The organism is Deltaproteobacteria bacterium (assembly GCA_019309545.1).
In the GTDB taxonomy this organism is placed as follows: Bacteria; Desulfobacterota; Desulfobaccia; order Desulfobaccales; family Desulfobaccaceae; genus Desulfobacca_B.
Genome location: JAFDGA010000025.1, coordinates 1 through 55,511 on the forward strand (window position 1 = coordinate 1; position 55,511 = coordinate 55,511).

44 protein-coding genes, 2 tRNA genes and 1 pseudogene are annotated in these 55,511 nt (G+C 53.7%); 32 read left to right on the plus strand and 15 right to left on the minus strand.

Annotation, left to right across the window (positions count from 1 at the left end):
• The coding region (locus JRG72_08695; protein MBW2135292.1) for a tyrosine-type recombinase/integrase at nucleotides 1–354 on the plus strand (354 nt) is incomplete at its 5' end.
• A 4-nt stretch (nucleotides 355–358) separates the two neighbouring features.
• On the opposite strand, the gene JRG72_08700 is transcribed toward JRG72_08695, so the two are convergent.
• The 5 genes from JRG72_08700 to JRG72_08720 all read right to left on the minus strand — a co-directional run bounded on the left by JRG72_08700 (nucleotide 359) and on the right by JRG72_08720 (nucleotide 6,823).
• Nucleotides 359–432: transfer RNA gene (locus tag JRG72_08700), tRNA-Arg, on the minus strand.
• A gap of 205 nt (nucleotides 433–637) precedes the next feature.
• A complete protein-coding gene (locus JRG72_08705) occupies nucleotides 638–2,014 on the minus strand; it encodes an amidophosphoribosyltransferase (GenBank protein MBW2135293.1) in 1,377 nt (458 codons plus the stop codon).
• Nucleotides 2,015–2,081: 67 nt separating this feature from the next.
• Nucleotides 2,082–5,282, minus strand: a complete 3,201-nt coding sequence (gene carB / locus JRG72_08710; protein MBW2135294.1) for a carbamoyl-phosphate synthase large subunit — start codon at nucleotides 5,280–5,282, stop codon at nucleotides 2,082–2,084.
• Nucleotides 5,283–5,493: 211 nt separating this feature from the next.
• Nucleotides 5,494–5,883 (minus strand): hypothetical protein, encoded by a 390-nt coding sequence (locus JRG72_08715; protein ID MBW2135295.1) that lies wholly within the window; start codon nucleotides 5,881–5,883, stop codon nucleotides 5,494–5,496.
• Between the two features lie 13 nt (nucleotides 5,884–5,896).
• A complete protein-coding gene (locus tag JRG72_08720; protein ID MBW2135296.1) occupies nucleotides 5,897–6,823 on the minus strand; it encodes a carbohydrate kinase family protein in 927 nt (308 codons plus the stop codon).
• 136 nt (nucleotides 6,824–6,959) lie between these two features.
• Here JRG72_08720 and JRG72_08725 point away from each other — a divergent pair.
• Nucleotides 6,960–7,034: transfer RNA gene (locus JRG72_08725), tRNA-Val, on the plus strand.
• Between the two features lie 321 nt (nucleotides 7,035–7,355).
• A complete protein-coding gene (locus JRG72_08730) occupies nucleotides 7,356–7,937 on the plus strand; it encodes a PAS domain-containing protein (GenBank protein MBW2135297.1) in 582 nt (193 codons plus the stop codon).
• Nucleotides 7,938–8,030: 93 nt separating this feature from the next.
• Here JRG72_08730 and JRG72_08735 read toward each other — a convergent pair whose 3' ends face one another.
• The 6 genes from JRG72_08735 to JRG72_08760 form a co-directional block, all read right to left on the minus strand.
• Nucleotides 8,031–8,951, minus strand: coding sequence for an MBL fold metallo-hydrolase (locus JRG72_08735; protein MBW2135298.1), 921 nt, complete (start codon nucleotides 8,949–8,951; stop codon nucleotides 8,031–8,033).
• Between the two features lie 326 nt (nucleotides 8,952–9,277).
• A complete protein-coding gene (rho, locus tag JRG72_08740; GenBank protein MBW2135299.1) occupies nucleotides 9,278–10,525 on the minus strand; it encodes a transcription termination factor Rho in 1,248 nt (415 codons plus the stop codon).
• A gap of 490 nt (nucleotides 10,526–11,015) precedes the next feature.
• Nucleotides 11,016–11,618, minus strand: a complete 603-nt coding sequence (locus tag JRG72_08745; protein MBW2135300.1) for a dephospho-CoA kinase — start codon at nucleotides 11,616–11,618, stop codon at nucleotides 11,016–11,018.
• Nucleotides 11,606–12,574, minus strand: a complete 969-nt coding sequence (locus JRG72_08750) for an RluA family pseudouridine synthase (GenBank protein MBW2135301.1) — start codon at nucleotides 12,572–12,574, stop codon at nucleotides 11,606–11,608. The genes JRG72_08745 and JRG72_08750 overlap by 13 nt, the downstream gene beginning before the upstream one ends.
• Entirely contained in the window at nucleotides 12,571–13,599 is a 1,029-nt protein-coding gene (locus JRG72_08755; protein ID MBW2135302.1) for a TRAM domain-containing protein, read from the minus strand. Before JRG72_08755 ends, JRG72_08750 begins: the two co-directional genes overlap by 4 nt.
• A 208-nt stretch (nucleotides 13,600–13,807) precedes the next feature.
• Nucleotides 13,808–14,299 (minus strand): CarD family transcriptional regulator, encoded by a 492-nt coding sequence (locus JRG72_08760; protein ID MBW2135303.1) that lies wholly within the window; start codon nucleotides 14,297–14,299, stop codon nucleotides 13,808–13,810.
• 179 nt (nucleotides 14,300–14,478) lie between these two features.
• Here JRG72_08760 and JRG72_08765 point away from each other — a divergent pair, with 179 nt between their 5' ends.
• The 18 genes from JRG72_08765 to JRG72_08850 all read left to right on the plus strand — a co-directional run bounded on the left by JRG72_08765 (nucleotide 14,479) and on the right by JRG72_08850 (nucleotide 33,828).
• Entirely contained in the window at nucleotides 14,479–15,825 is a 1,347-nt protein-coding gene (locus JRG72_08765; protein ID MBW2135304.1) for an exodeoxyribonuclease VII large subunit, read from the plus strand.
• 20 nt (nucleotides 15,826–15,845) lie between these two features.
• The gene (xseB, locus tag JRG72_08770) at nucleotides 15,846–16,088 is read left to right on the plus strand and encodes an exodeoxyribonuclease VII small subunit (GenBank protein MBW2135305.1); all 243 of its coding nucleotides are present in this window, start codon (nucleotides 15,846–15,848) and stop codon (nucleotides 16,086–16,088) included.
• Between the two features lie 12 nt (nucleotides 16,089–16,100).
• Nucleotides 16,101–16,991: a polyprenyl synthetase family protein gene (locus JRG72_08775; protein MBW2135306.1), complete on the plus strand. Its 891-nt coding sequence runs from the start codon at nucleotides 16,101–16,103 to the stop codon at nucleotides 16,989–16,991.
• A gap of 13 nt (nucleotides 16,992–17,004) precedes the next feature.
• Nucleotides 17,005–18,972: a 1-deoxy-D-xylulose-5-phosphate synthase gene (locus JRG72_08780; protein ID MBW2135307.1), complete on the plus strand. Its 1,968-nt coding sequence runs from the start codon at nucleotides 17,005–17,007 to the stop codon at nucleotides 18,970–18,972.
• Between the two features lie 145 nt (nucleotides 18,973–19,117).
• A complete protein-coding gene (locus tag JRG72_08785) occupies nucleotides 19,118–20,056 on the plus strand; it encodes a pantoate--beta-alanine ligase (GenBank protein ID MBW2135308.1) in 939 nt (312 codons plus the stop codon).
• Nucleotides 20,053–20,430, plus strand: coding sequence for an aspartate 1-decarboxylase (locus JRG72_08790; GenBank protein MBW2135309.1), 378 nt, complete (start codon nucleotides 20,053–20,055; stop codon nucleotides 20,428–20,430). The genes JRG72_08785 and JRG72_08790 overlap by 4 nt, the downstream gene beginning before the upstream one ends.
• 82 nt (nucleotides 20,431–20,512) lie before the next feature.
• On the plus strand, nucleotides 20,513–21,679 hold the full coding sequence (locus JRG72_08795) for a methionine adenosyltransferase (protein ID MBW2135310.1): 1,167 nt from the start codon (nucleotides 20,513–20,515) through the stop codon (nucleotides 21,677–21,679).
• Between the two features lie 91 nt (nucleotides 21,680–21,770).
• A complete protein-coding gene (locus tag JRG72_08800; protein MBW2135311.1) occupies nucleotides 21,771–23,027 on the plus strand; it encodes an adenosylhomocysteinase in 1,257 nt (418 codons plus the stop codon).
• Nucleotides 23,028–23,095: 68 nt separating this feature from the next.
• On the plus strand, nucleotides 23,096–23,845 hold the full coding sequence (locus tag JRG72_08805; protein MBW2135312.1) for a YkgJ family cysteine cluster protein: 750 nt from the start codon (nucleotides 23,096–23,098) through the stop codon (nucleotides 23,843–23,845).
• Nucleotides 23,846–23,897: 52 nt separating this feature from the next.
• Complete coding sequence (locus JRG72_08810; protein MBW2135313.1) at nucleotides 23,898–25,316, plus strand: phosphoglucomutase/phosphomannomutase family protein; 1,419 nt, start codon at nucleotides 23,898–23,900, stop codon at nucleotides 25,314–25,316.
• A 15-nt stretch (nucleotides 25,317–25,331) separates the two neighbouring features.
• Nucleotides 25,332–25,943, plus strand: coding sequence for a site-2 protease family protein (locus tag JRG72_08815; GenBank protein MBW2135314.1), 612 nt, complete (start codon nucleotides 25,332–25,334; stop codon nucleotides 25,941–25,943).
• Nucleotides 25,944–26,110: 167 nt separating this feature from the next.
• Nucleotides 26,111–26,338: a helix-turn-helix transcriptional regulator gene (locus JRG72_08820; protein MBW2135315.1), complete on the plus strand. Its 228-nt coding sequence runs from the start codon at nucleotides 26,111–26,113 to the stop codon at nucleotides 26,336–26,338.
• A 156-nt stretch (nucleotides 26,339–26,494) separates the two neighbouring features.
• A complete protein-coding gene (gene ispG, locus JRG72_08825) occupies nucleotides 26,495–27,601 on the plus strand; it encodes a flavodoxin-dependent (E)-4-hydroxy-3-methylbut-2-enyl-diphosphate synthase (GenBank protein ID MBW2135316.1) in 1,107 nt (368 codons plus the stop codon).
• A gap of 129 nt (nucleotides 27,602–27,730) precedes the next feature.
• Complete coding sequence (locus JRG72_08830; protein ID MBW2135317.1) at nucleotides 27,731–28,147, plus strand: hypothetical protein; 417 nt, start codon at nucleotides 27,731–27,733, stop codon at nucleotides 28,145–28,147.
• An 830-nt stretch (nucleotides 28,148–28,977) separates the two neighbouring features.
• The gene (accC, locus tag JRG72_08835; protein ID MBW2135318.1) at nucleotides 28,978–30,411 is read left to right on the plus strand and encodes an acetyl-CoA carboxylase biotin carboxylase subunit; all 1,434 of its coding nucleotides are present in this window, start codon (nucleotides 28,978–28,980) and stop codon (nucleotides 30,409–30,411) included.
• 5 nt (nucleotides 30,412–30,416) lie between these two features.
• Nucleotides 30,417–32,114, plus strand: coding sequence for a hypothetical protein (locus JRG72_08840; GenBank protein ID MBW2135319.1), 1,698 nt, complete (start codon nucleotides 30,417–30,419; stop codon nucleotides 32,112–32,114).
• 80 nt (nucleotides 32,115–32,194) lie between these two features.
• Nucleotides 32,195–33,037: an AmmeMemoRadiSam system protein B gene (gene amrB / locus JRG72_08845; GenBank protein MBW2135320.1), complete on the plus strand. Its 843-nt coding sequence runs from the start codon at nucleotides 32,195–32,197 to the stop codon at nucleotides 33,035–33,037.
• A gap of 71 nt (nucleotides 33,038–33,108) precedes the next feature.
• A complete protein-coding gene (locus JRG72_08850) occupies nucleotides 33,109–33,828 on the plus strand; it encodes a tetratricopeptide repeat protein (GenBank protein ID MBW2135321.1) in 720 nt (239 codons plus the stop codon).
• 631 nt (nucleotides 33,829–34,459) lie between these two features.
• On the opposite strand, the gene JRG72_08855 is transcribed toward JRG72_08850, so the two are convergent.
• Nucleotides 34,460–35,335 (minus strand): ATP phosphoribosyltransferase, encoded by an 876-nt coding sequence (locus JRG72_08855; protein MBW2135322.1) that lies wholly within the window; start codon nucleotides 35,333–35,335, stop codon nucleotides 34,460–34,462.
• Nucleotides 35,332–35,703, minus strand: coding sequence for a phosphoribosyl-AMP cyclohydrolase (gene hisI / locus JRG72_08860; protein ID MBW2135323.1), 372 nt, complete (start codon nucleotides 35,701–35,703; stop codon nucleotides 35,332–35,334). Before hisI ends, JRG72_08855 begins: the two co-directional genes overlap by 4 nt.
• A 112-nt stretch (nucleotides 35,704–35,815) precedes the next feature.
• Between hisI and JRG72_08865 the strand changes: the two genes are divergently transcribed.
• Nucleotides 35,816–36,178 carry a hypothetical protein gene (locus JRG72_08865; protein MBW2135324.1) on the plus strand — a complete coding sequence of 121 codons (363 nt, stop codon included), beginning with the start codon at nucleotides 35,816–35,818 and terminating at the stop codon, nucleotides 36,176–36,178.
• 463 nt (nucleotides 36,179–36,641) lie between these two features.
• On the opposite strand, the gene JRG72_08870 is transcribed toward JRG72_08865, so the two are convergent.
• Nucleotides 36,642–38,636, minus strand: a complete 1,995-nt coding sequence (locus JRG72_08870; protein MBW2135325.1) for a hydantoinase/oxoprolinase family protein — start codon at nucleotides 38,634–38,636, stop codon at nucleotides 36,642–36,644.
• 15 nt (nucleotides 38,637–38,651) lie between these two features.
• Nucleotides 38,652–41,255, minus strand: a complete 2,604-nt coding sequence (locus JRG72_08875; protein ID MBW2135326.1) for a UPF0182 family protein — start codon at nucleotides 41,253–41,255, stop codon at nucleotides 38,652–38,654.
• A gap of 606 nt (nucleotides 41,256–41,861) precedes the next feature.
• Between JRG72_08875 and JRG72_08880 the strand changes: the two genes are divergently transcribed.
• The 10 genes and pseudogenes from JRG72_08880 to JRG72_08925 form a co-directional block, all read left to right on the plus strand.
• Complete coding sequence (locus JRG72_08880) at nucleotides 41,862–42,296, plus strand: DUF192 domain-containing protein (GenBank protein ID MBW2135327.1); 435 nt, start codon at nucleotides 41,862–41,864, stop codon at nucleotides 42,294–42,296.
• A gap of 62 nt (nucleotides 42,297–42,358) precedes the next feature.
• Entirely contained in the window at nucleotides 42,359–43,453 is a 1,095-nt protein-coding gene (locus tag JRG72_08885) for a hypothetical protein (GenBank protein ID MBW2135328.1), read from the plus strand.
• A gap of 310 nt (nucleotides 43,454–43,763) precedes the next feature.
• Nucleotides 43,764–47,752, plus strand: a pseudogene (otsB, locus tag JRG72_08890) (trehalose-phosphatase).
• A 549-nt stretch (nucleotides 47,753–48,301) separates the two neighbouring features.
• Nucleotides 48,302–48,955: a hypothetical protein gene (locus tag JRG72_08895; protein MBW2135329.1), complete on the plus strand. Its 654-nt coding sequence runs from the start codon at nucleotides 48,302–48,304 to the stop codon at nucleotides 48,953–48,955.
• Nucleotides 48,956–49,211: 256 nt separating this feature from the next.
• Nucleotides 49,212–50,144, plus strand: a complete 933-nt coding sequence (locus tag JRG72_08900; GenBank protein ID MBW2135330.1) for a tetrapyrrole methylase — start codon at nucleotides 49,212–49,214, stop codon at nucleotides 50,142–50,144.
• 228 nt (nucleotides 50,145–50,372) lie between these two features.
• Nucleotides 50,373–51,830, plus strand: a complete 1,458-nt coding sequence (locus JRG72_08905; GenBank protein ID MBW2135331.1) for a TonB-dependent receptor — start codon at nucleotides 50,373–50,375, stop codon at nucleotides 51,828–51,830.
• A gap of 42 nt (nucleotides 51,831–51,872) precedes the next feature.
• Nucleotides 51,873–52,478 carry a TonB-dependent receptor gene (locus JRG72_08910; GenBank protein MBW2135332.1) on the plus strand — a complete coding sequence of 202 codons (606 nt, stop codon included), beginning with the start codon at nucleotides 51,873–51,875 and terminating at the stop codon, nucleotides 52,476–52,478.
• 35 nt (nucleotides 52,479–52,513) lie between these two features.
• Entirely contained in the window at nucleotides 52,514–53,467 is a 954-nt protein-coding gene (locus JRG72_08915) for a tetrapyrrole methylase (GenBank protein ID MBW2135333.1), read from the plus strand.
• Between the two features lie 54 nt (nucleotides 53,468–53,521).
• A complete protein-coding gene (locus JRG72_08920) occupies nucleotides 53,522–54,286 on the plus strand; it encodes a DUF4198 domain-containing protein (GenBank protein ID MBW2135334.1) in 765 nt (254 codons plus the stop codon).
• A gap of 3 nt (nucleotides 54,287–54,289) precedes the next feature.
• A partial coding sequence (locus tag JRG72_08925; protein ID MBW2135335.1) for an amino acid permease occupies nucleotides 54,290–55,511 on the plus strand: 1,222 nt, incomplete at its 3' end.

Consider the following 55,511-nt stretch of genomic DNA (forward strand, 5'->3'; position numbering starts at 1 on the left):
GCCCTTAAATATGCCTGGGAACAGCGGGATAAAAACAGCCCTTACGTTTTCACTAACCCCAGGACAGGAAAAGCTTACGACTACCGAGACAAGTTTATAGCTACGGCCTGCAAGCGCCTGGGCATCCCTAAGATCAACTATCACGACTTTCGCCACCACACAGCATCCACCCTAGCCCAGAAGGGCGCTTCACTGACTGACATTCAGAAGATTCTTGGCCATGAGCGCGCCACGACAACCGACCACTACTTGCAATCTCTGGGAGAATCGGTTCGCCGAGCAATGGGATTGCTGGAGCAAGATACGACTGAAAGCACGACTAAAGAAAAAGAGGCGGTTGAGCATAAAAGCTAACCGGCGCGCCCAGAAGGATTCGAACCTCCGACACACGGATTCGTAGTCCGTTGCTCTGTCCAGCTGAGCTATGGGCGCGCATTGAAAATTATTCTAATATTACAAGCCCATATCTATATTTATTTAATATATTAAATCAGCAAGGAAAAATCAATGGATTTTCCCGATTGCCTAAGGATGATATGGGCCCTAATCTTAACATCCTGACAATTAGATTTAATTAACTGACTCCATTGATCAAATTCTCAAGCCTTTCATCCCTACATTACAAATTTTGGTTGCTTCAGGCCTCCATGGGGCGGATGCCATTGAAACACTTTAGGCACAAATTATCACTGGGGAGGCCCAGGGCCCCTACAAAGGCATCAAGGCTGTTGTATTTGACTGAGTCGGCGCCGATCTGATCCGCCACCCAGGTTTCTAAGGCTCGCAATTGCGCCATGGAGACGATGTCTCCCTGGTTGAGATAGTGCCGGGCCAAGAGTTCTTCGTAGCTGCGGGTGGCAATGCCGAAATCGCAAGGATACATCAGCGGTGGGCAGGAAACCCGGACATGCACTGCTTTGGCACCGGCTTTTTTTAGATCCCGAACTTTATGAAAAATCTGGGTACCCCGGACAATGGAATCATCGCACAGCACAATACGCTGCCCCTTAATGGAACGATGTAGGATGGATAGCTTGCGCTTGGCCATCTCCTCCCGAGCTATCTGGGTCGATTGGGTATAACTCCGGTCAGCATAGCGATTATACAAAAATACTTCCTGGTAGTTAAGCTTGGAGTGCCGGTGATAGCCGATGGCGTGGCCGACGCCGGACATGGGCACCGGGGCCACCAGGTCGGCTTCCAACCCGCCTTCTTCAGCGTCTCGTTGGGCCAATCGGGCGCCCAAATTGTTCCGGGCTTCCTGAACGTAAACTCCTTCAATAATGGAGTCGATGCTGGCGGTATAGGCCCATTCAAAGGCGCAATGGGCCCGGCGGGGCGAAGGCAGCTGTTTCAAGGTCGAGAATCCCTGGTCATTGAGAAGGACGATCTCCCCAGGCTTTACATCACGCCACACTTCCAGATCGAGGTTATGAAGGGCCCGGGACTCGGAGCTGACGGCAAATTTTCCCGGACTGTGCCCCAAGATCAGGGGGCGGAAGCCATAAACATCTCGGGCGGCATAGATGCCGGATTCGGTTAATACTAACAGGGAGTAAGCTCCCTTGACCTTATCAGCCAGAGCCGAGATACCGGCCACCGGATCGTCGGCCTCCAGGATAATTTTGGAAATGATCTCCACATCATAGCCTTCCGGAAAGGCTTTTCCCCGGGCCATCATCTCTTTAATCAGTTCCGGGGCATTGATGATATTGCCGCTGAAGGCCACGGCGATTTCTCCCAGGCGGCATTGCCAGCGGACCGGTTGCCGCTCTTTGAGGCTGACATGACCGATGCCGAAGTTGCCTTTTAAATAGTTGATGTCCTGATCGGTAATGGTGTTTAGCACCTTGCCGTAATGGGTAATCTGGTAGATACGGCCCTCAAAAGTGGCTATGCCGCAGTACTCCTGCCCACGATGTTGCAACAGGTCGATGCCCTGGTAAATCTCACGGACACACGGGGTGGTGGAGTACAAACCAAATACCCCACAATTGTCCCGGACTGACTTCATGTTTGTTTCCTTCTAAAATCAACGTTAATTTAACAGGCTTCAGGTTTATAGGCCTTTATTTCAGAAATTACTTGATATCCTGATGGTAACTTTGCAGTGCCCGGACCTGGCCGCGGCCCTGGCGGTAGGCTGAGATGCCTCGGGCCGCGGCCAGGGCCCCGGCCAGCGTGGTAATATAAGGAATCCTATATTTAATGGCATTTTTACGGATATAGGAGTCGTCATATTTACTCAGTTTACCGCTGGGGGTATTGATGATCAGATCAATCTCCTGGCTTTTGATGCCATCGACAATATGTGGACGGCCCTCGTGGACTTTAAGAATAGGTTCGGACTCGATTCCCTGCTCGGCCAGAAATTTATGCGTCCCTTCGGTGGCCCTGAGCTTGAACCCCAACCGTTTAAACTGCCGGGCGACCTCCAACACTGCCGGCCGGTCGGTCTCACACACGGTAATCAGTACCGTGCCTTGGATGGGCAGCGCCGGCTGGGCCGCCTCCTGGGCCTTGAAAAAGGCCAGGCCGAAGGAATCAGCCAAGCCCAGAACCTCCCCGGTGGAGCGCATCTCCGGTCCCAGCAACGGGTCCACTTCGGGAAACATATTAAAGGGGAACACTGCCTCTTTGACCCCGTAGTGGGGGACGGATTGGGGCCGGATATTGAGATCAGCCAGTTTGTGGTTCAACATGATCTGGGTGGCAATGCGGGCCATGGGGATATTACAGACTTTAGAGACCAGGGGCACGGTGCGGGAGGCCCGGGGATTGGCCTCGAGGATAAACACCGTATCTTCGACAATAGCATACTGTATATTCATCAGACCCACGACCTTTAATTCGACCCCGATTTTCCGGGTATAATCATGAATGGTTTCCAGGTGTTTGGCCGGGATGCTGATGGGCGGGATAACGCAGGCCGAGTCACCGGAGTGAACCCCGGCCAGTTCAATGTGTTCCATGACCGCCGGGACAAAGGCATCGGTGCCGTCGGCGACGGCATCGGCTTCGGCCTCAATAGCATTTTCCAGAAACTTGTCTATCAGGATGGGCCGCTCCGGACTGACCTCCACCGCCGCATTGACATAATGCTGGAGCATCTCTTCATCGTGGATTACTTCCATGGCCCGGCCGCCCAGCACATAGGAGGGTCTGACCATTAAAGGATAACCGATTCGCTCCGCCACCTGCAGGGCTTCTGCCAGGTTGTGGGCCATCCCTGATTCCGGATGGGGGATGCCCAGTTCGCGCATCATCTGCCGGAAACGGTCGCGATCCTCGGCCAAGTCGATGACGTCCGGAGTGGTGCCGATGATTCTGACCCCGGCGGCGGCCAGTTCATTGGCAATATTAAGCGGGGTCTGCCCCCCAAACTGGACGATTACCCCTTCGGGCTGCTCTTTCTCATAGATGCTCAAGACATCCTCTACGGTGAGCGGTTCAAAATAGAGCTTATCCGAGGTGTCGTAATCGGTGGACACGGTCTCCGGGTTGCAGTTAACCATGATCGACTCAAAACCTTCATCCCGGATGGCAAAGGCAGCATGCACACAGCAATAATCGAACTCGATCCCTTGGCCGATGCGGTTGGGGCCACCCCCCAGCACCATGATCTTGCGTCTGGAACTAGTTTCAACTTGATCAGAGGCATTATAGGTGGAATAATAGTAAGCGGCATTTTCCACCCCGCTGACCGGCACCGCCTCCCAGCCTTGCACCACGCCCTGGGACTGGCGTTGAGCTCTGATCTGCGGCTCGGGAATACCCAGCAGTTGGGATAGATAGAGATCGCTAAAACCGTCTTTCTTGGCTTGCCGGAGCAGGGCGTCGGGTAAGTCCCGTCCCTTGTACTGCAGAATGATTTCCTCCAGATCAACCAATTCCTTCATCTGTTGAATAAACCAGGGTTTGATATAGGTCTTTTCATAAAGGGTGTCAATGCCGGCACCTTGCCGCAGTGCTTCATACATGATAAACTGCCGCTCACTGGTAGGCTCGGCCAAAAGCTCCAGGAGCGCCTCGAGGGGCTGGTGATGAAAATCCTTGGCGAAGCCCAAACCGTAGCGGCCGATTTCCAGGGAGCGGATGGCCTTCTGGAAGGCCTCTTTATATGTCTTGCCGATGCTCATGACTTCGCCCACGGCCCGCATCTGGGTGCCCAGTTTATCTTCCGCGCCCTCGAATTTTTCAAAGGCCCAACGGGCAAACTTGACCACCACATAATCGCCCCAGGGGATATATTTGTCCAAGGTGCCTTCCCGCCAGTAAGGAATCTCGTCTAAAGTCAGGCCTCCGGCCAGCATGGCCGAAATCAGCGCGATGGGGAAACCGGTAGCCTTGGAAGCCAGGGCCGAGGAACGCGAAGTACGGGGGTTGATCTCAATGACCACCACCCGACCGGTCTGGGGGTCATGCGCAAACTGAATATTGGTGCCACCGATCACCCTGATGGCTTCGACAATATCATAGGAATGTTGTTGCAGGCGCTGCTGCAGTTCCGGAGCAATGGTGAGCATGGGCGCGGTGCAGAAAGAATCACCGGTATGGATCCCCATGGGATCGACGTTCTCGATAAAGCAGACCGTAATCATCTGATTTTTGGCATCACGCACCACCTCCAGCTCTAATTCCTCCCAGCCCAGGACCGATTCCTCCACCAGAATCTGACCTACCAGGCTGGCCGTTATGCCGCGGGCGGCGATGAGTCGCAGTTCTTCCAGATTGTAAACCAGCCCGCCGCCGGTACCTCCCAGGGTGTAGGCCGGGCGGATGACCAGCGGATAACCCAACTCATCAGCGATGCGCTCCGCCTCCTCGACGCTAAACGCCGGTTGACTGCGGGGCATGTCAATGCCCAAGCGGTTCATGGTGTCCTTGAAGGCGATGCGGTCTTCGCCCCGCTGGATGGCATCGACTTCCACGCCGATGACCTTGACCCCATATTGCTCAAGCACCCCGGACCGCGCCAGTTCGGCGGACAGATTGAGGGCCGACTGGCCGCCCAGGTTGGGCAGGAGGGCATCCGGCCTTTCCTGTTTAATGATCTCTACCATGGTGGACAGGTTAAGGGGCTCGATATAAGTCCGGTCCGCCATCCCCGGATCGGTCATGATGGTCGCCGGATTGGAGTTGACCAGGACGATTTCATAACCTAATTGTCTCAGGGCCTTGCAGGCTTGGGTCCCGGAATAGTCAAATTCGCAGGCCTGACCGATGACGATTGGCCCGGAACCAATGATCATTACTTTTTTGATATCATCACGTCTGGGCATTACAGATTTCCTTAATCTATACTTGAGTAAATGGACGACTACTTAGTATAACTTAATTTCAGTCTGGGGGAATATTAGGCAAGGGCTAGTACCATGTCAAGATCAAAACCGGATCCGGGGAAGGGCAATGGTGACCTGGCCAGCAGCGATATAGATAAACCTGTTTATTCCACTTTGTGGTCAAATTTGCTGTTTGGAACTAATAATCTGCTCAGGCAAAAGCGGCCTCATCATCGGGTCCGAGGCGGTAATATTGCTCAATAATCTCCAACCAGTCGGCCAGAGCCAGGCCGGTATTGAAAAACTCGCACTCCAGAGGCGAGGGGCTGCATTCATCCACCACGGTTTCCGCCGTGACCAGACAGACCGGCCATCCCGGGATGCCTGGCGGCACTCCGCACTGCTCGTTGATTCGATAGACCAGAAAGGCCCGCTCATCACAGGAGATCAGATACTTATACCCCTCAAATTCCAGGGGCAGCTTCTGGCCGAAAATGCCCAACCGGCGAAACAGGTCCTGAATCTGGCGGAACAGCCGAGGGGGCGAATCCTCCGGTGCAGGCTGCTCTGTTACTGAATTTTTGCTAATAACATCCTTCATCTAAGTCCCTGGCTTAATTGAAATTGGCCCGGTGACGGGCCCAAAAATCTTCTATAGTAAAATGGTGCTCCTGGGTGCCGTGATACTCTACCGCGTAACTGGCGCAGGTGGCCCCCAGGCGGGCGGCGTCGGCCAGACTGTGACCCAACACCAGGCCCTTGATCAGACCGGCCCGAAAGGCGTCCCCGGCCCCGGTGGGGTCCACCACTTTGGCTGCCTTAGCCGCCAAAATCTGCACCTCCTGAGCCCGGCTGATAACCATGGAGCCCTTTTCTCCATGGGTGGTGATAATTGCTCCAGTTCTTTGGAGCAGTTCGGCTTTATCTAAGCCGGTGGTCTTGATGATCATCTCCAGTTCATAATCATTGGAGATCAACAGACCGGAACCGGTGATCATTTCGCTCAACTGTTTTTTGGACCACTGCGGCAGGGATTGTCCCGGATCAAAGATATAGCGCACCCGGCGTTCTTTATAGATTCTGGTATAAGTGAGCATATCCTCCAGGTTGCCGGGAGCCACAATGGCCAGGGCCTGCGATGGTTTGACCCCGTCAAATTGAAATAGGGAAGGATATTTCATTGCTCCGGGGTTAAATCCGGTGATCTGATTGTCGGATTGATCGGTGGTGATATAGGCCCCGGCCGTAAATTCCTCCGGAATAGACCGAATCCCGACCAGCGGCAGCCCCAGTCGGCGCAGCCGGTCCTCATAGCGGTCAAAGTCATGACCGGCGGTGGCCAGAATCACTGGCCGCTCGCCCAGCAGGGCCAAGTTATAAGCGATATTGCCAGCAGTGCCACCAAACTTCTCGATCAGCCCATTGACCATAAAGCAGACGTTAAGGATATGGATTTTTTCCGGCAGGATATGGTCGGCAAATTTGCCGGGGAAATCCATGATCCGATCATAGGCCAGGGATCCGGAAATGAATATCTGCATGTCCTCTCCTTAAAGATGGGCCGGAAACCGCAATCAATTGAACCATTGTAACGCAAGGCCCTTGGGTGTGGCAACCCCTTTGATGAGAAAATCTATTGACGAACAGGGTCAAAACCGATATAAAAAAATTATTCACAGGCACGTAGCTCAGGGGGAGAGCACTACCTTGACGCGGTAGGGGTCACGAGTTCAAATCTCGTCGTGCCTACCAGGAAAATCAAGGGGTTATGGCTGGAGCTGTAGCCCCTTTTTGGTTGCCGATTAGTTGCTTCCCGCATCCACCAAGGAAGGCCTTGATCAGCCGGCCTGTTTAAGAATCTCCCACCGCTAAAACTGCAGCATCTGGTGGCCATTCATTATTGAACTAAAGTTTGAAATCACTTATACTTAGAGGCTATTTGCTTAACCTTTTAGTTCTTAGTGACAAAACCTGTTTTACAACAACCTGCGGTTGTGGTAATTAAACTAGGACTTCCGTTAAAGATAATTCATCCGTCTAACTGCTCAGCCAAAATCCTAATTAGGAGTTGCAATGACAGCCGAGGCCGAGATTCTTGACCGCCTGCCGTTTGCCATCTTTCAGGTGGATCAGGATGAGCGGATAACATATTGCAATCTTGCTGCCGTAGAGCTTTTGGGGCCAACCGACGCGGAGGTGACAGGTAAATTTTACCATGAATTATCAGAATCTTTTTTCAAGGCAATCGAGCCGGAGGGGGTCGACAAAATCCGTTATTACTGCAATCTGGCCTTGAAAAATGGTCAGTCCTCGGAAACCGTGGTGAATGGGAAAGAAGGCAAACCCATCTACTGCTGGTTCATCCCCCTATCTGACCCTCAGACCCAGACTAGGGTAGTAGTTTTGGTCCTGGGAGTACTCAGCATCCGCCATACGATCTCGGTTAAACAATTTGGTCGGGAACGCCTGGAGATAGCCAGCCGCCTGACCCATCAACTAAATCAACCGCTGCAGATTATTCTGGGTTACATTAGTCTGATGTTAATGGATCTGGGCCCAGACCAGCCGCATTACAGTTTTCTCAATAAGATGTTGGAACAGGTGGAAGAATTCAACAAGATTATTCAAAAACTCAACCACCTTACCAGGGATTGAGCAAGCCTCCTAAGGGGCAGAACTCGACGGAGGGTGAGATCGCCGGTTCCATCAGGGCCGTGCCCCTGGAGACGAAGACTGTTCTACCGCCTATCAGCCGATAATTAATTTGGTGCCTACACAACTTACCATAAAATTTTCCGGGAAAGCGGTAGCCAAGGCTGTTAAGGCGCGAAAACCGGTGCAATGCCCGGCAAAAATAAGGTCAGGATTTATTTCCTGCAAGCCCTGGATAGTATTATTGATTAATTGGTCACCGCCGGCAGTCAAGTGGAAGCCGCCAATGACAGCGGCGATGTGATCCACCCCGGTCAATTTCTGGGCATATTTCACCATATTGACAATACCGGGATGGGAACAACCGCCGATTACCACCAGCCCTTTGCCCGCCACCTTGATCACCAAGGCCTGCTCATCAACAAAAGTATCGTGTTCTTCCTGACCCTGGACGATGCGTTTGGCTCCGGGCAGCGGGGTTTCATAAGGAACGCTGGCCTCCACCGTACCGGTGATCAGAGCCTGCCCATTGATCAGGGTCGGTCCGGTGTTTTCGTGCAGCTCGGCCCCGGCGGCCTCCAGCTTGTCTCGCTCCAGGGTCCAGGGACCGATCCGGCCGCGGGGAGTGATAAGCAGTTTGGGATAATAACAGTCCGGGTGCAGGTAGACCGGTAGGGGTTTTTGACGCCGGTTCAGCAGTTCCAAAAGACCGCCATAATGATCAGGATGGCCATGGCTTAGAAAAACCGCATCGACTTCATCTACCGGCCGCTCTAATGCTTCAAGATTATTGAATAATACCAGGGGGGAGTTGGCGGTATCCATCAAGATGCGGGTCTGTTGCTGGTCTTGGTGTAAAGTGATCAACAGCGACAGTCCGTGGGCCGCCATGACGGGTTTCTTGAGGCGGCCCAAAATCACTCGTTCGACCTGGCCGGGGCGTGAAGCTTCGAACACATCGATGAAGTTGTCTACGATAATCTCAATGTTAACGGCATTAAGCTCCGGAATTTCCATAGCTTCCCCTCCTTTCGGCAGCCTGGCAATTGACTAATCAAACTTTCTGACAGCAGGCTACCCGCTCATTACCCGGTTGTCAAGGGTTAGGTAACGGGCAGTGAGACAGACAGACCTATCAGCCTGAAATTAATCAAAATAAATACAGCGCTAGTGAGCCCCCCGGAATTACTAAAAATCTGACTGTAACCCAGGGATAAGATGGAAAGGATCAGAGGTCTTGATTATGAAGGCAGTCAATTATTTGTCATTTCATTTAATCCGGCAGTATCGAATAGAACTCGGTTGTGGCCCGGCCCGGGGTGGGCAGAGGCGCAGAGGCGAGATTAACGGCTCATGGAAGCCAAGAATTCGGCGTTATTTTTGGTGCCTCGCATCTTTTCCAGCAAAAATTCCATACTATCTACCGGACTCAACGGGGCCAACAGCTTCCGCAAAATCCAGATGCGGTTCAGATCATCGGGCGGCACCAGCAATTCTTCTTTGCGGGTTCCGGAGCGATTGATATCAATGGATGGGAATATCCGTTTTTCGGTGAGCTTGCGGTCCAGCAGAATCTCCATGTTGCCGGTACCCTTAAATTCCTCAAAGATCACTTCATCCATGCGGCTGCCGGTGTCAATCAGGGCAGTGGCAATAATGGTCAGACTGCCGCCTTCTTCAATGTTCCGGGCGGCGCCAAAGAAGCGTTTGGGCTTGTGCAAGGCATTGGAATCCACTCCACCCGAGAGGATTTTACCGCTGGGGGGAACTACCGTATTATAAGCCCGGGCCAGCCGGGTGATGGAATCGAGCAGAATAACTACATCTCGCTTGTGCTCCACCAAACGCTTGGCCTTTTCTAGAACCATCTCCGCCACTTGGACGTGACGCTGGGCCTGTTCGTCGAAGGTGGAACTGACCACCTCGGCCTTGACCGAGCGTTGCATATCGGTCACTTCTTCGGGCCGTTCGTCGATCAACAGCACGATCAGGATGACCTTGGGGTGGTTGCGGACGATACTGTTGGCAATATTTTGCAGCAACATAGTCTTGCCGGTACGCGGGGCCGCGACGATCAGCCCTCTTTGACCTTTGCCGATCGGGGTCATCAGGTCCATGATGCGGGCTGAATAGTTGTCCGGGTCAGTCTCCAGGCGAAGCGATTTATTGGGATATAGTGGGGTCAGGTTATCGAACAGGATCTTTTCCCGGGAGGCTTCCGGATCTTCAAAATTGACCGATTCAACTTTGAGGAGAGCGAAATAACGCTCCCCATCCTTGGGAGGCCGGACCTGGCCTGACACCGTGTCACCGGTGCACAGATTAAACCGTCGGATCTGAGAAGGCGAAACATAGATATCGTCAGGTCCGGGCAGATAGTTATATCCTGGCGAGCGCAAAAAACCGAAGCCATCCGGTAAGACTTCGAGAACTCCTTCTCCATAAATATAGCCGTTCTTTTCCGTCTGGGCCTGAAGGATGGCAAAGATCAGCTCCTGTTTACGCATGGCCGCCGCGCCTTCGACGTGGAACTCCCGTGCCAGGCTGGCCAACTCGCCGATTTTTTTGTTTTTTAAGGCTGCGAGATTCATCACTTCCTCTTTTGCTAACATATTCTCTTCTCTTTTGTTAATCTAATGGCTAACAATATATTCCTCCTTCTTAAGCCCTTGCTGTTCTTAGAAGCATGACGGCATTAGGGATGGCAGGAGGCCGGTCAGACTTCCCATCTATCTATGGCCGTGATTATCGCCGCTAAAACGAAAAATTTTAACTGCTCTTGCTCCATTCGATGAGAACGGATGAAACTTTTTACTCTGAACGCCAGCGCCCTTAAGACCAAACCGCGTCAGATGCCAATACCGGATAAGATTATTACATAAGTATCAACAAACTTTGGCAACAGTCATGGGAGCCACGTAAATTGGGGGTTTAGTCTGGCCGATTGCCTGCTTTATCAGATAACATCATGAATACTTATGGGGAATAGGACTTGATCGATTATTTATTTCTTCGTTCGGTTAGAAACCAAAATTCCGTAAGGAAGGTTAATTCGCAAATTAAACATTTTAATTTTTTTTGTCAAGCATAATCGGTTTTAATTTTTTTTAATAACATTATAACCTTTTGGCGTAATTCCTGGAGCGAACCACGATTATCGATCAGGTAGTCAGCCCGCCGGATTTTTTCCGGCAACGGGACTTGAGCCTTAATAATACCCTCGATCTGGGAGCGATCCCGCCGGTCCCGATCCTGCAAACGGCGGACTTGGGTTTCCCTGTCGGTATAGACCACGATCACCAAATCATAGGCCGACTCCAGCCCTAGTTCAAAGAGCAGCGGGACTTCCACTACTACAAAGGGCTCTCCCTGGGCCTCAAACTGTTTCAGCCGCCGTTTTATCTCTCGGGTGATCCAGGGGTGCACCAACTCGTTCAGATGTTGCCGCTCAGCGGGATGAGCAAATACCCGCCGGGCCAGATTTTCCCGGTCCAGAGTACCATCGGCATTAAAGACCTCAGTGCCGAAGGCCTCTTGAATCAAGCGGGCGGCAGGCTGCCCTGGGGCCACCACCTGCCGGGCCACTTCATCAGCATCAATAACCGCTACCCCCAGGTCACGGAGATATTGCGCCACCGTACTCTTGCCCGAGGCCACGCCGCCGGTCAGGGCTATCTTGAACATTTAGGATGCAGTTCCAGGAAATCCACCACCGCTCGAAAATCTGTCGGCAATTCCGCTTCCAAAGTTAAACTTTTTCCGGTCCGGGGATGATTTAAAGTTAATTTCCAGGCGTGCAGTAATTGTCGCGACACTAGGGTCTTAAGCCTTGAAAGCATTGCTGGCAGTGATGACAACCGGCGGGCCCCGCCGCCGTAGGTCCGATCCCCGACGACCGGATGCCCGATGGCGGCCAGATGAACCCGAATCTGATGGGTCCGACCGGTATGCAATTGTAATTCCACTAGGGCCAGAGGGCCGGGGTAATGCTGCAGGCGTCGCCAGGAAGTATGTGCCTCACGTCCCCGGCGCGCATGCACAGACATCTTTTGCCGGACCCGGGGATGCCGCCCGATCGTTTCTACGATCTCACCGTGCGGTTCCGAAAGGTGCCCCCAGACCAAGGCCAGGTAAAACTTGGATAATTGGCGTTGCTTGAACTGGCTTACCAAGGACTGATGCGCCAGATCGGTCTTGGCCACTATCATTAGGCCGCTGGTCTCCTTATCCAGGCGATGTACCAGTCCGGGCCGTTGGACATCGCCGACCCCCGTCAGGTTGGGGCAATGATGGAGGATGGCATGAACCAGGGTTCCGGTTCGATGTCCGGCTCCGGGATGGACCACCAACCCAGGGGGTTTGTTAATGACCAGCAGATCCTGATCCTCAAATAATATGTCCAGGGGGATGGGCTCCGGAACCAGAGAGGATTTTTCCGGGGCCGGCATCTCCACTACCAGCCGATCACCAGACTGAACCCGATAATCAGCCGGACGGCTGGCTTCATTAACCTGGACCAAGCCACTTTTAATCCATTTCTGTAGACGGGCTCGGGAAATATTGAGCAAGTGACGGGTCAGAATCTGGTCTAATCGGAGCCCTTGCTCAGCAGCGGCGACCGTCAGGGCAACCCGGGTCATTTAGAATGATATGCTTCCGAGACCGGACTACCATCTTTGATTTCGGTGAAAATCATCCGGCCGGCAGTGGTCTGGAGCACACTGGTGACGGAAACCTCGACGTCTTTGCCGATATAGCGGCGGGCATTTTCTATTACCACCATGGTGCCGTCATCCATATAAGCCACGCCTTGGCCCTGGGATTTGCCCTCCCGCAGGATATGAACATGTAAGATTTCTCCGGGTAACACCGCAGGCTTCAGGGCGTTGGCTAACTGATTGATATTCAACACCTCGATGCCTTGCAAGTCCGCCACCTTATTCAGATTGAAATCATTGGTCAAGATCTTGGCGTGCATCTTGAGGGCCAGCTCAATAAGCTTGGAGTCAACCGTGGTCTTAGAGACCCCGTCGTCGGTGAATTCTACCCGCACCCGACTGTTTTTCTGGATGCGTTTCAAGATATCCAGACCGCGGCGGCCGCGGCTGCGTTTCAAATTGTCCGCCGAATCGGCAATATATTGTAATTCTTCTAACACAAACTTAGGAACGATAAAAGTGCCTTCAATAAACCCGGTCTCACAGATGTCGGCGATGCGCCCATCAATGATTACACTGGTATCCAGAATTTTGGGCTGATAGCGGAGATTTTTACTCTCTTCCAGAAAGGGAGGGGTGGTGACCTCAGCCATTTTCTTTCCTCCCAGCACCAACCCGATATAGCCGAAGATAGCTGAAAAGGAGATATAGATAGGGATTTGCAGGAAGGAATGGTCCAGGTATTTCTCGAAAGGGTAACTGGCTAGCTTGGCTATGCCCAAGCCGATGAACAGGCCCAGGGTGCCCCCCAAGATAATCTTTAACGGCACCCGTTTGATTACCTGCTCTAACTGTAAAGTGAGCAAGGCGATCACTAGGCCGGCCAACGCCCCGACCCAACCGGCCCATCCCAGATGGCTAAATTGAGGTATCTGGCTGCCGATCAGATAGCCGCTGACAGAACAGATGGTCCCCAACACCACCCCGACCAGAATTTTGTAACCCACTTTAAATTCACCTCATTTCCGGGTTAACAATTCGGGGGGAGCCTCACACAACAACCAATTTATTCCTTAACCTGAAGCTGCCCGGCTCCAGGAATCAACCGAAGTCTTTTCATCACCGGCTGTGCTTAGCCAACTGTTGGTGTAGGAAACCGGCCTCTTAAACCGATTAGTATCATTGGGCCGCTGCTGGGATTATCTTTGGAAAAAATTAAATTTCTGGAATATCAAGAAGTTTCCGAATATCCGCTTCGATCTCAAGTTCATCTTTTTTTCTGGCAATGGAGAGTTCCTTTACCAGCAGATTCTTAGCCGTATCCAACATCTTGCGCTCGCCAAAGGACAGGTCCTTGTCAAACTTCAGGAGTGACAGGTCCCGCAGCACTTCAGCCACCTGAAACAGCGATCCGGTTTTGATTTTTTCCATATAATCCCGATAACGGCGATTCCAGGTCTGATGTTCTACCACCCGCTTCCGGGAGCCGAGGATTTCATAGATGCGCGCCACGGCTTGGGGATCAATAATACCTCGCAAACCTACCGCTTTGGCATTTCGGGTTGGGATCATGATGATCATATTGTTTTCCAAGATCCGCATGACATAAAATTTTTGGCTATTTCCCGAGATCTCTTTATCTTCGATTGATTCTATCACCCCCACCCCATGTGCCGGATATACGGCAAGATCCCCTGTTTCAAACATGGTCTTACTCCTTATCATTGCTTCTATTTAATACTAACATAGCGTCCCAGAAAGTGCAAGTTTATTTCCGGCGGTTTTCCGGTCATTTCCGTTGATGGTCCAGTCGGTTGGGAAAATTCATTGCCGATAATCACTTGCTGTGGTATGGTAGTTTTATTATTATAACCATAATTCCTAATATGGCTGAACAATATCCCCGTATTTATACGGTCAGTGATTTGACCCGACAGATCAAAACCCGGCTGGAAAATGACTTCCCTCTGGTCTGGGTCAGCGGCGAGATCTCCAATCTGCGACTACCTCTTTCCGGTCACTGTTATTTTACCCTTAAGGATGAGGCCAGCCAATTACGGGCGGTTTTATTCCGGGGTAACCACCAATTTTTGCGCCATAAACCTTGCGAAGGCCTCAAGGTCGTCTGTCGGGGCCGAATCAGCGTCTATGAACCACGGGGCGAATACCAGTTATTGGTGGATTATCTGGAGCCCTTGGGAGTGGGAGCCTTGGCCCAGGCCTTTGAGGAACTGAAACTGCGCCTGGATAAAGAGGGGTTGTTCGATTCGGCCCATAAAAAGCCTTTGCCCTTCTTGCCGCAACGTCTGGCCGTGGTCACTTCTCCCACCGGAGCGGCCATCCGGGATTTTTTACAGGTTTTGAACCGCCGCTTTCCCTCCATCGAGGTGATGATTTATCCGGTCAAGGTGCAAGGATCAGAGGCAGCCGCAGAAATCGTCCAGGCCCTGGATAAGCTAAACACCCTGCCTGATATCGACGTCCTGGTGTTGGCCCGGGGCGGCGGCTCGCTGGAAGATCTGTGGCCCTTTAATGAAGAGGCGGTGGCTCGGGCCATTTTCCGCTCCCGGATTCCGGTGCTCTCTGCCATTGGCCATGAGATCGATTTTACCATCGCCGATTTCGTCGCCGATGTTCGCGCCCCCACACCCTCGGCCGCGGCTGAACTGGTAGTGCAGCGCAAGGAAGAATTAGATCTCAACTTGCAACGCCTTAGCGCGGCTCTTAAGCGCCGGATCCAAACTTTGATTCAGGTGCGCCGGGAACGGCTTTTCCACCTGAGCCAGCGGCTTCTTGATCCACGGCGGCGGCTGGCGGATCTGCGTCTGCGGGTCGATGACCGGCTGGAGCAACTACAGCGGGCCTGGCAAGGGCAGCTTCAGGGATATAAACACCGGCTGCAATTGGCTCAGGCCGGGCTGCGGTTGATGAGTCCCCGGCGGGCCGCCGACGCGGGCCGACAACTCCTGGAGCAGAGGCAGGCCCAGCTGCGCCTTTGGTTGCGGCAGCAGCTTACTGACCAGCGGCGGCAACTCCAGCATTACCAGGAGCGGCTGCAGACCTTAAACCCCCAGGCCATTTTAGAGCGCGGCTATGCGGTGGCCACAATCTTGCCGACGCAGGAAGTCGTCCGGGATGTGCAGCAGGTGCAGGTCGGGGCCTCCCTGCGGGTCCGGGTCGCTCGGGGCAGCATGGACTGCGAAATTCAAGAAATCAATGAATTAAACCGATGACCGCCGAAAGCCGAAAAAGGGTGAAGAGCGAAAACTTCGAAAAGGCCTTAAAAAGGCTGGAAAACCTTATCCAACAACTGGAGCGCGGTGATCTGCCTTTGGAACAGGCCCTTCAGACCTTTGAAGAGGGCATGCGGCTGGTCCGGTTCTGCACTAAAAAGTTAGATGAAGTGGAGAAAAAAGTCGAAATTTTACTCCAGGATGAAGAGGGACGTTTGATTACCCGGCCATTTAACGTCTCTGAAGAAGATCTGGAGCGCTGACCCGGAGGCTGGATGAATCTAAAGAGTTATCTGGCCGAGCGCAAGAGCCTGATTGACCAGACCCTGGATGCCTGTCTGCCCGAGATCAAGGGGGGCGGGGCCAGGATTGTTCAGGCAATGCGCTACAGCCTGATGGCCAGGGGTAAAAGGCTCAGGCCGATCCTGTGTCTGGCCGCGGCCGAAGCCGTGGGCGGCAACGCTCTGGATGCATTGCCGGTGGCCTGCGCCCTGGAGATGATTCATACCTATTCCCTGATCCATGATGATCTGCCGGCCATGGATGACGATGATCTACGCCGGGGCCAGCCTACCTGCCACAAGCAGTTCGACGAAGCCACTGCCATTCTGGCCGGGGATGGCTTGCTTACCGAGGCCTTTGTGACCATGAGCCGCATCGCCGACACCTTTGTTGGCCGTGAAGCTGTATGTTTGGAAGTAATCAATCTGATCGCCCAGGCCGCCAGCTATCGGGGGATGGTGGGAGGTCAAATGGCCGATCTGCTGGCCGAGGGCCAAAATCTAGACCTGCCCCAGGTGGAGGCCATTCATAATCTCAAAACCGGGGCCTTACTTACCGCCGCGGTCCGGGCCGGAGCCTTGTTAGGCGGAGGTACTCCAGAGGCGGTTGAGCGTCTCACCCGCTATGGCCAAAAATTCGGTCTGGTCTTCCAGATCACTGATGATCTGCTGGATGTGGAAGGCCAGGCAGCCGAAATGGGAAAAGCTACAGGGATGGACCTGCTCCGGCAAAAAGCTACTTATCCAGGCGTTCTGGGAGTGGAGAACGCCAAGGCCCAGGCCCGGGAGCTGGTAAGCCAGGCCGAAATGGAGTTGTCTCCTTTTGGCCCCCAGGCCGAGCCACTCCGGGAACTGGTGCGTTATCTGTTGCAGCGGCGTAATTAAGGGGGAGAATAATATGGATAATTCCGAACACCTCACGAGTAAATTTCCAACGCGTGCAACAGGCCGAAATACGCGTCTTCTGGATACTATCCGTAGTCCCCAGGATCTCAAAAAGCTATCCCTGGAACAGTTGCCCCAACTGGCGGAGGAGCTGCGGGCGCAAATCATTGACACCGTTTCCAAGACCGGGGGACACCTGGCTCCTAATTTGGGGGTCATTGAACTTACCCTTGCCCTGCATTACGTTTTTGACACCCCTCGGGACAAAATTATCTGGGATGTCGGGCACCAGGCCTATGCTCATAAACTCCTCACTGGCCGTAAATCTAGATTTCGCACCCTGCGTCAATTCGGCGGGATCAGCGGCTTCCCCAAACGGGCCGAAAGCCCCTACGATACCTTTGATACCGGCCACAGCTCCACTTCGATCTCGGCGGCGCTGGGCGTCGCCACCGCCAAGTGTCTAAAGCAAGAGCGGCGGCGGGTAGTGGCGGTGATCGGCGACGGCGCCATGACCGCTGGACTGGCCTTTGAGGGCCTCAACAACGCCGGCGACCTTAATAAGAATCTGATTGTCATCTTAAATGACAATGAGATGTCAATTTCCCCTAATGTCGGGGCCTTGTCCTCCTATCTGAGCCGCAAGCTGACCGGGAAAATAATGGTATATATGAAAAAACAGATCGAGAGTTTTCTGCGCTCTGTCCCCGGTATCGGTGAAGATTTGGTAGCCTTGGCCCGTAAGAGCGAGGAATCTCTCAAGTCCTTTCTGACTCCGGGCATGTTCTTCGAGGCGCTAAAATTTACTTATCTGGGTCCGGTTCAGGGCCACCGGCTAGACCACCTGATCGAAACTCTCAATAATGTCAAAAACTTGAATGGACCGGTGCTAGTCCACGTGCTGACTACCAAGGGCAAGGGTTATAAACCGTCCGAGTGCGATCCGACCGGCTTCCATGGCCTGGGCTGCTTTGATCTGGAGACCGGCGAACCCAAGAAAAGCGTCGATCAGGTCCCGTCCTATACCGAGGTTTTTGGTGATACCCTGGTGAAACTGGCTGCCGAAGATAAGCGCCTTGTAGCTATTACCGCGGCCATGCCGGAAGGTACCGGTCTGGTCAACTTCCGCCTCCACTATCCCGACCGCTTTTTTGACGTCGGCATCTGTGAGCAGCACGCGGTCACCTTTGCCGCGGGTCTGGCTGTTGAAGGCCTGCGGCCGGTGGTGGCGATTTACTCGACTTTTCTGCAGCGGGCCTACGACCAACTGCTCCACGATGTCTGTCTCCAGAACCTGCCGGTGGTTTTTGCCCTGGATCGGAGCGGCGTGGTCGGCGAAGACGGCGAAACCCACCAGGGGCTGTTTGATCTGTCCTATCTGAGACACCTGCCCAATATGGCGGTCATGGCCCCCAAGGATGAGGATGAACTGCGGCATTTGCTCTACACCGCGCTCAATCATCAGGGGCCCATTGCCATGCGTTATCCCCGCGGCAGCGGTGTGGGAGTGTCACTGTCGCCGACCTTGCATAAAATTCCTCTTGGCCAAGCCGAGGTGCTGGTGGAGGGCGAGGACCTGCTCATCCTGGCCCTGGGAGCTTGCGTTTATCCCTCGCTTAGTGCCGCCCAGGAACTCCAAAAGCGGAATTTTTCCGCCACCGTGGTCAATGTCAGATTTGTCAAACCCCTGGACCAAGCCCAGTTGCTCAGCCTGGCAGCCCGTCATGGGCGGGTGCTGACCGTGGAAGAAAATGTGGCCATGGGCGGGTTTGGCAGCGCGGTCCTGGAACTGTTTGCCGAGCACGGCCTGTATGGCATTCCGGTCAAACGCCTGGCCCTCCCCGATGCCTTTGTGGAACATGGCAGCCCGAAAATCCTGCGCCGCAAATATGGCCTCGATGCCGAGGGCATCCGTACCAGCGCCCTGGAGTTGCTTGAACAGCGAGCAGTGAAAAAAAAGGTAATCTGGGGCAACTTTTAAAAAAGCGAATATGTCATTCTGAAAGGCATTGGATTGATCGAAACGAATATTACTAAAATATCCTATGCCTTGACATTTTTATTACCTATATGTTAAAAATTAGCTGAAGGGTTTATTATCTGACCCGGAGCTTGGATCCAAGTTGATGGACCGAGACTCGCCTGATAAAAGTGGGGTGTTTACTCCAGCGACTCGGTCTGGAGTTTTTTTTTGCGGGTTAGGGCAGGTTGTGGAAATCATCCGAAGTCCTCAGGACATGCAAGATCAGGCCCTAAAATGGCGGACGGCCGGGCAACGGATTGTGCTGGTACCGACCATGGGCTTTTTTCATCAAGGACATCTGAGCCTGATGGAGTATGGTCGTACGGTTGGCGACCGGCTGGTGGTCAGCCTGTTTGTCAATCCCACCCAGTTCGGCCCCAATGAGGATCTGGAGCAATATCCCCGGGACGAAGCTCGGGACTGCGAATTGGCCCGGCAGGTGGGAGTGGATGTACTTTTTGCCCCGGAACCACAATCGATGTACCCTCCTGGTTATCAAACTTATGTGACGGTGGAACAGCTCACCCAAGGGCTGTGTGGCGCCTTTCGGCCCACGCATTTCCGGGGGGTTACCACCGTGGTGCTCAAGTTATTCAACCTGGTGCAGCCCCACATCGCGGTTTTTGGCGAAAAGGACTACCAGCAACTGGTCACTATTCAGCGGATGGTAGTCGATCTTAATCTGCCCCTGGCAGTCGTAGGCCGCCCCATCGTCCGGGAACCAGACGGGTTGGCCATGAGTTCCCGCAACCGTTATTTGACTCTGGAGGAACGGCAGTCAGCTCTTTGCCTTTATAAAGCCGGGCGGGGTGCCCAAGAATTGGTGGCCAACGGGGAGGTCAGGCGGGACCGGCTGATGGCTACCGTCTCGCAAATGCTCAATCATAGCCCCGGGACAGTTGTTGATTACGTTTCTCTGGTAGAGCCATCCACCCTTGCTGAGGTCGATATTATCCAAGGTGCCGCTCGTTTGGCCATGGCCGTGCGGATCGGGCGGACGAGATTGATTGATAATTTTTTACTAGAGGAATCCAGATCATGATGCGCACCATGCTCAAATCAAAAATTCACCGGGCGACAGTTACCATGTCCGATCTGCATTATGAAGGGTCTCTGACCATTGATTGCCGCCTGATGCAACTGGCCAATATCCTGCCTTATGAAATGGTCCACGTCTATAACATTTCCAACGGCGAACGTTTTCAGACTTATGCCCTGGAGGGGGAGGCGGGCAGCGGCGTCATTTGCCTGAATGGCGCCGCGGCCCGTAAAGGTGCGCCCGGGGACCTGATTATCATCACCACTTATGCTACTTATAGCGAGGCCGAATTGCAGCAATACCAACCCCTGATCATCCTGGTAGACGCGCAAAATCAGGCCAGAATGCCTTTCCCCAAAAAATCCTTGTCTTTTTAATGATTTTTCTGTTATAATTTAAAAATTTTGCTGCTCAACCCCATTTATGCAGGGGTTAATTTGTAGACAAGGAGCACAATGCATGGCGATTTCAGATTTTCTTTTTACTTCCGAATCGGTTGCCGAAGGACATCCTGATAAAGTCGCTGATCAGATTTCGGATGCGATTTTAGACGCGATCATTGCCCAAGATAAATATGCCCGAGTTGCGGCTGAAACTCTGGTTACCACTGGTATGGCCTTTATCGCTGGCGAGATTACTACTACGGCAGTGGTCGATATGCCCGGTATTGTCCGGGAAACCATCAAAGAGATCGGCTACAACGATTCCTCTATGGGATTTGATTGGGAAACCTGCGCGGTTATTACTTCCATTGACAAACAATCCCCGGATATTGCCATGGGTGTTGATGGCCGCGGTTTATTTCCAGAGCAAGGCGCTGGTGATCAGGGCCTGATGTTTGGCTATGCCTGTGATGAGACTGAGGAATTGATGCCGATGCCCATCTGGTATGCCCATCGCTTGGCCGAACGTCTGGCCTATGTGCGCAAGTCGGAAATACTGCCCTTTTTGCGACCGGATGGCAAGACCCAGGTGACCGTCACTTATGAAAACGGCACCCCCAAGTCCATCCACACCGTCGTAGTGGCGGCGCAACACACTCCCGAAGTTACCCGTAAGCAGATTGAAGAAAGTATCATCGAGGAGGTCATCAAAAAGGCCATCCCGGCGCATCTGCTGCACGCCGGTACCAAGTTTTTGGTCAACACCACCGGCCGTTTTGTGGTCGGCGGCCCCCTGGGAGACTGTGGTATGACCGGCCGCAAGATCATTGTCGACACCTATGGCGGCGCCGGATATCATGGCGGGGGCGCATTTTCTGGCAAAGACCCCTCCAAAGTCGATCGCACCTCCTCCTACATGCTTCGCCATGTGGCCAAAAATATCGTCGCCGCTGGCTTGGCTAAACGCTGCGAAGTGCAGGTGGCTTATTCCATCGGCCTTCCCGATCCGCTTTCCATAATGGTCTATACCTATGGCACAGGGACTATCCCGGACTCTCAACTGCTGGAGATTATCAAAAGCACCTTCAACTTTAAGCCTGCGGCCATGATCAGCTACCTCAATATGCAGCGCCCGATTTTCAAGAAAACCGCCTGTTACGGACACTTTGGCCGGGCGGACACAGATTTTACCTGGGAACAGACCAACCGGGTGGAGTTGTTAAAAGAAAAAGCCGGTCTGTGAGTTGGAGACGATTCTCGATTCCGGCGGGGCAGGGCGACCGCATACCCTGCCATTTTTATGAAATCACTTTGAAAATTCTGAGGTATAAATAATGGAATATGATATCAAAGACCTATCCCTGGCCGAGAAGGGTAAGCTGCGAGTCGAATGGGCCCGCCAGGATATGCCAGTGCTCAGTGCGATTGGCGAGCGGTTTAAGGCGGAAAAACCATTGCAAGGTCTGCGCCTGGCCGCCTGTTTGCATGTCACCACTGAGACGGCGGTGCTGATGTCGACCCTGAAGGCGGGCGGTGCCCAGTTGCGGCTGTGCGCTTCCAATCCCTTGAGCACCCAAGATGATGTGGCCGCTTATTTGGCCAAATTTGAAGAAGTCCCCGTCTTCGCCATTAAAGGCGAAGACGGGGACACCTATTATAAGCATATTCATGCCACCCTGGATCTTAAACCGATGATCACCATGGACGATGGGGCTGACCTGGTATTTACCGCCCACAGCAAGCGTAAAGAACTCCTCACCGATATTTTAGGGGGCACGGAAGAGACCACTACCGGGGTGATTCGCCTGAAGGCCATGGCGCAACAGGGGGTGCTGGCCTACCCAATGATTGCGGTTAATGATGCCCAGAGCAAATTCATGTTTGACAATCGCTATGGCACCGGCCAGAGCACCATCGATGGCATCCTAAGGGCCACCAACCGGCTGATGTCAGGCAGCGTCTTTGTGGTCTCGGGCTATGGCTGGTGTGGCCGCGGGGTGGCGATGCGGGCCCGCGGCATGGGGGCCCGGGTGATTATCACTGAAGTCGAACCCTTGCGGGCCCTGGAAGCGGTGATGGATGGCTACCAGGTCTTGCCGATCGCCGCGGCCGCGTCGGTCGGAGATATTTTTTGTACCCTGACCGGGGACATTAATGTCATCCGCCAGGAACATTATCTGAGCATGAAGGATGGTGCTATTGTTTGTAATTCCGGGCACTTTAATGTGGAGCTGGATCTGGGCAGTCTAAAGGCCATCTCCACCGGCGTGCGGCGCATCCGTGATTTTGTCGATGAATATACTCTGACCAATGGCAAGCGGGTCAATGTCCTGGGCGAAGGCCGCCTGGTCAATCTGGCGGCCGCCGAAGGTCATCCCTCGACGGTGATGGATATGAGCTTTGCCAATCAGGCCCTCTCCGCGGAATTCATCTTTAAAAATCACCAAAAATTGGAAAAGAAGGTTTATTCGGTGCCGGTGGAAATCGATAAAGAGATCGCCAGGCTTAAACTGGTGGCCATGGGTATTGAAATCGACACCCTGACCCCGGAACAGGAAAAATATCTGGCCTCATTCGACCTCGGCACTTGAGCCAGGGTCTTCACCTTTCCTTGAGACGCAGATGGTAATTAACCTTAGCAATATAAGGACAAGCAGAGTTGACCCATCCTGAGGACGGCGAGTCTTGGGGTTGCCAGCCGGAAATTAATCTTCAGGCTGATTTCCGGGAGGTCGAAAAAAAGACCGTATTGGAAATGCTGAGGGACGGCCAGACCAGGGCTAAAGTTCTGGAGTTGGCCTCCCAGGCTCACCGGTTTGCGGGTCAGATTATCTCGCGGGTAGAACAAGAACTCGGAGAACTCCTCCAACCCGTGGCCTGTAAAGCAGGCTGCAGCTTCTGTTGTTATCATCAGATATTAATAACTCCCCCCGAGGCCTTTCAGATCGGGGATTACCTGCAAAGAAAATTTACTGACCATGATCAGCAGGCTCTGGCGGTCAAGGCGCAGAAGAACATCCAGGTTGTTGACGGCAAGGATCTGGAGGCCATAGTTCACGCCAGACCGCAATTGCCATGCATATTTTTACAAAATAACCGCTGCTCTCTCTATGAAGTACGGCCTCTGGGCTGTCGGGCCTGGAGCTCGAGCCGGGCCGAACAATGTAAAATCGGATTGGAGACCGGAGACCCATTGGCTGGCATTGGTGGTTATATCCACCGGCAGAAAATATCGGTGGCCATCCATACCGGACTCTTGCAGGGGACCAAGACCCTGGGCTTGGAGTCCGGTTATATGGATCTGGCCCAGGCCGTTAATGTTCTGCTTCACAATGATCTGGACAACCTGATGGACCGCTGGCTGAACGGTGAGGAGGTTTTTTCGGCAATTATAGATTATCGGGTTTGAATTTATGAAGCCACGACGATAAGTTAATCGACCGGTTGGCAAGGGAGGAATCATGACCGCAATTAAATTTGGAACTTCGGGCTGGCGCGGACTTCTGGCTGAGGATTTTACCTTTGACAATGTCCGTCTGGTCTGTCAAGCGATCGCCAATTACTTGCGGAAAGAAGGGTTGGGAGCCCGGGGGCTGATTATCAGCCACGATACTCGCTTTTTATCCGAAAGTTTTGCTGCCGCGGCGGCCGAAATTATCGCCGGCAATGGCATGGCCAGCTATCTGACCACCCGGGATGCGCCGACCCCGGTGGTAACCTTCGCCATTGTCCATGACCAGCGGGATGGCGGGATCAATTTCACCGCCAGCCATAATCCCTATCCTTACAACGGCCTCAAGTTTTCTCCGGCCTGGGGCGGGCCGGCCCCTAACCCGGTGACCAATGCCATCGAAGCCATCATCCAGGAAGTAAGCCATAAAGATATCAAGATGTTGCCCCTGTCTGAGGCCCGACGCCAGGCTTTGGTGACCGATATTGACCCGCGGGATGATTATTTACGCGACCTGGCCGCCAAAGTGGATACCAGCATTCTTAAACGGGCCGGTCTCAAGGTGGTGGTCGATACGCTTTATGGAACCGGCCGGGGCTATCTGGATCGCTTTCTTCAGGAAGCCGGGGTGACCGTTGAGACCCTGCACGACTGGCGGGACCCTTATTTTGGCGGACAGCAGCCGGAGCCTTCGGCCGAGATCTTGGCCGAGTTGCAGGACAGGGTAAAGACCAGCAGCGCTAATCTGGGGCTGGCGGTGGACGGCGATGCCGACCGTTTCGGGGTCATTGACGACCAGGGAGATTATCATGAAGCTAACGAGATCCTGGCGCTGTTGCTGGATTATCTGGTGGAGACCCGGGGGTGGAAGGATGGCGTGGCGCGCAGCGTCTCCACCACCCACCTCATTGATCGGGTCGCCGCCTACCATGGCCTGCCGGTTTATGAAACTCCGGTAGGTTTCAAATATCTGGGAGATTTTATCCTCAAAAATAAGGTTACCATGGTCGCCGAAGAAAGCGAGGGCTTCTCCATGAAAGGCCACTTGCCGGAAAAAGACGGCATCCTGGCCGACCTGCTGGTCGCCGAAATGGTGGCCCGGAAAGGCAAGGATCTTCCCCAGTTGCGGGACGAATTATTTGCCCGGGTAGGGCCGGTCTACACTCGGCGCATCAATCTCCGTTTAGCAGAGGAAGTTAAGCAGCGCCTACTGGCCCGCCTTACCACCCCCCCTGAGCGGATTGCCGGTCTGGCCGTCACCCAGCATATTACCATCGACGGCCATAAGTATATCCTAGAGGACGGCAGCTGGCTGTGCCTGCGGCCCTCGGGGACCGAACCGGTGGTGCGCCTCTATCTCGAAGCCCACAGTCTCGAGGGTTTAGAGAAGTTGAAGCAGGCCGGGCAAGCCCTGGTGGAACAGGTCTAAACATCCATGCTGCAGATGAGAACCGCCATCGACATTGCCTTGATGGTGGTGGTGTTATTTTTTTCGGTTATCGTCCACGAAGTGGCCCATGGCTATATCGCCCTGCTCAACGGCGACCCCACTGCCAAAAATTATGGCCGCTTGAGTTTCAATCCTCTGGTCCACATTGATCCGATCGGCACTATCCTGGTCCCGGCCATCCTGCTGCTCAGCCATGCCGGCATCCTGTTCGGCTGGGCCAAACCAGTGCCGGTCAATCCCTTAAATTATCGTAATTATCGCCAGGGAGAAATTACCGTTAGTGTTGCCGGGCCGCTCAGTAATCTGTTGTTGGCGGTAATCTTTGCGGTGGTTTTGCGATTCGCCGGGGATAATCCGGGGCTGGTCCGTCTGTGCTATTATGGCTGTATTATCAATATCTTCCTGGCTCTATTCAATCTTATCCCCATCCCGCCGCTGGACGGTTCCCATGTGCTCCTGCATCTGTTGCCCCGTCCTCTGGACCGCTATTATGCTCAACTGGAACCGGTGGGGTTTGTGATCATCCTGATCCTGCTCTATACCGGGGTGTTGAACTTCATTATTATGCCGATCTTTCGCTTCCTGGCCGCCATGTTGTTAGGTTGACGGGTGTCAGGAAATCAGTAAAATAAAGGTGACCAGGACAGAGGAAGGGTAAGTAGCCAGAGGTTAGTTATCAGTTCCGGTAAAAACCAGCGTCTCTAGTAGTTATCCTCCGCTTAGGGGCGCCCCGCCGGGTCCCCCCGACCTTGGAAAATCCAGAGGAGGGAAGTATGATAATCTGTAAGCTCAACGAACTGATGGAAAAAAATCAGATTTTGGATTTTGGGCGGCTAGCCAGGGAAACCGAGATCACTAAAGACGTTCTGATCCGCTTGGCCGAGAACCAATGGCACCAAATCCGCCGGGAGCATCTTGATTGCCTCTGTCAATATTTCGATTGCGGAATTGAAGACCTGTTGGAGTACCAGGCCTTTGAAGGGAGCGTCCTGCCCGCTTAAAGCCAGATGGCTAAATCTGTTCCTCAGAGGCTGGATTTGATTAATTTTTGCAAATAGATTACCCAATGTTAAAAAACCCTGGTACAGGCTTCCAGCCGGTTCCAAGGCACCGGCCAGCTGCCTGAGCCAAGAAGTTGCTTTGGGTTGCCCTAAACCATGGAAGATAGATATGTGATAACCAGACATCGGCGGCATACTAAAGCCATTTCGGTCGGCGGCGTCCAGATCGGCGGTGGGGCCCCGGTGGTGGTGCAGTCCATGACCAACACCGATACCTGTCAGGTGGACACTACCTTAAGCCAGATTGAGCGTCTGGCCGCGGCCGGCTGCGAGGTGGTGCGCCTGGCCATCCCTAACCATGAGGCAGTTCAGGCCTTTAAGGAAATCCGGGCGGCCAGTCCGGTCCCCCTCATCGCTGATATTCATTTCAATCATCGGCTGGCCCTGGCAGCCCTGGAGCACGGCGCCGACGCGGTGCGGATCAACCCCGGCAATCTGGGCGGCCCTGACAAAACCCGGCCGGTGGTGGCGGCCTGCCAGGAACTGGGACGGCCCTTGCGCTTGGGAGTCAACTCCGGTTCCCTGGAGGCTGATCTCCTGGCCCAGCATGGCGGGCCCACCGCCCCGGCCCTGGTCGAGAGCGCCCTTAGGTGGGTGCACCTGTTTGAGGATTGGGGCTTTGACAACTTCAAGATTTCTCTCAAATCTTCCGATGTATTGATTAATGTCGCGGCTTATCAGGAGCTGGGCCGGCTGGTAGATTACCCCCTGCATCTGGGGGTCACCGAGGCCGGCGGCCTGATTGCCGGTACGGTGAAATCGGCCCTGGGTATCGGCATGCTCCTGGTACAAGGGATTGGCGACACCATCCGGGTGTCATTGACCCGCGACCCGGTGGAAGAGGTGCGGGTAGCCTATGAGATTTTGCGCGCCTTGCATCTCAGGAATCGGGGCGTCGAACTGATCTCCTGCCCCACCTGCGGCCGCTGTCAGATTGATCTGTTCAGTCTGGCCGAAGCCGCGGAACAGCGATTGAGGTCTATAAAACAGCCGCTTAAGGTAGCGATTATGGGCTGTGTGGTCAATGGTCCGGGCGAGGCCCGGGAGGCCGATGTCGGCATTGCCGGGGGCAAAGGGGTCGGCGCCCTGTTCAAACACGGCGAACTGGTCCGCCAGGTCCCGGAGGCCGACCTGCTCAGAGTCCTGCTGGAAGAAGTAGCAGCATTGACAGGAGAACCAGTAGAGATGCCTGAGAATGGTTAGATTACGGCCAACAACCAGGGCTACAATTGAATTTAAGACAGGTTTAGGAAATTATTTAAAAAATATTGTTGACATCCCCTAAAAAGCTTCTATTTAAAGAGCAGGGAGGGCTGCAAAATGAGACATACGATGGCAATTGGCTTAATTGTGTTGGTAAGCTTTTGTTTTTGTGGATGCGCAACTGTTGATCATTCTGTCCGTATTGATACGGATAATACCGATGGTTATGCCACAGGTTACTACAAGGATGATCGTTTCGGGCAACTGGGAAGCTGGGGCTTTTGGTTTTTAGGTGGGTATGCTGGTGATATTGTGTCCTACTGGCCATGGCGAGACCGACAGGGATACAGCGACCCGGTACAATTTGCTAGAGCAATTACCATGATAAACTACAGTAAAAAGTTAAAACGCATAGAGTACAACCGCTACGGTGACATAGTTGGATATGAATTTGAGACCAAACCAGCCAAAGCAAAAATGGGCTACAAACAAACTCCTCGTCAAGAGAGTTTGCCACCAGCATTTGGCTACGAGCCCGTTGATTAAAAAATCAGCTACATTTGCAGGGAGTGCAGTCATGTGCAAGACCTCAAAAATTATACTTGTATTGCCATTAATGGCATTAATCTTTGCATGTGCTACCGACCAACGAGGATATCAACCCGTTAGCCAAGGCAAACCATCGTCGTTGGTGTTTGAAGACCCCATGAATGTTGACTTGGGTGCCCTACCCAGAATGCAAGATCTCCCCATCCCAGAGCCTCAAACAATGGCCCATAAAAAAGTTCGCCAATATGTCGGCATCATCAGGAACTATACCAACCACGAAATCTTTATCCCGTCGCAGAATAGTCAAGCAACCTTGACGGTAGCGCGGGGAATATCCTTTTATGTGTAAAGATTACGATTTCATGGCGATCATCAGTACTAAAACCACCGCCGTCGAAGGGCTGGGATAGCGTAGGCGATACAGGACGCTGGCGCTTATCTCCCTCTGGTGTGGCTAATACTGGTAACTTTCCAGAATCACAGAGGCACAGAGAACCAAAGGTTAAAAAGAATAAATGGGGGCCAAACTTATCTTTGTGTCTCTGTGGATAAAAGATCATATACTTTAACATCCCTAATCACATCTGGTCATTGCCAGTTCCTTAAAAGTCCGCCGTCAGGTCATAAACCACCATCAGTTTGCTCATCCTGCTTCGCCTCAAAAACTTTTGAGCGATATCCGGCATCGCGGCCAGGGAATGTTAATGGCCCCCGGAGCCGTCCTACGGGTCCAGCATATACCTTGACAACCCCTCGGGAAATATATTAAAATCAAAGAAAAACCAGTAGTTTTGCATACTTTTAGGCTAAGCGAGCAAGTTCTATAAATGTTTAATAAAGTTCTGGTCGCCAACCGGGGGGAGATCGCTATTCGGGTCATTCGGGCCTGTAAAGAGTTAGGTATCCCCACGGTGGCCATATTTACCGAGCAGGATGCCAACGCCCTGCATATTCAGAAGGCCGATCAGTCTATCCTGGTGACCCCGGGGCCGATTGCCGGCTATCTGGATTACGACCAGATCATCCGGGTGGCCAAATGGGCCGGAGCCGACGCCGTCCATCCAGGCTATGGCTTTATTGCCGAAAACTGGCATTTTGCCCATGCCTGCGAGGATAACGGCCTTACCTTTATCGGCCCGCCGGCCCCGGCTATTCGGGCCATGGGCAGCAAAACTAAGGCCCGGGAGATCATGGAGGCGGCGGGGGTACCGATCATTCCCGGCTCCCCGGCTATCAATACCGAGGGCGAGGCCACTTACTGGGCTGCCCGGATCGGCTATCCACTATTAATCAAGGCCAAGGCCGGGGGCGGGGGCCGCGGCATGCGTCTGGTTTACAATGATGGGGAACTGCTCCGGAATCTGAACTCGGCCCGCACCGAAGCCCAAAAGACCTTTGGCGATGCCACAGTTTATCTGGAAAAATTCATCTCTGAACCCAAACACATTGAAATCCAGTTGATGGCGGATAGATATGGCCGGATCGTCCACCTGGGGGAACGGGACTGTTCCATCCAGCGGCGGCACCAGAAGTTGATTGAAATTGCACCCTCCCTGGTCCTGACCCCGCAAAAACGGACGGAAATGGGAGAGGTGGCCAAGCGCGCCGCCCGCCAGATCGGTTACCATTCGGTGGGCACGGTGGAGTTTTTGGTCGATCGGCGGCTCAATTATTATTTCCTAGAGGTCAATACTCGCATCCAGGTCGAACACACCATTACCGAACTGATAACGGGAATCGACATTGTTAAAGAACAAATTAGGCTGGCGGCCGGGGAGCCTTTGCAACTGACCCAGGAAGAGGTGACCCTGCGCGGCCATGCTATCGAGTGTCGGATCAATGCTGAGGACCCGCGCAACAACTTCTTCCCCTCGCCGGGTAAAATTACCAAATACCAATCCCCCGGCGGGTTCGGCATCCGCATTGATGGCTGTATCTTTGGTGGATATGAGGTGCCGCCCTATTTTGACCCGATGATTTCCAAGCTCTGCGCCTGGGGGCTCACCTGGGAGGAAGCGGTGCAGCGGATGCAACGGGCCTTGGATGAATATCTCATCCGGGGGATCAAAACGACGATCCCGCTTTATAAAAAATTACTGCAAGATGAAGAATTCCGCAGCGGCCAGTTTACCACCGAATACATGGAGAAAAAGATCCAGGCCTTGAGCTATGAGGATGTCAAGGAACCCTGGGACATTTTTTATATCGCCGCGGCTGCCTTATTTTTTGAATTGAATTCCTTTTACTCGGAGAAAAGCTAAAACCTATGTTTATGCCGGTCAAGGTCTCGGACGTCACTCTGCGTGACGGCATCGAGGATTTTGTCCTCAAATATATCCATATGGAAGAACTGGTCCGCCTAGGCGAACTGCTGGACCGGGCCCGGTTCTATTCTATTGATTGTTGGGGCGGCACCACTTTTTATGCCGCCATCACTGCTCTTAAAGAAGACCCCTGGGAGCGCTTGAAGAAGCTGCGGCGGGCGGTTCACCATACCCCGTTGCAGATGATTGTCCGGGGTCAGATGCTGGTGGGCTTCAAGCCCTACCATAAAGAGGTAGTGCGCAAATTCATGAGCAAAGCCGCGGCCCTGGGGATTGACATCTTCCGGATTTACGATTCCTTGAACGATGTGCAGAATATGAAGTTGACTATTGCGGTCGGCAAGGAGCTGCGCAAGCAGGTCGAGGCCACCCTGTTATTCTCACTTAATCCCCATATCAAATTAGACGACTATATCCGGCTGGCCGGGGAACTGCTCCGCCTGGGAGCGGATGCTATTTGCATCAATGATTCCTTTGGGGTCATGACACCCCACCAGGTGGCCAGCCTGGTGGCCTCCTTTCGGAAATACTTCAGCCAACCGCTGCGCTTGCATCTGCACGACAACCACCAGACAGCCCTGACCTCCTACCAGGAGGGTATCCGGACCGGGGCGGAGATGGTCGATACCACCCTGTCAGCCCTCACTTGGCCCTATGGACCGCCAGCGGTAGAATCCCTGGTGTTTTCCCTGGGGGGCACGCTTTACGATCCGCATCTGGACGTGGATGTCCTGAGCGAGATTTCTCAATACATCAGAGCCTTGAAGCGGAATTATAACTACCAGGACCCTCCCTTGAAAAGATCAGTGGATCATCTGGCCGGGGGGTATCTGCCCGGACCTCTAAAAGAGTTTATCCGGGAGGAATTAATCCGCCGGAAGGCCCGGGATCGCCAGCAAGTGGCCTTCAAAGAGGCCAAAAAGGTCTGGGAAGATTTGGGCTTCCCGCCGCTCAAGGGCCGGATTCTGGAAATCGTCGGCGAACAGACGGTGGAAAATATCTTTTCCCGGCACCGGTATGAAACCATTACCCCCGGCATGCGGGACCTGGTGCAAGGGCGTTATGGTCGGCTTTACACCCCGGCCAACGACGAGTTGCGGCGCCGGGCCATGGCCGCGGCCGAGGCCGAGGCCGGGCCGGGCTGGGAAGGAACCCTGCGTCACCTCCCGGGGCTGGCCCGGGAAGAGGATGTCCTCACCTATTCTTTATTTCCGGAGGAAGCTGGCCGGTTTTTCCGTCTCAAAGTTGAAGGTCCGGCAGAGCCTCCTACCGCACCGGCAAGTCCGGCCCGGGCTGCTCCTGAGCCTCAGGTACCGGTCCGCCTGCCCCCGGCCATTCCCCGGGGTTTAAGCATGATCCTCAAGGGTGAAGAGGTTACGGCCCGGATGGAAGGCATCGGTCCGCTCCGGAACAATAAACAGACTCTGTTCATCAGTGTGTTTGACCACACCGAAGAGCTCGAGGTCCATCGTCCGGCCAGTGCTGACCAGATGCCGGAGTATATTGTTACCATGCACGGCGAGAGCTATCGGATAAAATTCAAGAAGGCCTTCCCTAAAGAAGAAGAATATGTCCCGATCTTTCTCGAGGTCAATGGCAAGATCGAGGAATTTCTGATCAAACATATCCACATTGATTGATTTGATCCGCCGGGGGCAACCCGTCCGGTGGCCACCGGCTTTTTCTTTTGATTTAAGGTTCCGGTTCATAGGAGGGCATTATGGGAGTACGTCATCGGACATTGCCAGTGGGTTGGTATCCGGGTTCGGCCCGCACCTGTCAGGAAGAAATCGCAGATTTTATTGCCGGAGTCAAACCCCTTCCGGCTGGAACCAAGGTCTATGGCGGCGTCATGCCGCACGCCGGTTGGTACTTCTCCGGCAAACTGGCGGCCCAGGTCTTTTACCTGGCTTCCCAGGCCACCCAGCCCCAGGTGGTCTGTGTGTTTGGCGGCCACCTAGGCAGCGGCTCTCCCCCCCTGATGGTCAGCGACGACGGCTGGGAGACGCCGCTGGGGACCATAGCGGTGGCAACCGAATTTTTAGAACCGCTGCGGGAACGGCTGCGCTTTCAGGAAGAATATCCCGGCGACAATACCATTGAGATCCAACTGCCGTTTGTCAAACACTTTTTTCCCCAGGCCAAATTGTTGGCGCTGCGCGCTCCCCATTCCCACCAGGCCATTGAACTGGGCCGGGCAGTAGCGGAGGTGGCCCAGAACCTAAAACTCAGCCTACTGGCCTTTGGCTCTGCTGACCTTACCCATTATGGCCCCAATTATGGCTGGACTCCCAAAGGCTATGGGGCGGCGGCGGTCAAGTGGGTCAAGGAGGTCAATGATAAGCATTTTATCGACCAGGCCCTGGCCCTGAATGCGGAGGGAGTGCTTCAGGCCGCGGCCCGGGATCAAAGCTCCTGCAGTGCCGGAGCGGTGGCCGCAGCCATAACCGCAGCCCAGGCCTTGGGAGCCAGCCAGGCCCGGCTGGTCGATTATTATACCAGCTACGACATCCGCCCCGGTGACAGCTTCGTAGGCTACGCTGGCATTATACTGACCGGATAAAATTAAAAGGCCTATCTCTGTAGCAGGGGCGACCCGCAGGGTCGCCCTAACGGGGAAAATCCTTATAAATTATGAGAAGCTTGAAAATTAGCCTCTGGGTCCCGGTGTTGATAGCCGTACTCAATTTTTTTATGGCCTGCGGGTGGTGGAAAAACTCCGAGCCGCAACCGACCTTGGCCGAGCAGTTGGCCGCGGCCCGGGAAAGCTCCACTGAGACCAGGAAATCAGCGACGGAGTATGTAAGGCAGGGGCTTGATTATGCCTCCCAGGGCCAATATGATCAGGCCATCGCGGCGTTCACCCAAGCTCAGCAGGAAAACCCGGCCTATGCCAAGGCCTACTATAACCGCGGGGTGGCCTATGTTAAAAAAGGTCAGTACGACCAGGCTATTGTCGATTTCAATCAGGCCCTGAAGCTAAATCCTAAGGATGCCGACACTTACAACCACCGGGGAGTGGCCTATCGGGCCCAAGGCCAGACGGAGCGGGCCTTGGCCGACTACAACCAGGCGATTCAACTAAACCCACGGTTATCTAAGGCCTATCTTAACCGCGGGGTGGCTTACGTGAAAAACGGCCAGATGGATCAGGCCATCGCCAACTTTAACGAAGCCATTAGGCTGGATCCACGGTATGCCAAGGCCTACTTTAACAAGGCCCTGGCCTGTGACCAGGCCGGTCGCCGCCCGGAGGCTATTGAGGCCTACCAAAGTTATCTTAAATATGCCCCCAGCCAGGAGGCCCAATATATTGAGCCGGTACGCCAGCGGCTCAAAGAGTTGTCTAAGTAATTGACAGTTGCAAAGACTGACGTCCCTCTCCATTAAAATCTTTACTGCGTCTTTCCCACCAATAATCCTGATTATCTGAAATTGCCCGCCAAACATAAGATTACAAGGATGGTTAGTTACAAGATTTATATCATTTGTCAAAAATAATTTTGCCTGGCGCAAAACACCCCCAATCGAGAGATTGCTTTTTGTGCCAGGTGGGATTATCCCAAAGGAGGAGATGTCGCAGGCGTTCAGGCGGAGGGGCTTACACTAGTAAGGGACACGGAATTAAGCATCTTGGGAGGCCTGGACGCGGCCGTTCGCTTAAGCCCTCGGGGTCCTGTTGATGAAGGCGTTTAATCGAAGGGGCTTTGGTCCGACGGCTGATACTGAACAAGCCGCTAGCGGATTGTGACCGCTGCCTAAAAATAAGGCCCGGATCGCCATGCGGCGAAGATGGCGGCGTTTGGTCGCCGCGGCTTGAGCCGCGCCCTCTGGACAACTAAAATTTTTGGGGATCGCGATAATTTATAATTAATATAATCACCGAAATTATTCTAACAACAGCTTCTCTGTTAAGGGTGGATACCACCGAACCAGGTGGTTATTCAGTGGGGCGCAAGCATTTGAATAATCAAAGGGAAAAGCATCAGATGACTTTGTGTAGAGGATATTCGATGATTCCGGTGCAGCCATGCTTGATTAATTGTGGAATGAGACTGCGGACCTCGGCCTGATGCACTACCACTTCGACTGAAAACCAGTCCGTTTCATATAGCGAGGCGATGGTCGGGGCCTGGAGGCAGGGGAGCATGGCCACCACCTGAGACAGATTTTGTTCCGGGACATTCATTTTCAGGCCCACCATCTTTTCGGCGTGCAGGGCCCCCTTCAGCAGCAGGGCGATATGTTCGATCTTCTCCCGTTTCCAGGCATCCTGTTCCCAAATCACGGGATTGGCAATCAGTTGCGGGTTGGATTGAAAGAGTTCGTGGATGATTTTGAGGCCATGGGCTCGAATGGTACTGCCGGTTTCGGTAACCTCAACGACCGCGTCTACCAGTCCGGCCGCCACCTTGGCCTCGGTGGCCCCCCAGGAAAACTCGACTTTGATCGGAATCTGGCGCTCGGCAAAGTAGCGCCGGGTGAAATTGACCAGTTCGGTGGCAATCTTTTTCCCGGCCAGGTCTTCCAGCGTCTGATAGGGGGCATCCGCCGGGACTGCCAGCACCCAGCGGGCCGGTTTCTGGCTGGTCTTGGAATAGATCAGATCGCTTACCACCACCACATGGGAGTCATTTTCCATGATCCAGTCCCGCCCGGTGAGGCCGCAATCCAGGGTGCCGTTTTCCACGTAGCGGGACATCTCCTGGGCCCGGCACATCGAACAACTGATCTCGGGATCATCGACATCCGGAAAATAGCTCCGCCCATTGATGGTGATCTTCCAACCGGATTTATTAAAAAGTTCCAGGGTAGCCTTTTCCAGACTACCCTTGGGAATGCCTAACTTTAGGTTATTCATTTATAAACCTCCTTGGGGTCAAAGACTTTGGTTCCCACCGGGCGCAAGCTCTGGCCTTCAACCAGGTTATGAAAACAGCTGCGATATCCCAAATGGCAAGCCGCCCCTCCCACCTGCTCCACCTTCAGGAGTAGCGAATCGTGATCACAGTCCAGATAGATTTCCTTGACCAACTGAATGTGGCCCGAGGTTTCCCCTTTGATCCAAATTTTCTGTCGGGTCCGGCTGTAATAATGGGCCCGGCGGGTGGTCCGGGTAAGCTCCCAGGCTTCGGCATTCATAAAACCTAACATCAAGACCTCGCCGGTCTGATAATCTTGCACAATGGCCGGAACAAGACCATTAAGTTTGCTAAAATCCAACATCATATTTTACCTTTCGCGGGAAACTGGCTGCTTGTTCTCGAAAAAATACTCCTTTTGGCTTGAATTCGCAACCCGCCATGATAATTTTTACCTTAAAAAATGAGTTGAGGATTATATGAGCAAAGTTATTCAGTTCAGCGAAATGGCTCGCCAGCAGCAACTCCACCTTTTGGAGCATAAACGGCGGGAATTTCAGGAGCGAGAAGATTATCTGGGCCGGATGCGCAAGCTTCTATTTCAGGTCGAAGCCCAGATGCGTCAGGCCGAACTCGAACAATATGAGCTTTATCGGCAACTCCTGGAAAATTTTCAGATCGAAGTAAATTTTCCCAATCTCGGGGACCGGGTAGGTCTGCAGCGCCTTTTTGCCGAACATCCGGCCCTGTTGACCCTGAGTCAATTCCTGGAAAAACGGCTGGATGCCGAGGAGTGTTATAACCGGCTCAAGGAGCTCCAGCACCACCCCAAACCATCCTGACCCTTCCCTGCCCTCTGGGGATAAACCGGCGGTTTGAGTGGATAAGGGGGGCGCCCTCTAAAATCGCTGGTTAAATAATCAGCAGATACATTCAACAGAGTTACTGCGAAAAAATAATACCAAAAAACTGACCGGACGGGGGAGGCATCCGGTCAGTGGGGTGAAAGGAGAAAATAGGATTTGAACTTTGATTAAGGGGGGGATGTGGTTACCTTATCAAGTTCAATTATTAATTATGCATTTTATGTGCCAGTTGCGCTTGTTTTATATTTATTAATGTTTACAGTATATTACAATATGCTCTACTTAAACCCCCTGAATTATCGGTAAAAAATTTTTAACAGCAAACCCCTAAATATTTGAGATTCGATTTATCTATTTGATTATTAAACAATTATCTGGTTTAAAAAATTTATCTATTTCCTGGCCTGGACCAATTTTTTAGCAGGCTGTCAAACCGAAATTAACGTTTCAGATGGATGTTCCCCCAAGCATCGACCTTACCGGAAAACTGCGGCAGCACAAGCAAGGTGGCAAAGTCCTCCAAAATCAAAGCCGGGCCCCGGAAGTCAAAGCCCGACCAAAGTCGTGGCCGGTAATAGACCGGCACCCAGGCCCAGCCTTCGGGAAGCCAGATTTCGGTTTGGCTGGGCAAAGGTAAGGCTGGAGACTCGATTCTTGATTGTCGTAGCGGCCAAGAGGCCAAGCTGGTTTCGGCCTGACAGCGCAGTCTCAGGGTGGTGATCTCCAGGGGCCGCTCGGAAAAAAAGTAACCAAAGGCCTGTTGATGACGCTGGTGGAAGGCTTCTCTAAAATCCGCACCCCAGGGCACCTCCAAGGTATAACTCTGGCCCTGATAGCGGACCTCAAGGTGAAACTCCGTCTCTATCTGGTCGGGCACAAAGCCATCTTGGGCCAGTTCGGCCAATCCCTTTTGCCGTAATTTTTGAAATTCCCTGGTGATTAACTCGTCTTGCAACTGCTCTCCGGCCCACAGAATGGTTTTGGAAAAATCCCGACTGGGCCGGGCCAGCGCCATGCCCAGGGCGGAAAGCACTCCGGCATGGGCCGGGACGATAATCCGGCGGACATCCAGTTCCTGGGCCAGTTCGCAGACATGCAAGCCCCCAGCGCCGCCGAAACAACACAGGGCAAAATCCTGGGGATCATAGCCCCGCTCCAGGCTGACAGTGCGTAAGGCTTTGGCCATGTGGCTGTTGGCGACCCGAATGATTCCCTGAGCCAGTTCAACTGCGGCGACCCCCAGGTCTGCCGCCAACCGGTCCATGGCCTGGCGGGTAGCGACTACCTGCAGCGGCAGGCGACCGCCCAGGAAGAAATCAGGCAACAGCCGCCCCAGCCACAGGTTGGCATCGGTAACGGTGATCTGCTCTCCCCGACCGTAACAGACCGGCCCAGGGTCGGCTCCAGCGCTGTAGGGGCCAACCCTTAGGGCACCTCCCTGATCCGGATAGGCGATCGACCCGCCCCCGGCTCCCACGGTGTGGATATCGATCACCGGGATACCGATCGGATAGCCATCCAGTTGATACTCTTGGGTAAAAGGAATGGCCCCGGCAACCAAGGCTACATCCGTAGAGGTGCCCCCCATATCAAAGGTCAACAGATTAGGCTCCTTAAGGGTCTGTCCCAGATGCCAGGCGGCATTAACCCCGCCGGCAGGCCCTGACAGGATGGTATGGACGGCCTGACATGCGGCCCGACGGGCTGGTATAAACCCGCCGTTTGATTGCTGGATGAACAGGGTCACCCCAGGCAACCGGTCCTGTAAGTCGTGAATATATCGATTTAACAGGGGGCCTAAATAGGCATTGATGACAGTGGTGGCAGTGCGTTCAAATTCCCGGAATTCCGGCAATATCTGGCTGGAAAGCGACAGTGGCAGATCAAGGTCGGCCAATTCCGCGGCCAGGCGCTCCTCGTGTACCGGGTTGGCATAAGCATGGAGCAGGCAGATGGCCACAGCCTCCGGGGTCAGGAGGCGAATCCGGGCCTTAAGCCGCTGGACTTCGGCGTCACCCAAAGGCCGCCGGATGCTGCCGTCTGCCTGCAACCGCTCTGCCACTCCCAGGCACCGGTGCCGGGGCAGCAGGGGCAGGGGTTTGGTTCCGGCCAAGTTGAATAGTTCCGGCCGGGTCTGGCGGCCGATAAACAGGACATCTTCGAATCCCTGGGTGGTCAGCAGCACTACCCGGGCCCCTTTACGCTCCAGGAAGGCATTGGTTCCCACGGTGGTGCCATGCACCATCTCCAGCGGCGGAAACTTGTTTCCCAGAAGACGCTTGAGTCCGCCCAGAATAGCCCGGGCCGGATTATCAGGAGTGGAAGGCACCTTGTGAACCTGCCAGCCCTGCGCGGTCAGGAGGACAAAATCGGTAAAGGTGCCCCCGGTGTCGATCCCCACACGCAACATCTCACCCGTGGTCCGTCCGGCCATGTTATGGTCCAAAAGTCATTCTGTAGACCAGGCCGGTTGCAAGCGCCGTTTTAATCTTTCAGTTTCGACTCTGAAGCGCTCATCCAGCTTCTCAAAGCCTTCCTGCAAAGTAGGCTCCATCACCGTGATTTCCCCTTTGCTGACAATAAGTCTTTTCAACTGGGGAATCTTCAAACGGGCGGCGGCCTTGAGGTACACCGGCTGGATATAATAGATTGCCCCGCGGAGAGGTAAAACAATCATCCTCCCCCGCTCTACCTTCGAGCCGATCATACTCCAGAGGCTGAATTGCTCGGAGATTAGCGTATCCTGGTCGATAAAGGCGTCGACCTGGGAAGGCCCATAGACCAGGGTGCCTTTGGGGAAGCTATAGATCAGCATTCGGCCATAATTGGGGCCGTCGCAGCCGACCACACACAGGGCCCGGAGGTTGTCTCGAGCCATGGGGTTCATCGGACAGAGTAAGATGAATTCGGATTTATCTTTGTCGATTAAATTGAGCGTCAGATAATACGGCCTCATCCTTATGGTCTGATCACCCTGTTGAATTTTGGGAAATTCCCAAATATCCTCCTGCTTGTAAAACACCTCCGGGTCGGTCTGATGGTATCTGGCATAAATTTCCATCTGGATGTCAAACATATCTTTGGGGTAGCGTAAATGAGATTTCAGCTCGGCCGGCAACTGGTTCAGGTTCTTTAACAGACCTGGGTAGATGCGACTATAGGCCTGGATGATCGGGTCCCGGGGGTCGGCCAGGTAATAATTGACCGTCCCGTCATAGGCGTCCACCACAATCTTCACCGCGTTACGGATATAATTTAGCTTTACGTTGTAAGGATAGGCATAGGGGTAGCGATCCGAGAAGGTGTAAGCATCCTGAATCCAATAGATTCTCTTGGAGGTGACGACTATATAGGGGTCTTCATCCAGAATAAAGAAGGGGGTGATAGCCTTTATGCGTTCGACAATTTGGCGCCGGAACAGTATCCGGCTTTTGGGGTTAGTTTTGGTGGTAAACAGGATATCTCTTTCCTTAAAATAGATGGAGAAAATCAGCTTGCGCCAGAATGAGGAGATAGATACTCCGCCACGCCCCTGATAATCGATTAATTGATGGCCGGTAGCGGTGGGATAGCCAATTTCCCGGCTATCATTGGGAGCAATCGCCGGGCCATATTTTTCTGCACCATAATAGATGCTTGGTTGTTCAATGTCGAACCCAAACTCAGAAGTGGGCGGGATATCCTTAATAAACCAAGTCATGGGCTCTTCCCCGGCCTGAGCCGCCGGGGTCATCACGACCCCAATGCCATGAGTATATTTTAAGCGTTTATTAAACCAATTCTGCACCCCCGGGGGTAGTCCTTTGAGGTTCAATTCCCGCGGGGACAGGAAAACCTGCTGATAACTCCCTTTGACGTTGTAACGGTCTACATCAATCGTAGTGAAATCATAGTAGGTCCGGAGTTCTTGGAGTTGACTATAAACATCGTTTAACACCTCGCGGTCCCAGACCGGAATATTGACCAGGCTCTGTCGGACCTCGGGGGACCGTCGATCCCAGGGAACTTCTTCCAGCTGATAGTCCCGGGTTTCTATCGTCTCCAGGTCATAGGCGGCTAAAGTCGCCTGGATATTTTTTGCCATAAAAGGTGTTTCCCGGCTGATTTCATTGGGCCGGACAATATATTGCTGAACCTGATCAGGCAGGAAAGAAGAATAACGGGCCACCAGAGCTAAAGCTAAGATCACTCCAGTGGCGATCAGCAGCTTGAGGCCCCTGCGGGTTTGAATGTAGTAGACCAGGGCCAGCCCGGTTACCAGCAAAAGCGCGATGCATACCCAGATTAGCGGTAAAATCACGTACATTTCGACATATCCCGGGCCGTAAAAGATGGACTCATGGGCACTGGAATAAAGCAGTTGATAGCGCTGCAGGATAAAATTCCAAATCGCCAATAGAAACAACAACAGCACCAGGACACTAAGATGGGTTTTGGCGCCCCCGGCTAGGCGTTGATCCTGGGTGGCCAGGTAACGTCTATCCAGCCAATAAAGCAATAATAAACTCAATGAGAGTAAACCGAAGATAATCAACAACTCATCAGCTACCAATAGGTAAACCGGCAAGGTGAAAAGATAATAGCTGATGTCTTTGCCAAACACCGGGTCCTGAACCCCGGCGACCGGGCCGAAGAAAAACAGCAGGGTGGATTCCCAGTGCCGAAACAGCGGCAGCGCCAGGATAATGGCCAGAAGAAGAGAAAAAGGAGTATAAACCTTGAGAGAACCGGCGCGGAAATATTTGGCCAGCTCTTTGTAACTAAGGACTTCCCTGGGGCTGGTTTTTAGCTCGGAGGGAGTGGTTGCCCCCAGGAATCTTGAGGCCACCCAGAAGTTGAGGAAAAAAACCATGAAAAACAGGAGGGTAAATAAACCGAAAATCAAATATCGATAAATAAATCGTAGCCAGAAATATTGGCCATACCCCAGGGCCTGGAACCACCATAAGTCCACAATAAAATCTATAAAGATCAGGGTCAGGACCACATATAAGAGGCCCAAAGCCATTAGGCCAGAGATTAACAACAATAACCATCTTTTCCAGCGCGGCATAATTCTACTCCGTTGGTGCAGCGATCACTAATCTGATCATCGACTGGGACGCGCCGTCCCATCTTGTCTGGTGGCGACTGACGGAGGCAAACAGCGATAAACCATCTTGACCTGTATTTTTTATCCTGGACTTAAGCCGCTGTCCATTAATAATTGCAGACCTGAAGTTCTTTTATGGTCTAGTGGGGTGCTTTTAAAGATAATAGAGTTACTTGGAGCACTTAAAAGCTTTATTCATATGGAGGGCCGGGGGACCGCCAGTCCCTTCTTCCAAGAGCATTTTTCTCCGGCCCCGACCGATTACTTTATGAACTTATGTATAAATTATAACCTTTAGGCTGGCAAACTCAAACCCTTTACAATGATTTCAAGGCCAGCAGAATAAATGACCGGCCAAATACGGTGCGAAACGACTAACCACCGGGGTGGCCCCAACCAAGCCGCCTTTAAAAATACCAGCCACCCCTTGTCAAAAATGACTGAAAAAATAATAATAACAGCCACAACCTGGATCGCCCTTTCTAATTGTCCGGGTACTTACAGATTTATTCGCACCTTACAGACATTGCCCCTATTCGGCACAATGATTGGGGGGAAGGACTGATTATGAAAATTAGCAGTGGCCTGAGTTTATTATTGGTATTGTTTTTATATACTGCTTGCCTGGCTGAGCTCGCCGCCCCAGAAAATCCCACCAAGGAAATTTTCATTAATGGGGTGAGGATCAAAGCCGAAGTGGTGCATACACCAGAGAAAATCTATCAGGGGCTCAGCGGCCGAAAAGCCTTGCCAGAAGGCCACGGCATGCTGTTCGTCATGCCCGCCTTGGAGTGTCAGCATTTTTGTATGCGGGGGATGTTATTTCCTATCGATATTATCTGGATTGCTAATACCCGGATCATCGGCCTGGCCCAGCATCTTTCCCCTCAAGATAATGGCACATTCTCCTCGCCCGCCCCGGCCAATTACGTCTTGGAGGTCTCGGCGGGATTTTGTGATAAACACCGGATCGAAATCAACGATACGATATTTTTTAAGTGATACAATTCTTCCCCTTAGGGCCAGAACCCACCGCTCATAACATGTTGCCAGGAATTAACACCTTGTTCTCCCCCCGCCGTTATCGTCTCCTTAATACCATTAACTCCCCCATCCAAGCTAGCACAGTGATTTTTTTGGTGATCTGGCTGGGAATCGGAGCTGAACCGGTATGGGGGTCCTCCGGCCTAATGGCGGCCCTGCCCAGCGGGATGCAGATCTATCGCCGCCTGCTCAAACCCTTACTCCGGCTCATCCTGGCCATCGGCTTCGGTCTTTTGCTCGGCAATCTCATCGAAGGCAGCGGACTTACCGGCCGTCTGGGGCGGCTGGCCATGCCCCTGTTGCGCTGGGGCCATCTGCGGGAGCAATCCGCGGTGGCCTTCACCACCGCGTTTTTCTCCTCCGTTGCCGCCAATACCATGCTAATGAATTCCTATCAGGAGCAGCAGATCAGCCGCCAGGAGCTGGTGCTGTCTTCGCTGGTGCTCACCCTTCCTACCTTTTTCCTCCATCTGCCCACCACTTTTTTCATTATTACCCCTTTAGTCGGGTGGATCGGGGTTTATTATCTGGGGGTGCTGCTGGCCGCGGCGCTCCTTCGAACCGTGGCCTTTTTAGGTTACAGTCGCATGAAACTGCCTCCGCCGCCAGTCTGTCCGCAATGTGCCGGTTTCCCTCGTCCCGATTGGCGGACGGTCTGGCGCCAGAGTTGGCCAAAATTCACCAGCCGCTTCCGGCAGGTGCTATTGATTACGGTTCCGGTATTTCTGGTAATTTTCTTGGCCCAGGAAGGTGGATTTTTTGAGTGGCTGAAAGTGAGGCTGGCACAAAGCTTACTAACCTCCTCGATCCAGGTGGAGTCCTTGAGTATTATCGTCCTGTCCCTGGCCGCAGAAACCACCGCCGGGTTTGCCGCGGCCGGAGCCTTTTGGGAGACCCAGGCCCTGAGCCCGCCCGCCATTCTCCTGACCCTGCTGGTTGGGACCATCCTCTCCAGCCCGGTCCGGGCTGTGCGGCACCAACTCCCCTACTATCTGGGGATTTTTACCCCCGCCCTGGGGTTTAAGATCATGGTCCTGTCCCAACTCTGCCGGGCTCTTAGCCTGATGCCCTTTTTGTTGCTCTTATATCTTTGGGATCTGCCTATAATATGGTAAGGTTTAATACCTTTGGTCTGATCTTATTGCTTCGGAGCCTTTAAAAGGTTAATTTGCATGGGGGGCTGGAGGAACATAAGGCTGTGACCCTCCTACCATAACCGTTTTTTGACCCCGATGGATTAATTTTAGGAGCTGAGCAATATGTCAACTCTTTTTCAAGCTCTTTTCCGATTATTGAATACGTTTATTTAGTTGCACAATCGTCCCAAATCCGCCTCGGGGGCAAAGGTTCGAATTCTCTCGTCTCGACAAGATTGATGTAAATTTCTTTAGAAATAAAATCATGGCGCCAAATGATTCGCCATTCATGACCAGAAAAAATTTTATCTTGGCCATCTCCAAGCAGGCTTACCAAGCGGTGATCTTTGATCTCGACGGGGTGGTTACCAAGACCGCCAAGGTTCACGTCCAAGCCTGGAAGAAGCTATTTGATGAGTATTTCGAACAACTGGCCTGTCGGACCGGCCAGAAGTTTGAGCCCTTCGATTCTGACCATGATTACCGCTCTTACGTGGACGGCAAGCCCCGCTACGAGGGCGTAAAGAGTTTTTTAGCCTCCCGGAATCTCGAGCTGCCTTATGGTTCTCCCGATGATCATCCTGACCAGGAGACCGTATGCGGGCTGGGGAACCGGAAAAATGAGTTCTTTCACGACCAGCTCCAGAAGCACGGAGTAGAGGTTTATGATTCTACGGTGAGTCTGATTCACCACTTGCGGGCCGGCAATTTCCAGACCGCCATCGTCTCCTCCAGCCAGAACTGCGCCGCCATCCTAAAAAAAGCCGGACTCACCGATCTGTTCGATGCCCGGGTGGATGGCACCGACTCAGCTCAGATGGGGCTTAAGGGCAAACCCGACCCGGACATCTTCCTGGAGGCAGCCCGCCGCTTAGGAGTCGCTCCCCCGCAGGCCGTCGTTATCGAAGATTCTCTCGCCGGCGTGCAGGCGGGGCGCCGGGGCGGGTTTGGGCTGGTCATCGGTGTCGACCGCACCGGTCATGCCGCGGCCCTCAAGGAAAATGGAGCCGATTTAGTGGTAAGCGACCTGGCGGAAATTGCGGTCAGGACTTCCTCGGAAGGGAGGGTGAACGGTTGTCCCTCGGCCTTGCACCACCTGGGGGAGATTTGGCCGCGGCTTAAGAGCAAACGTCTGGCCGTTTTTCTGGACTATGACGGGACCCTCACCCCCATCGTCGATCGTCCGAAACTGGCGGTGCTCTCCCCCCGGGTCCGGCAAACCCTGAAGAAACTGGCAAAGCATTGCACCGTCGCCATAATCAGCGGTCGGGATCTTAAGGACGTGCAGAATCTGGTTGGCCTGAACTCCATCTTTTATGCTGGCAGCCATGGTTTTGATATTGCCGGGCCTGAAGGGCGGCACCTGGAACACCATGCGGGGACAGAGTTTCTTCCGGTGCTGGACCAGGCTGAGCAATGGCTTCGGGAAAGTTTGGAAAAAATTCACGGTGTCCTGGTGGAACGGAAAAAGTTTTCCATTGCCGTGCATTATCGGCTGGTAGACCCGGGACGGCGGCAAGAGGTGGAAGCAGCCGTGGACCGGGTGCTGGCGGATTTTCCCGAGTTGCGTAAAGGCCAAGGGAAGAAAATATTTGAATTGCAGCCCAAAATTGATTGGGACAAGGGGAAAGCCTTGCTGTGGCTGCTGGAGGCCCTGGAAATGGATGGTGCCGACGTCCTGCCGCTTTACATTGGCGATGATGTAACTGATGAAGATGCCTTCCAAGTCCTGCAAGACCGGGGCCTTGGCATCGTGGTCCAGGAGGAGGCCCAACCGACTGCGGCCCAATACCGTTTGCGCCATCCGGAGGAGGTGGAAATTTTTCTCAATGCACTCCTTGAGATATACGAAGGAGAACATCAATGAATCAGTGGACGCTGGTCTACGAGGGATTTGACCCCCAACAAGAGGGATTGCGGGAAGCCATGTGCACCCTGGGGAACGGTTATTTTGCCACACGGGGGGCCGGACCGGAAGCCGCGGCCGATAACATCCACTATCCCGGCACCTATCTGAGCGGGGGTTACAATCGCCTGAAAACCGAAATCGCCGGCAAAAGCATTGAGAATGAAGACCTGGTCAACATGCCGAACTGGCTGCCGCTGAATTTTCGCATTGGCAGCCGAAACTGGTTTAACCTGATGGCCGTTGATCTTATTTCCTATCGCCAGGAGCTTGATCTGAAAGAGGGGATCCTGCGACGCCGCTTTCGGTTCCGTGACAGCCAGGGGCGGCAGACCCAAGTGACCTGCCGGCGTCTGGTCCATATGCAAAATCCCCACTATGGTGCCCAGGAACTAACCCTGACCGCCGAGAATTGGTCCGGTCCAGTGGAGTTTTGCACTGCCCTGGACGGCCGGGTGATCAACGCCGGAGTGGAACGCTACAAGCAACTTAACAACAACCACCTGGAACCGCTGGCAACCAGAATGATCGATGCCGAAGCCATTTATCTTGAAGTACAGACCAACCAATCCAAACTGCGGGTCTCCCAGGCCGCCCGGACCAGAGTTTACCAGGATGGCCAACTCCTGGAAATAGAGCGCAAATTGATCGAGAAACCGCGGTACATCGCCCAGCACTTTAACCTCGACCTTAAGGAAGGCCGCGAAGTATTAATTGAAAAAGCGATGGCGATGTATACCTCGCGCGACCGCGGCATCTCCGAGTGTGGACTGGCAGCCCAAGAGGCCCTCCAGCGGTGTGTAAGTTTTGCAGCTCTCCATGAAAGTCACACTCTGGCCTGGGAACAGTTGTGGCGCCGTTTCGAAATCGAATTCCAATCCAATGATGTCAGTGAGACCGATGATGAATACATCACCATGGTTCTCCACCTCTATATATTCCACCTGCTGCAGACTACCTCGATGCACACCATGGACCTGGACGTGGGAGTGCCTTCCCGGGGCTGGCACGGGGAGGCCTACCGCGGGCACATCTTCTGGGACGAGTTGTTCGTTTTTCCTTTTTTGAACCTGCGGCTCCATGAGATTACCCGGGCTTTGCTACAGTATCGGTTCCGACGCCTCAACGAAGCCAGATTTAATGCCCGGCAGTATGGATACCGGGGGGCCTTATACCCCTGGCAAAGTGGCAGCAGCGGGCGGGAGGAGAGCCAGAAAATTCACCTCAACCCGAGGTCCAGACGTTGGATTCCGGATAATACCTATCTGCAATTCCACGTAAATTCCGCGATCGCGTACAACGTTTACCACTATTTCCAGGTAACCAGGGATTTGGAATTTTTGGCCTTTTTCGGAGCGGAGATGATGCTGGAGATCGCCCGCTTCTGGGGCAGCATTGCCACCTATAATCCTTCCCTGGAGCGCTATGAAATTCTGGGGGTCATGGGCCCGGATGAATACCACGACAGATATCCCGACCGGGAAGAACCGGGGCTGGACAACAATGCCTATACTAACCTGATGGCGGTCTGGGTATTGAGCCGTACTTTAGAACTGTTCGACCTACTGCCGGAAGATCGCAGTCTGGAACTCTGCAAAAGCCTTGAGCTGCAAAAAGCCGAGATGGAGCGCTGGCGGGACATCAGCCACAAAATGTTTGTGCCGTTCCATGATGACGGCATCATCAGCCAGTTTCAAGGCTACGAGCAGTTGGCCGAATTTGATTGGGACGGCTATCGGAAAAAATATGGTGACATCCAGCGCCTGGACCGCATCCTGGAGGCGGAAGGAGACACCCCCAACCGCTATAAGGTGTCCAAACAGGCGGATGTCTTGATGTTGTTTTATCTCTTCTCCTCCGAACAATTACGGGAGCTGTTTGAGCAATTGGGCTACCCCTTTGCATATGAGACCATCCCCAAAAACATTGATTATTACTTAAAAAGGACTTCCCACGGTTCCACTCTGAGCCGAGTTGCCCACTCCTGGGTGTTGGTACGGTCGGACCGGGCTGGCTCTTGGCAGCTTTTCAACCAGGCCCTGGCCAGCGACATTGCGGATATTCAGGGCGGAACCACCCCCGAGGGCATTCATCTGGGCGCCATGGCCGGAGTGGTGGATTTAATGCAACGGGCCTACACCGGGGTAGAAACCCGGGGCAACGTTTTGTTGTTCAATCCGTTTCTGCCTAAAGAACTGGGCAAGCTGCACCTGCGCATCCGATATCGCTGCCATTCTCTGGAGATAACCCTGACGCCGGATAAATTGCGCATTGAGGCTTTGGAGTTTCCGGCCGGGCCGATTCGAATCGGGGTCAGAGGAAATGTCTTTGAACTCAAAAGAGGCGAAACCATAGAGGTATCATTAGCCTGACAGCAAAAATTAGCCAGGCTCCATAAAGGCGGCTTTAGCGGCCAGCACGCCGAAGACACCGTGCGCCACTAGCGGCCTAGGCAGGGAAGAATGGCCCCACAGTGCCGCGGTCATCTTGGACCTCATGCTTACCCAACTCCGGGGAACCAACTCCCCCAGGAGGGTGGTAAACCCCCAGAATTGATCCCCATGGGACTACAGCCTATCTGGGTAATATCTTAATTAAAAAAATGCTGTTCTGATTCTCCCGGCCGGACCGCCGCCCCTGGCCGCCCTGATCCTCCAAGGAGAGACCGCCTATGACCAGGGCAACTTGCCGGAGGCGTAGGACAAGGCCGAAACCGTCCTGTCCCAAACTCCTGATAATGGTCGAGCCCTGACCTTAATGGGGTGGGTCATACCAAGTTGCGATCAAAGAGCCAAAATGCCCCCTCACCCTCGCCCTCTACCCCGCTGGCGGGGGAGAGGGGATAAAGCTGTATCTCAGCTGAACGCGGCTAGTCGTCAGATGCCGCACGCGGCTCTGCCCCGGGCCTGGAGGAGGAATTTATGGGCGGCCTCTTTGCGGTTCTGGACCAGATAAATCTGGGCCAACAAGGCCCTGGAGGTCTGGGACTACGCCAAGACCCTGGATCCCAAGGATTCCACTCCCCACCTTTTAAAGGCATCGCCTTGGCCGTTTTGAACCGGCCCGGGGAGGCCATCCAGGAGATCAATAAGTCCATTGAGCTGAACGACAATGTCGCGATCTTCCGGGGCCGCCAATCCCTGGACCAGGATTTAGCGGTGCGCAATGCCGGTCTGGCCCGGGCCTGCCAGCAGTTAGCGGTCACGGCCGTCAAGTATGAGCCGGTTAACGGTGCGGCCCACCTGTTCTTGCGGGATATCACTACTGCCAGCCGGGCCGGTGCTGCCGCCCCCCTCTTTACTTCTGGCCTGCTCCTGGGCTTTGCTAACACAGAGTCAGCTCTCTTGCGCGTGCTGTCACCGGCCAATCAGGCTACCTACCGCAGCCTCCAGTTTCTTGGCACTGAGGCTCTGGGCCTGACTCGGGATTACGCCCCCATGTTTGAGATGCCCTTCGCCCGGGTCGGCGTTAGCGGAGGGCTTGGGGCCACGGAAGGCAGTAAATTGCGCCAGGATCACCAGGCCGTGGCGTACGGCGGCGGTGACGGCTCCGGGTTGATGGCAAGGAGAGCTTAGCAAGAAACCACACCAGAGGGGTACTGTCAAATCAAGTCTGATTCAGGGCATTTAAAAAAGTCTTGACAAAGGTTAGAAAGCCGGGCTAAAAATACGACAATTGAGGGGATTGAACCCCTTTAACACTACCCCGAAGTCTAAAGCCGTCAGAATTAAGCCACGAAGGCGTTTCCACCTGGAGGTGGAGTCTCGTGGTTTTTTTTTGCCCGGCTTTTAGGAAAAATTTACGAGTTCTTAATGATGAAAGGTTGGCGGGATGGTAGGGATTAAACTGGCGAAGCCGATATGGATAACGGCCTTACTCATGGTAGGGGGGATGCTTGCAGTCCTTCCGGCGGTTGCTGGTTCGGGAACCTTATACTTAGTGAGCACCGGGCCGGGCGACCCCCAACACCTCACGGTCAAGGCCCTGGAGACCATTAAAAATGCCGACTTGGTGTTATGCAGCCATCAATCGGCCAAGAATTTGCGAGAAATCCTAAAGGGAAAAAAGGTGGAGGATCCCTGGAAGGAACTCTGGTTTTATCAAGGGGTGCCATGGATGAAAGATCTTGCCACCTTCAAACCAGAAGCGCGGGCCAAGATCGTGGCGGAAAAAAAGCGCCAACGAGATGAATATGTCAAGCGGCTGCAAATCCTCCTGGACCAGGGGAAAAAAGTGGCGCTTTTGGAAGGCGGCGACCCTACCGTCTATAGCCGAAGCTTCTGGATTTTGGATGAATTAGACGAGGGCCGGGTGGAAATTATCCCCGGGGTGGGAGCCATGACCGCGGCCATGGCCGCTCTGAAGAAAAGCAGCACCGGTGGCGGGGCCCGATTTGTGGCCCAGACTGCGCCTTTTGCCTTTTTCGGGAAAAGTGACCGGGACGACCTGGCCCGCGACCTCTCCCGTTATCCGGGCACTCTGGTGTTCTATATGGGAATAGCAGAAATCGAGAACTTGGTGAATACTCTGAAGAAGTACAATTCTGCCGACTTGCCGCTGGCCGTGGTCTTTTACGCGGGCTACGCTGAGAAAGAAAAGGTCATCAAAGGCAACCTGGGCAATATTCTGGGAAAAGTCGCTCCTGAAAAGGAGGACTGGTTGGGAATGATTATTGTCGGGCACTGTCTGGAAGGTCCAGCTTTCAATTTATCGGGAAAGGCTAAGAAGCCCGCCATCCGTAAAGGCCCAAGTCAAATGAAATGAAGATTTTCTTAAAACCTGAAAGGAGAAAAGGAATGAGGGCAAAACTTTGACTGTCAGAAAAGAGGGCAGGCCGCTCCCGCCAAGGTTACCGACCTGCCCTCGAGGGTGTCGGTAAACGTCACACCCCTTATTATTTGTACCATAATGCGAAGGATTATGGCAATGGGGGTTGTGACGCACACGGGAACTTTTTTAGCTTGATGGACAAGGGAAAGGAGTGTGCGATTCATGGCTCGCAGAGGATTTATAGCGGGTTTGTGCCTGATTTTTCTGGTTTTTGCCCAGGCGGTAGGGGCCGCAGCAACGCCAGAAACTCAGGGAACCCAAGAACGGGCGACGGAAGCCTTCAAATTGGAGGAGATCACGGTCATTGCTCCCCAACCGGGAGTGGAAATTACTACAGATAAAACCATCATTCGCATGGACCAGTTCAAAAAGCCGGGTTATGTCCGCACCCTGGAGGATGTGCTGCAGGAAATCGGCGGCATTGACGTGCTGCGCCATAATGCCCTGATGGCCAGCCCTGGGGACGAGATCGCCATCCGGGGACTGAGCGAAGGGCGACTGGTAGTGGAGATCGACGGCCGGCGTATCAATCACACCGGCCACTTTGGCAGATACGTGGTTGACTGGTCCACCCTCAGCCTTGACGACATCGACCGGGTGGAAATCATCCGGGGAGCCCATTCCGTGCTGCACCCCTTTGCCATCGGCGGGGTCATCAACATTATCACTAAAAAGGGGCAGCAGACCGATCAAGTGAAACCTGACGTCAGTATTTCGTCCGGCTATTCTTCCTTCAACACGTATTTCAACCAGGGCTCCATTGATGGTGGTCTCTTCAATCGGGTGGGCTATCATTTTTCCCTCAGCCGCCAATCCACGGATGGCTTTTTGCGCAACAACTTCCAGTGGAACAACAACTTTGCTGGTGGCTTGCAGTTCTTTCTGCCGTACGAGGCCAAGCTGTGGTTGGGATTCCGGTACAGTAAAGTGAACTACGGCTTCCCAGTGATCAATGACCCCTCCCGACCGGATTTTGACCCCGATTATCCCCCCTTCATACCGATAGGGGCGGATGCGCTGCGCCACCTGCCCGCTACGGTCCAACTGCCCGGCCCGCCCATCCCGCAATGGAATAAAAACACCTACTACCTGGACGGCATTCTGACCGTGCCGCTGGGGCCGGGCACCAGCAAGGTGCACGCCTACACCACCGACGGCCGCCGGGATATCCATTTTTACAGATTCATGGGGGGCAAAAACGTCTTTGTGCATGCCGATACCCGGGACGTCACCAAGGGCATCCTGGCGGAGTACCGGGATGTCAAGCTGGTGGAACGGGATTATCTCAAAAATTATCTGACGGTCGGGTTTGATTATCAATTGCTGGGAATGCCTCCCCAGAACCCGATTATTTACCTGGTTAAATCCGCCTATCTGCAAGATGTGGCCAAGTTGTGGAACCGTCTGACCTTTACCGCGGGAGTGCGCTATTATAATATTCAGATGGATACCTATTATGCCTGGTTTGAACAAGGCAAGCCGGCGCCTGCCTGGCCGACCGCCGGCAAGCAGCAACGGGAATCAAACTGGTTCCCCAGCTTCAAGCTGGATGTCCAGGTCACCCCGGATACGGCGCTTTACGCCGCGGTGAGCCGGGCCCTGCGCCTGCCCTGTCCTTGAGACTACTACTGGTGGGCGCGGTGCGCGTCCAAAGATAATCCGGTGTTGCGACCGGAAACGGCGTGGGAATATGAAACCGGCATCATCCAGAGCTTTAAACCTCTCACCCTGAGGGGCACCTTCTACTTTTATGACATCTCGGATTTTATGAACGACAGCGGCATTATGGCGCCAGGCACTGGCCTGGGCAGCGACTGCCTATATAACATCCCTAGCGTCAAATTATACGGGGTGGAATTGGAGGCGGCGCTGGATTTCAGCAAACGCTTCCGGGGCATGGTCTCCTACAGCTATCAGGCATTCGACGCCACTGATTCCCCCTTCCAAAAGGGCTGGAGCTATTATCTACCACTATTGTATCCGAAACACAAAATCAAGGCGATGGGGCGGGCGCGACTCTGGGAAGACGGCTGGCTGCAGGCCAACCTGCGCTTTGTCAGCGACCGCAGCGTCCAGAAACAAGAATATGGCCGGCTGAAAGCCTACGCCACCCTGGATTTAGGCTTCGAGCAGAAGTTTCGCTTCTGGCAGCAGGAACTGACCCTGAACGCCTTTGCGAACAACCTGACGGGCAAACGCTATCAGGAAATCCATGGTTACTATATGCCTCGGCAGACATACGGGTTCACCATCGGCACCAAATTTTAACCGGTTGTTTGATAACTCTAAAAAGAGGATAAATCATGTCACTACAGTTGCGTATAAGTGTTAGGTTATTGCTTGGAGTGTTGATGCTAGTGGCCGGAGTGCACTCCGCCCACCCCGGTTCCCTCACTCCCGGCACCTTTTATGTGGTGGGCACCGGACCCGCCGGACCGGAATACGCCACCCTCAGGACCCTGGAAGTCATCAAAGAAGCGGATTTTATCCTGTGCAACGATAAAATGAAGCAACGTTTTCAGGCATATCTAAAAGGTAAACCGATTCTGGCTGACCCCTGGAAGGGTATGTGGGATTATCACGGCAAGCCCTGGGAAGAACTCTCGAAAATGAAACGGGAAAAAAAACTGGCCTTTCAAAAAGAGCGGATCAGGATCCGCGATGAGATAGTCCGCCATATTAAGGAGAAACTGGCCCAGGGAAAGACCGTGGTCTTGTTGGACAGCGGCGACCCCTGTCTCTTCGGTCCGTCCCACTGGTTTATTGAAGGTTTTGATCCGCAACAGGTGGAAATCATTCCGGGAGTAGGGGCCTTCAGCGCGGCCATGGCGGCCTTGAAAAAATCCAGCATCCCGGCCTATGATACGCACTTTGTGATGCAGACCTCGCCTTTTTTTATCACGGGCAAAAAGGACAAAGGCGCGGCAGTGATCAAAGATCTAGCCAAATATCCCATCACCATGGTGTTTTACATGGGTTTAAAGGAACTCCCCAATCTCATTCCCCTGATAAAGAAGTATCATCCCGGCGATCTGCCCGTGGCCGTGGTGTATAATGCCGGTTACCCTGATAAGGAGAAAGTGGTCAAAGGGACGCTCGACACTATCGTGGACAAAGTAGCCGGTGAAAAGGAAAAATGGAACGGCCTGATTATTGTGGGCCGGTGTCTGGAAGGTCAACCTTACCGCGGTCGGGTGGAAAACCTGGTTGGTTATCAGGACCTTCAAAAGATTAACAAGCCGGTCACGAAGCCGTAAATTCGAATTGATGCTTGGTGACCGGGTTACTTTGACAAAACTTTAAGGAGAGTAATGATGAAGAGAATCGTGCTGACCTTTATCATGGCCCTGATCTTGATCTTTCCGATGAGCTCCCACGCTCATATGTTCTGGCTGCTAACCGATAATGATACCCCCATGGTGAACGAGCCCGTCCAGGTGGAGATCGGCTTCGGTCACAAATTCCCCAAGGATGAAGAGATCAAGGCGGAGCGCTTGGGTGCAATCAAGGCTGTGGCCCCGGATGGCCAGGAGTTGGCCCTGAAAAAAATCTCCACCACCCGGTATGAATTGGTGCCGCCGGCAGCCGGTGTCTATGTGATTTCGGCCCAGATGGTCCCGGGGTTCGTCACCCGTACTCCTCAGGGGATGAAGATGCAAACCAAGAAGGGGGTTCCAGATGCCAACTACTGCTTTCGGTTTGACATGGCCGCCAAGACTCTCATCACTGTGGGCGGTAAGAAACAGGGGGCTGACCACCGGGCCCAGAGCACCCTGGAAATTATGCCGCTCAAAGACCCCATGGCCCTGAAAATCGGGGATACGTTGCCGGTAAGGGTGATATTTCAGGGAAGGCCCCTGATCGGCGCGGAACTAGAATTCACTCACGAGGGGTGGGCTGACCCCCAGAAACCTTTCGCTACTCTGGGCAAGACCAACGACCAGGGTGAAATCCAGGTTAAAGTAGACCAAGCGGGGTGGTGGTTCCTGACCGCCTCTCACAAAACCCCCTATGCGCAACCGGAGGAGTGTGATGATAATTTTTACCGCGCCAGCCTTACCTGGCAGGTCCGATAAGCAATGAACGACGTTGCCCCCGCCGGTGCCCGGCAACTCTCGGAGCCAAAAAGCCCGCGCCACCAACTCGGTCTATTCTCCGCCGTCATCCTGGTGGTCGCTAATATGGTGGGCACCGGCATCTTCACCACCTCAGGCTTCATTATTCAGGAATTACAGAACCCCTGGGCCATGCTGTTCTGCTGGGCTTTAGGGGGGCTATTCGCCCTGACCGGCGCCCTCTGCTATGGCGAACTGGGAGCCCGGTTTCCCCGCGCCGGGGGGGAATATGTCTTTCTGCGGGAGAGTTTCGGCGAACCCTTGGCATTTTTGTCCGGCTGGGTATCACTGTTGGTGGGCTTCTCGGCTCCGATTGCGGCGGCGGCCATGGCCTTTGCGGTTTATTTCCTGGGGAGCGCCGGCCTTGGCCTGAACTCCGGTTTTACGTGGACCGTTCAGGGGCTGACGGTGCTGACCCTCTCCCCCGTCACCCTGTTGGCCTCGGGGGTAATCCTGGCCTTTTCCTTTATCCACCGCCACAGCCTGTTCTTGGGCAGCCACATCCAGAACCTGCTTACCCTGTTTAAAGTTGTCCTCATCCTGGCCTTGGTCTTTTTGGGACTAGCCTGGGGTGCGGGGTCGGCGTCCCACTTTGGTGCCCTGCCGCCACTTAGGGTCTTTTTTTCCGGTCAGTTTGCTACTTCGCTGATTTTTATCACCTTTGCCTACAGCGGCTGGAATGCCGCGGCCTACATGGGAAGCGAAATTTCCCGCCCCACCCGGAACATTCCCCTGGCTCTGGCCCTGGGCACCCTCTTGGTCACCATTCTTTACCTGCTACTCAATATGACGTTTGTTTACGGGCTCTCCGCCCAGGAGATGAGCGGGGTTCTGGAGGTAGGGGAAAAGGCCGCCCTGGCCCTTTTCGGGCCCGAGGTAAGCCGGGGCTTCGCCGGAGCCATTGCCTTGAGTCTGCTCTCCCTGATCAGCGCCATGATGATGACCGGCCCCCGAATCTATCAGGCCATGGCGGGTGATGGTTTGTTCTTTACCGCCTTCGGCAGATTAAGGGGCGGCTCCGGCCCCCCGGGCAACGCCATCCTGCTGCAGGCCGGACTGGCGCTGGTCATGGTGTTCACCGCCTCTTTCGAGAACCTGTTGATCTTTATCGGCTTTACCCTATCGTTGTTTTCTCTGATCACTGTGGTGGGGCTCATGGTATTGCGTCACCGGCAACCAGCCCCGG

Excerpts from the sequence above, each read along its gene's own strand:
- JRG72_08705 (MBW2135293.1), bottom strand. The coding sequence starts at position 2,014 with ATGAAGTCAGTCCGGGACAATTGTGGGGTATTTGGTTTGTACTCCACC.
- carB (MBW2135294.1), bottom strand. The coding sequence starts at position 5,282 with ATGCCCAGACGTGATGATATCAAAAAAGTAATGATCATTGGTTCCGGG.
- JRG72_08715 (MBW2135295.1), bottom strand. The coding sequence starts at position 5,883 with ATGAAGGATGTTATTAGCAAAAATTCAGTAACAGAGCAGCCTGCACCG.
- JRG72_08720 (MBW2135296.1), bottom strand. The coding sequence starts at position 6,823 with ATGCAGATATTCATTTCCGGATCCCTGGCCTATGATCGGATCATGGAT.
- JRG72_08730 (MBW2135297.1), top strand. The coding sequence starts at position 7,356 with ATGACAGCCGAGGCCGAGATTCTTGACCGCCTGCCGTTTGCCATCTTT.
- JRG72_08735 (MBW2135298.1), bottom strand. The coding sequence starts at position 8,951 with ATGGAAATTCCGGAGCTTAATGCCGTTAACATTGAGATTATCGTAGAC.
- rho (MBW2135299.1), bottom strand. The coding sequence starts at position 10,525 with ATGAATCTCGCAGCCTTAAAAAACAAAAAAATCGGCGAGTTGGCCAGC.
- JRG72_08745 (MBW2135300.1), bottom strand. The coding sequence starts at position 11,618 with ATGTTCAAGATAGCCCTGACCGGCGGCGTGGCCTCGGGCAAGAGTACG.
- JRG72_08750 (MBW2135301.1), bottom strand. The coding sequence starts at position 12,574 with ATGACCCGGGTTGCCCTGACGGTCGCCGCTGCTGAGCAAGGGCTCCGA.
- JRG72_08760 (MBW2135303.1), bottom strand. The coding sequence starts at position 14,299 with ATGTTTGAAACAGGGGATCTTGCCGTATATCCGGCACATGGGGTGGGG.
- JRG72_08765 (MBW2135304.1), top strand. The coding sequence starts at position 14,479 with ATGGCTGAACAATATCCCCGTATTTATACGGTCAGTGATTTGACCCGA.
- JRG72_08775 (MBW2135306.1), top strand. The coding sequence starts at position 16,101 with ATGAATCTAAAGAGTTATCTGGCCGAGCGCAAGAGCCTGATTGACCAG.
- JRG72_08780 (MBW2135307.1), top strand. The coding sequence starts at position 17,005 with ATGGATAATTCCGAACACCTCACGAGTAAATTTCCAACGCGTGCAACA.
- JRG72_08785 (MBW2135308.1), top strand. The coding sequence starts at position 19,118 with ATGGACCGAGACTCGCCTGATAAAAGTGGGGTGTTTACTCCAGCGACT.
- JRG72_08790 (MBW2135309.1), top strand. The coding sequence starts at position 20,053 with ATGATGCGCACCATGCTCAAATCAAAAATTCACCGGGCGACAGTTACC.
- JRG72_08795 (MBW2135310.1), top strand. The coding sequence starts at position 20,513 with ATGGCGATTTCAGATTTTCTTTTTACTTCCGAATCGGTTGCCGAAGGA.
- JRG72_08800 (MBW2135311.1), top strand. The coding sequence starts at position 21,771 with ATGGAATATGATATCAAAGACCTATCCCTGGCCGAGAAGGGTAAGCTG.
- JRG72_08810 (MBW2135313.1), top strand. The coding sequence starts at position 23,898 with ATGACCGCAATTAAATTTGGAACTTCGGGCTGGCGCGGACTTCTGGCT.
- JRG72_08815 (MBW2135314.1), top strand. The coding sequence starts at position 25,332 with ATGAGAACCGCCATCGACATTGCCTTGATGGTGGTGGTGTTATTTTTT.
- JRG72_08820 (MBW2135315.1), top strand. The coding sequence starts at position 26,111 with ATGATAATCTGTAAGCTCAACGAACTGATGGAAAAAAATCAGATTTTG.
- ispG (MBW2135316.1), top strand. The coding sequence starts at position 26,495 with ATGGAAGATAGATATGTGATAACCAGACATCGGCGGCATACTAAAGCC.
- JRG72_08830 (MBW2135317.1), top strand. The coding sequence starts at position 27,731 with ATGGCAATTGGCTTAATTGTGTTGGTAAGCTTTTGTTTTTGTGGATGC.
- accC (MBW2135318.1), top strand. The coding sequence starts at position 28,978 with ATGTTTAATAAAGTTCTGGTCGCCAACCGGGGGGAGATCGCTATTCGG.
- JRG72_08840 (MBW2135319.1), top strand. The coding sequence starts at position 30,417 with ATGTTTATGCCGGTCAAGGTCTCGGACGTCACTCTGCGTGACGGCATC.
- amrB (MBW2135320.1), top strand. The coding sequence starts at position 32,195 with ATGGGAGTACGTCATCGGACATTGCCAGTGGGTTGGTATCCGGGTTCG.
- JRG72_08850 (MBW2135321.1), top strand. The coding sequence starts at position 33,109 with ATGAGAAGCTTGAAAATTAGCCTCTGGGTCCCGGTGTTGATAGCCGTA.
- JRG72_08855 (MBW2135322.1), bottom strand. The coding sequence starts at position 35,335 with ATGAATAACCTAAAGTTAGGCATTCCCAAGGGTAGTCTGGAAAAGGCT.
- hisI (MBW2135323.1), bottom strand. The coding sequence starts at position 35,703 with ATGATGTTGGATTTTAGCAAACTTAATGGTCTTGTTCCGGCCATTGTG.
- JRG72_08865 (MBW2135324.1), top strand. The coding sequence starts at position 35,816 with ATGAGCAAAGTTATTCAGTTCAGCGAAATGGCTCGCCAGCAGCAACTC.
- JRG72_08870 (MBW2135325.1), bottom strand. The coding sequence starts at position 38,636 with ATGGCCGGACGGACCACGGGTGAGATGTTGCGTGTGGGGATCGACACC.
- JRG72_08875 (MBW2135326.1), bottom strand. The coding sequence starts at position 41,255 with ATGCCGCGCTGGAAAAGATGGTTATTGTTGTTAATCTCTGGCCTAATG.
- JRG72_08880 (MBW2135327.1), top strand. The coding sequence starts at position 41,862 with ATGAAAATTAGCAGTGGCCTGAGTTTATTATTGGTATTGTTTTTATAT.
- JRG72_08895 (MBW2135329.1), top strand. The coding sequence starts at position 48,302 with ATGGGCGGCCTCTTTGCGGTTCTGGACCAGATAAATCTGGGCCAACAA.
- JRG72_08900 (MBW2135330.1), top strand. The coding sequence starts at position 49,212 with ATGGTAGGGATTAAACTGGCGAAGCCGATATGGATAACGGCCTTACTC.
- JRG72_08905 (MBW2135331.1), top strand. The coding sequence starts at position 50,373 with ATGGCTCGCAGAGGATTTATAGCGGGTTTGTGCCTGATTTTTCTGGTT.
- JRG72_08915 (MBW2135333.1), top strand. The coding sequence starts at position 52,514 with ATGTCACTACAGTTGCGTATAAGTGTTAGGTTATTGCTTGGAGTGTTG.
- JRG72_08920 (MBW2135334.1), top strand. The coding sequence starts at position 53,522 with ATGATGAAGAGAATCGTGCTGACCTTTATCATGGCCCTGATCTTGATC.